At 64.9% G+C, this 52,085-nt stretch carries 50 protein-coding genes, 1 tRNA gene and 1 pseudogene (1 of these 52 only partly in view); 23 read left to right on the top strand and 29 right to left on the bottom strand.

What is annotated here, in order from left to right; translation table 11 throughout:
• The first annotated feature begins 523 nt into the window (after positions 1–523).
• The 5 genes from D9601_RS08045 to D9601_RS08025 all read left to right on the top strand — a co-directional run bounded on the left by D9601_RS08045 (position 524) and on the right by D9601_RS08025 (position 8,733).
• The gene (locus D9601_RS08045; protein ID WP_198353291.1) at positions 524–1,777 is read left to right on the top strand and encodes a phosphoribosyltransferase-like protein; all 1,254 of its coding nucleotides are present in this window, start codon (positions 524–526) and stop codon (positions 1,775–1,777) included.
• 176 nt (positions 1,778–1,953) lie between these two features.
• The gene (locus tag D9601_RS08040; protein WP_198353290.1) at positions 1,954–3,123 is read left to right on the top strand and encodes a reverse transcriptase family protein; all 1,170 of its coding nucleotides are present in this window, start codon (positions 1,954–1,956) and stop codon (positions 3,121–3,123) included.
• Positions 3,124–3,180: 57 nt separating this feature from the next.
• Positions 3,181–4,947 carry an ATP-dependent nuclease gene (locus D9601_RS08035; protein WP_198353289.1) on the top strand — a complete coding sequence of 589 codons (1,767 nt, stop codon included), beginning with the start codon at positions 3,181–3,183 and terminating at the stop codon, positions 4,945–4,947.
• Positions 4,947–6,464: an ATP-dependent helicase gene (locus tag D9601_RS08030; RefSeq protein WP_198353288.1), complete on the top strand. Its 1,518-nt coding sequence runs from the start codon at positions 4,947–4,949 to the stop codon at positions 6,462–6,464. The genes D9601_RS08035 and D9601_RS08030 overlap by 1 nt, the downstream gene beginning before the upstream one ends.
• 277 nt (positions 6,465–6,741) lie before the next feature.
• Complete coding sequence (locus tag D9601_RS08025) at positions 6,742–8,733, top strand: TonB-dependent receptor (RefSeq protein WP_198353287.1); 1,992 nt, start codon at positions 6,742–6,744, stop codon at positions 8,731–8,733.
• 19 nt (positions 8,734–8,752) lie between these two features.
• On the opposite strand, the pseudogene D9601_RS19785 reads toward D9601_RS08025, so the two are convergent.
• From D9601_RS19785 to D9601_RS07990, 9 genes and pseudogenes are all read right to left on the bottom strand, one after another.
• Positions 8,753–9,020 (bottom strand): annotated as a pseudogene (locus tag D9601_RS19785) (IS5/IS1182 family transposase); the annotation flags it as partial.
• Between the two features lie 696 nt (positions 9,021–9,716).
• A complete protein-coding gene (locus tag D9601_RS08020) occupies positions 9,717–10,295 on the bottom strand; it encodes a hypothetical protein (RefSeq protein WP_198353468.1) in 579 nt (192 codons plus the stop codon).
• A complete protein-coding gene (locus D9601_RS20210) occupies positions 10,192–10,641 on the bottom strand; it encodes a recombinase zinc beta ribbon domain-containing protein (RefSeq protein WP_443024717.1) in 450 nt (149 codons plus the stop codon). The genes D9601_RS08020 and D9601_RS20210 overlap by 104 nt, the downstream gene beginning before the upstream one ends.
• Positions 10,642–10,832: 191 nt before the next feature.
• Positions 10,833–10,922, bottom strand: a complete 90-nt coding sequence (locus tag D9601_RS20205) for a hypothetical protein (protein ID WP_443024716.1) — start codon at positions 10,920–10,922, stop codon at positions 10,833–10,835.
• The gene (locus D9601_RS08010) at positions 10,883–11,365 is read right to left on the bottom strand and encodes a recombinase family protein (protein WP_269769649.1); all 483 of its coding nucleotides are present in this window, start codon (positions 11,363–11,365) and stop codon (positions 10,883–10,885) included. The genes D9601_RS20205 and D9601_RS08010 overlap by 40 nt, the downstream gene beginning before the upstream one ends.
• A 750-nt stretch (positions 11,366–12,115) precedes the next feature.
• Positions 12,116–12,844 carry a TadE/TadG family type IV pilus assembly protein gene (locus D9601_RS08005; RefSeq protein WP_232473874.1) on the bottom strand — a complete coding sequence of 243 codons (729 nt, stop codon included), beginning with the start codon at positions 12,842–12,844 and terminating at the stop codon, positions 12,116–12,118.
• Positions 12,832–13,422 (bottom strand): TadE/TadG family type IV pilus assembly protein, encoded by a 591-nt coding sequence (locus tag D9601_RS08000; RefSeq protein WP_198353284.1) that lies wholly within the window; start codon positions 13,420–13,422, stop codon positions 12,832–12,834. The genes D9601_RS08005 and D9601_RS08000 overlap by 13 nt, the downstream gene beginning before the upstream one ends.
• Positions 13,419–15,269 (bottom strand): pilus assembly protein TadG-related protein, encoded by a 1,851-nt coding sequence (locus tag D9601_RS07995; protein WP_232473872.1) that lies wholly within the window; start codon positions 15,267–15,269, stop codon positions 13,419–13,421. Before D9601_RS07995 ends, D9601_RS08000 begins: the two co-directional genes overlap by 4 nt.
• Positions 15,270–15,633: 364 nt before the next feature.
• The gene (locus D9601_RS07990; RefSeq protein WP_198353282.1) at positions 15,634–16,530 is read right to left on the bottom strand and encodes an AraC family transcriptional regulator; all 897 of its coding nucleotides are present in this window, start codon (positions 16,528–16,530) and stop codon (positions 15,634–15,636) included.
• Between the two features lie 148 nt (positions 16,531–16,678).
• Between D9601_RS07990 and D9601_RS07985 the strand changes: the two genes are divergently transcribed.
• The 3 genes from D9601_RS07985 to D9601_RS07975 all read left to right on the top strand — a co-directional run bounded on the left by D9601_RS07985 (position 16,679) and on the right by D9601_RS07975 (position 18,813).
• On the top strand, positions 16,679–17,404 hold the full coding sequence (locus D9601_RS07985) for an SDR family oxidoreductase (RefSeq protein WP_198353281.1): 726 nt from the start codon (positions 16,679–16,681) through the stop codon (positions 17,402–17,404).
• 684 nt (positions 17,405–18,088) lie between these two features.
• Positions 18,089–18,487: a recombinase family protein gene (locus D9601_RS07980; protein WP_198353280.1), complete on the top strand. Its 399-nt coding sequence runs from the start codon at positions 18,089–18,091 to the stop codon at positions 18,485–18,487.
• On the top strand, positions 18,484–18,813 hold the full coding sequence (locus D9601_RS07975) for a zinc ribbon domain-containing protein (RefSeq protein ID WP_198353279.1): 330 nt from the start codon (positions 18,484–18,486) through the stop codon (positions 18,811–18,813). The genes D9601_RS07980 and D9601_RS07975 overlap by 4 nt, the downstream gene beginning before the upstream one ends.
• Positions 18,814–19,109: 296 nt before the next feature.
• Here D9601_RS07975 and D9601_RS07970 read toward each other — a convergent pair.
• Positions 19,110–19,185: transfer RNA gene (locus D9601_RS07970), tRNA-Glu, on the bottom strand.
• Between the two features lie 89 nt (positions 19,186–19,274).
• Positions 19,275–20,648 (bottom strand): class II 3-deoxy-7-phosphoheptulonate synthase, encoded by a 1,374-nt coding sequence (locus D9601_RS07965; protein WP_198353278.1) that lies wholly within the window; start codon positions 20,646–20,648, stop codon positions 19,275–19,277.
• A gap of 120 nt (positions 20,649–20,768) precedes the next feature.
• On the opposite strand from D9601_RS07965, the gene D9601_RS07960 reads away from it, so the two are divergent.
• Positions 20,769–21,224 carry a hypothetical protein gene (locus D9601_RS07960; RefSeq protein ID WP_198353277.1) on the top strand — a complete coding sequence of 152 codons (456 nt, stop codon included), beginning with the start codon at positions 20,769–20,771 and terminating at the stop codon, positions 21,222–21,224.
• Positions 21,225–21,321: 97 nt separating this feature from the next.
• Positions 21,322–22,092: a hypothetical protein gene (locus tag D9601_RS07955; RefSeq protein ID WP_198353276.1), complete on the top strand. Its 771-nt coding sequence runs from the start codon at positions 21,322–21,324 to the stop codon at positions 22,090–22,092.
• A 204-nt stretch (positions 22,093–22,296) separates the two neighbouring features.
• Here the strand turns inward: D9601_RS07955 and rplL are convergent, their stop codons facing one another.
• Together rplL and rplJ are read right to left on the bottom strand one after the other, a co-directional pair.
• Positions 22,297–22,674 (bottom strand): 50S ribosomal protein L7/L12, encoded by a 378-nt coding sequence (gene rplL, locus D9601_RS07950; protein ID WP_198353275.1) that lies wholly within the window; start codon positions 22,672–22,674, stop codon positions 22,297–22,299.
• A gap of 78 nt (positions 22,675–22,752) precedes the next feature.
• Positions 22,753–23,268 (bottom strand): 50S ribosomal protein L10, encoded by a 516-nt coding sequence (gene rplJ, locus D9601_RS07945; RefSeq protein WP_198353274.1) that lies wholly within the window; start codon positions 23,266–23,268, stop codon positions 22,753–22,755.
• Positions 23,269–23,703: 435 nt separating this feature from the next.
• Here rplJ and D9601_RS07940 point away from each other — a divergent pair, with 435 nt between their 5' ends.
• Both D9601_RS07940 and D9601_RS07935 read left to right on the top strand, forming a co-directional pair.
• Positions 23,704–24,210 carry a PilZ domain-containing protein gene (locus tag D9601_RS07940; RefSeq protein ID WP_232473871.1) on the top strand — a complete coding sequence of 169 codons (507 nt, stop codon included), beginning with the start codon at positions 23,704–23,706 and terminating at the stop codon, positions 24,208–24,210.
• Between the two features lie 69 nt (positions 24,211–24,279).
• Positions 24,280–25,140, top strand: a complete 861-nt coding sequence (locus tag D9601_RS07935) for an oxidoreductase (RefSeq protein ID WP_198353273.1) — start codon at positions 24,280–24,282, stop codon at positions 25,138–25,140.
• Positions 25,141–25,346: 206 nt separating this feature from the next.
• Here D9601_RS07935 and rplA read toward each other — a convergent pair whose 3' ends face one another.
• On the bottom strand, positions 25,347–26,039 hold the full coding sequence (gene rplA, locus D9601_RS07930; RefSeq protein WP_198353272.1) for a 50S ribosomal protein L1: 693 nt from the start codon (positions 26,037–26,039) through the stop codon (positions 25,347–25,349).
• Between the two features lie 4 nt (positions 26,040–26,043).
• On the bottom strand, positions 26,044–26,475 hold the full coding sequence (gene rplK / locus D9601_RS07925) for a 50S ribosomal protein L11 (protein WP_198353271.1): 432 nt from the start codon (positions 26,473–26,475) through the stop codon (positions 26,044–26,046).
• A 235-nt stretch (positions 26,476–26,710) separates the two neighbouring features.
• Between rplK and D9601_RS07920 the strand changes: the two genes are divergently transcribed.
• Together D9601_RS07920 and D9601_RS07915 are read left to right on the top strand one after the other, a co-directional pair.
• Complete coding sequence (locus D9601_RS07920; RefSeq protein WP_232473870.1) at positions 26,711–28,705, top strand: alpha/beta hydrolase family protein; 1,995 nt, start codon at positions 26,711–26,713, stop codon at positions 28,703–28,705.
• Positions 28,706–28,813: 108 nt separating this feature from the next.
• Positions 28,814–30,661, top strand: coding sequence for a glycoside hydrolase family 35 protein (locus D9601_RS07915; RefSeq protein WP_198353270.1), 1,848 nt, complete (start codon positions 28,814–28,816; stop codon positions 30,659–30,661).
• 76 nt (positions 30,662–30,737) lie between these two features.
• Here D9601_RS07915 and D9601_RS07910 read toward each other — a convergent pair whose 3' ends face one another.
• From D9601_RS07910 to D9601_RS07895, 4 genes are all read right to left on the bottom strand, one after another.
• A complete protein-coding gene (locus tag D9601_RS07910) occupies positions 30,738–31,442 on the bottom strand; it encodes a phosphocholine cytidylyltransferase family protein (RefSeq protein ID WP_198353269.1) in 705 nt (234 codons plus the stop codon).
• Positions 31,442–32,533: an inositol-3-phosphate synthase gene (locus D9601_RS07905; protein WP_198353268.1), complete on the bottom strand. Its 1,092-nt coding sequence runs from the start codon at positions 32,531–32,533 to the stop codon at positions 31,442–31,444. The genes D9601_RS07910 and D9601_RS07905 overlap by 1 nt, the downstream gene beginning before the upstream one ends.
• Positions 32,530–33,390, bottom strand: coding sequence for a CDP-alcohol phosphatidyltransferase family protein (locus D9601_RS07900; RefSeq protein ID WP_198353267.1), 861 nt, complete (start codon positions 33,388–33,390; stop codon positions 32,530–32,532). Before D9601_RS07900 ends, D9601_RS07905 begins: the two co-directional genes overlap by 4 nt.
• Before the next feature lie 100 nt (positions 33,391–33,490).
• Positions 33,491–35,548: an NAD(+) synthase gene (locus D9601_RS07895; protein ID WP_198353266.1), complete on the bottom strand. Its 2,058-nt coding sequence runs from the start codon at positions 35,546–35,548 to the stop codon at positions 33,491–33,493.
• 330 nt (positions 35,549–35,878) lie between these two features.
• Here D9601_RS07895 and D9601_RS07890 point away from each other — a divergent pair, with 330 nt between their 5' ends.
• The 7 genes from D9601_RS07890 to D9601_RS07860 all read left to right on the top strand — a co-directional run bounded on the left by D9601_RS07890 (position 35,879) and on the right by D9601_RS07860 (position 41,871).
• Complete coding sequence (locus tag D9601_RS07890) at positions 35,879–36,223, top strand: ArsC family reductase (RefSeq protein ID WP_198353265.1); 345 nt, start codon at positions 35,879–35,881, stop codon at positions 36,221–36,223.
• Positions 36,224–36,298: 75 nt separating this feature from the next.
• Entirely contained in the window at positions 36,299–36,730 is a 432-nt protein-coding gene (locus D9601_RS07885; RefSeq protein WP_198353264.1) for a hypothetical protein, read from the top strand.
• A 25-nt stretch (positions 36,731–36,755) separates the two neighbouring features.
• Positions 36,756–37,631, top strand: coding sequence for a 3-methyl-2-oxobutanoate hydroxymethyltransferase (gene panB, locus D9601_RS07880; RefSeq protein WP_198353263.1), 876 nt, complete (start codon positions 36,756–36,758; stop codon positions 37,629–37,631).
• An 84-nt stretch (positions 37,632–37,715) separates the two neighbouring features.
• Entirely contained in the window at positions 37,716–38,456 is a 741-nt protein-coding gene (locus D9601_RS07875) for a tetratricopeptide repeat protein (RefSeq protein ID WP_198353262.1), read from the top strand.
• Positions 38,453–39,781, top strand: a complete 1,329-nt coding sequence (locus D9601_RS07870; RefSeq protein WP_198353261.1) for an outer membrane protein assembly factor BamB family protein — start codon at positions 38,453–38,455, stop codon at positions 39,779–39,781. Before D9601_RS07875 ends, D9601_RS07870 begins: the two co-directional genes overlap by 4 nt.
• A 153-nt stretch (positions 39,782–39,934) precedes the next feature.
• The gene (gene der, locus D9601_RS07865; RefSeq protein ID WP_198353260.1) at positions 39,935–41,305 is read left to right on the top strand and encodes a ribosome biogenesis GTPase Der; all 1,371 of its coding nucleotides are present in this window, start codon (positions 39,935–39,937) and stop codon (positions 41,303–41,305) included.
• Between the two features lie 146 nt (positions 41,306–41,451).
• Positions 41,452–41,871 (top strand): Hpt domain-containing protein, encoded by a 420-nt coding sequence (locus D9601_RS07860; protein WP_198353259.1) that lies wholly within the window; start codon positions 41,452–41,454, stop codon positions 41,869–41,871.
• A gap of 106 nt (positions 41,872–41,977) precedes the next feature.
• Here the strand turns inward: D9601_RS07860 and bfr are convergent, their stop codons facing one another.
• From bfr to map, 6 genes are all read right to left on the bottom strand, one after another.
• Positions 41,978–42,493 carry a bacterioferritin gene (gene bfr / locus D9601_RS07855; RefSeq protein WP_198353258.1) on the bottom strand — a complete coding sequence of 172 codons (516 nt, stop codon included), beginning with the start codon at positions 42,491–42,493 and terminating at the stop codon, positions 41,978–41,980.
• Positions 42,494–42,593: 100 nt separating this feature from the next.
• Complete coding sequence (locus D9601_RS19775; RefSeq protein ID WP_232473869.1) at positions 42,594–42,764, bottom strand: (2Fe-2S)-binding protein; 171 nt, start codon at positions 42,762–42,764, stop codon at positions 42,594–42,596.
• Between the two features lie 148 nt (positions 42,765–42,912).
• Positions 42,913–45,141 carry a phosphoribosylformylglycinamidine synthase subunit PurL gene (purL, locus tag D9601_RS07850; protein WP_198353257.1) on the bottom strand — a complete coding sequence of 743 codons (2,229 nt, stop codon included), beginning with the start codon at positions 45,139–45,141 and terminating at the stop codon, positions 42,913–42,915.
• Positions 45,142–45,195: 54 nt separating this feature from the next.
• Positions 45,196–46,554 carry an alginate export family protein gene (locus D9601_RS07845; protein ID WP_232473868.1) on the bottom strand — a complete coding sequence of 453 codons (1,359 nt, stop codon included), beginning with the start codon at positions 46,552–46,554 and terminating at the stop codon, positions 45,196–45,198.
• A gap of 109 nt (positions 46,555–46,663) precedes the next feature.
• Positions 46,664–47,107, bottom strand: a complete 444-nt coding sequence (locus D9601_RS07840; protein ID WP_198353255.1) for a DMT family transporter — start codon at positions 47,105–47,107, stop codon at positions 46,664–46,666.
• Between the two features lie 8 nt (positions 47,108–47,115).
• Positions 47,116–47,943 (bottom strand): type I methionyl aminopeptidase, encoded by an 828-nt coding sequence (gene map / locus D9601_RS07835; protein ID WP_198353254.1) that lies wholly within the window; start codon positions 47,941–47,943, stop codon positions 47,116–47,118.
• Between the two features lie 51 nt (positions 47,944–47,994).
• On the opposite strand from map, the gene D9601_RS07830 reads away from it, so the two are divergent.
• The gene (locus D9601_RS07830) at positions 47,995–48,753 is read left to right on the top strand and encodes a competence/damage-inducible protein A (protein WP_198353253.1); all 759 of its coding nucleotides are present in this window, start codon (positions 47,995–47,997) and stop codon (positions 48,751–48,753) included.
• A 262-nt stretch (positions 48,754–49,015) separates the two neighbouring features.
• Here the strand turns inward: D9601_RS07830 and D9601_RS07825 are convergent, their stop codons facing one another.
• Complete coding sequence (locus D9601_RS07825) at positions 49,016–49,210, bottom strand: hypothetical protein (protein ID WP_198353252.1); 195 nt, start codon at positions 49,208–49,210, stop codon at positions 49,016–49,018.
• 449 nt (positions 49,211–49,659) lie between these two features.
• Complete coding sequence (locus D9601_RS07820) at positions 49,660–49,824, bottom strand: hypothetical protein (protein WP_198353251.1); 165 nt, start codon at positions 49,822–49,824, stop codon at positions 49,660–49,662.
• A 277-nt stretch (positions 49,825–50,101) separates the two neighbouring features.
• Here D9601_RS07820 and D9601_RS07815 point away from each other — a divergent pair, with 277 nt between their 5' ends.
• The gene (locus tag D9601_RS07815; protein WP_198353250.1) at positions 50,102–50,737 is read left to right on the top strand and encodes a PEPxxWA-CTERM sorting domain-containing protein; all 636 of its coding nucleotides are present in this window, start codon (positions 50,102–50,104) and stop codon (positions 50,735–50,737) included.
• Positions 50,738–51,295: 558 nt separating this feature from the next.
• Here the strand turns inward: D9601_RS07815 and D9601_RS07810 are convergent.
• Positions 51,296–51,586, bottom strand: a complete 291-nt coding sequence (locus D9601_RS07810) for a substrate-binding domain-containing protein (protein ID WP_198353249.1) — start codon at positions 51,584–51,586, stop codon at positions 51,296–51,298.
• Positions 51,587–51,802: 216 nt separating this feature from the next.
• Positions 51,803–52,085, bottom strand: the final stretch of a protein-coding gene (locus tag D9601_RS07805) for an efflux RND transporter permease subunit (RefSeq protein WP_198353248.1). The gene runs 2,783 nt beyond the window's last position; the window shows 283 of its 3,066 coding nt (coding positions 2,784–3,066); its start codon lies beyond the right edge, outside the window — the gene reads right to left on this strand; its stop codon occupies positions 51,803–51,805.

Below are 52,085 nucleotides of genomic sequence, written 5' to 3'. Positions count from 1 at the left end.
ACTTTTCGCGTCCCCGAACCTCCCGCCGCACTCCGCTCCGCAATGGTCTCGCAACCGTCCGGCTCGCCCACGCCCCGAGGGCGCCATCCAAATAATTCCACTTCGGACCCCGCAACCAACATAAGTCCCAGAGAAATCAACTGCTTACGAAACTTCCGCGTCGCTGAACGCCGGCCGCCGGCCGCGCGTTGTCGATTGAATATTGAAAGCGGACATGCATTCATGGTGGTTAGCGGAACGGCCGCTTCCGGGCGGTCATATCCCTAAAGCCGACCTTTATTCATCAAGCGCACGATGGCAGCTACGCGTCCAGTCCCGGTCATTCGACTGGAGAGTAATCAATCAGGAAAGTAGTCATTCGTTCGTCTCGCCCGCCGCGGCGTTGAGAGCGCCGTGCACCTTGCAGTCGTAACAGTGCCAGCATGCAATATGGCGGGGCGGCGCTGGTGATCGCGGTGGTTCTGGACCTATTCCACAGCCTGAATAGGTTTGCAGCCTCGCGCGTTGCGGTATGCTGTGCAATATGACGGTCTCTAAGTCTGAATTTGCCCGCACCTGGCTTGAGCAGTTTCCGGGCAGCGAGCGCGGCACCGCAGCGCGACTGGCCGACGCGGTGATGTTGGTTAGCCACGACGCTCTGTATCGTGGCTTGCGTACGTTGCTCGACGAAACTTTGGCGACGCGTCCCGAGAGCGACATGGATCGCCCGATCGCGCTCTATGCCGAACGCGAGGTCGAAACGCGCGAGGCCAAAGGCGAATACGGGCTGGAGTATAGCGAGGTTCTTCCCTTTTTTCCGGGGACTGAGGAGGGGCGGGCGGCGGGCTCAGGCGTGCCGCCGATCGTCATCGATCCCAGGGATCAGGAAGTCGGCAGCGAAGGCGCGATCGCAAACTTCGTCACCGGCTATCAGCGGCTGCATCGCGACCTAGCACTCAGTCATCCCGGACCCGATACGCTGCGCGAGCGGCGGGCCAGCCATATCGTCGTCGTCACCGACTTCATCGGGTCGGGACAGCGCGTGTGGGAGATGATCGAGGCATTCTGGCGCGTTGCAACCATCCGCAGCTGGGATTCCTATGGTCGGATTCGATTGGCGGTCGTCGCCTATTCCGGGACCGAAGCCGGGCTCGATCATGTCCGATCGCACCACAGCCAGCCGAGCGTGCTCGTTGTTCACGCCTGCCCGACCTTGTGGAGCTCTTTCGGAGGTCAGGAACAAAAGGATGTTGTGACACTCTGTCGGGCACATCCCAGAAAGCATCAAACACCGCTGGGCTACGGCAATGGCGGTGCGTTGATCGCGTTCGGGCACGGCATGCCGAACAATGCGCCGCCGGTCCTGCATAGTCGCAAGGGCGGCTGGCTCCCGTTGTTCGTCAATCGCAGTGCCCTGGCGGCGGACCAGCAGTTTCCGGCTGACAATGCCGACGCGCTCGCCGAACGGGCGCGGAGCATGTTGCGGCTACGCGCCGCCAAGAGATTTCTCGATGATCCGCTGAAACGGCGCTGGGTCGAGACCATGCTTGTGTTGGCTGCGTTGCTCGACGGTGCGCGCAGCGCCGCTGCGGCGTCGGCCCGCACTCGGCTCCCAATCGCCGATGTCGAGCAGATCCTCGTCTTTACAGAGATCGCCCATTGGACCTCCCCGCGCCGCACGCTGACCGCCTTGGGCCGACGCGAGCTGCGCCGTCTGCAATTGCGCCGCGCGCGCACGGTCGTGCTTCCCTCGACCGAGCAACCCTATTACTATCCGACCCAGTTGAGGGCCCGGTGAGGGCATTTAGAAATGCGTCGCGCAAGCGGCGACTGGTCCCTTGGGGACCTGGGGCTCGGGATTCCCTGAGTCCGCGTATCGGAGCAGGACCTTCGCGCTGCGCGAGACAGCAAGTCTCGGCTGGCGGAGTCTTGGACGAGACTTGCTGTCCCACCCACCCCGGTGGGCCGAAGTAGATGACAGCGCCGAGCCCTCAACGCTATCTGTCCGGCGGTCGGCGGCAAGCAGTCGCCAAGGTCACGCTCGATAACGCGCTCGCCGCTTTTGCTCGGATCCGGGAAACCGATCCGCGAATCACGCCGGTGCTGACGCTGCGCCATTTCTCGGTCGTAACCGGCCTCCCTTATTTGTTCCTGCGTCGGACCGTCGCTCGCCGCGCGCACATCGGATACCGCTTCGTCTACTTGCGCAAGCGCATTCCCGGCCGATCGTCGATGCGGATGATCTCCATTCCGCCTCCAAGTCTGGCAGCCGCCCAGCGCTGGCTGGTCGATAATGTCCTGCGCTACGTCGAGCCCCATCCGGCGAGTTTCGCCTTTCATCCCGACTCGTCGCCGGTTCTCGCGGCCGAGCAGCATCCCGATACGCAGTGGTTGCTCAAGGTCGACATCGAGGACTTCTTTCATTCCGTCAGCGAAGGGCGGGTCTCGGCGATCTTTGCGAGCCTCGGGTTCCCCAAGTTGTTGGCATTCGAATTCGCGCGGCTGTGCACCATCGGTCTCGATCGCGGGCCGGGGCGCAATCCAGCTCCGCATCCCGGACCCATCACGCTCTACCAGAGCAATTTTGAAGGGTTCCTGCCGCAAGGGGCCCCGACCAGTCCCATGCTCGCCAATCTCGCCATGGTTCGAACCGATGCGCTTCTATCGGCGCTCGCTGAGGCCCATGGCTTTCGCTTTTCGCGCTACGCCGATGATCTTGCCTTTTCGTCGGACAAGCCCCGCACCATCGCCGAGATGCACGGCCTGCAGCGCGAGGTCTGCCGCATCCTGAATGAGGCGGGCTTCCGTCCAAATCGCCGAAAGACCGTCATTCGCGGCCCCGGTACCCGTCGAGTTATCCTCGGCTTGCTGGTCGATGGTCCGACACCGCGCCTGTCGCGCGAATTCAAGGACACTATCCGGCTTCATCTCTATTATTTGACTTCGCCGGATCACGGGCCGGCCAAACATGCGCTCGCCCGCAAGACCGGGACGTCGAGCCTCTACCATCACGTTCGTGGGCTGATCGCCTGGGCAACGCAGGTCGAGCCGGCATTCGGCGCGGCGGCGCTCATGACGTTTCGATCGGCGCCTTGGTCGCTCATCCAGCCGCAGGAGTTCGGTGAGGAGGATAATTGGTCCTAGTCCGTTTGATCCCAACTGTTGCTGGACCAGCGCCGCGCCGAGCCGTAATTTAGCGTTATGCCGGAAGATGCGCAGCAACCCGCCGACGAGGCACCCTATATCCGGCTTTTGAGCATCAAGCGATTCAGGGGAATCGAAGACCTGACCTGGCTTCCCGCCAAGGGCGTCAATGTCCTGCTTGGCGGCGGCGATGTCGGCAAGACGACGATCCTCGAAGCGATCGCTTTGCTCTTGAACCCGACCAATGCGACGACCTTGTCGGACGCCGATTATTGGCAGCGCCGTCACGAAGATGGGTTCGAGATTTCGGCTGTCATGGCGCTACCGCTGTCCTGCGGTATCGTCGAGCAGCGTAAGTCGGTCTGGCCGTGGGAATGGGGTGGGGACGGGGCCAAACTGCCCAATCTCGAGGCCAATGACGGGCAACCGCACGATCCGGTGTTCTGCGTGCGGGTCTGCGGCTCGACGGATTTCGATCTCCAGCATGAAATCTGCCAGCCCGACGAGAGTTTCGACCATTTTCCGGTGTCGGTCCGCCGCAATATCGGCGTGGTGCGGTTGAGCGGCGATGATCGCAACGATCGCGACCTGCGCCTGCTGCAAGGATCGGCGCTGGACCGATTGCTGAGCGATCGGACGCTGCGCTCGCGGCTCGCGGATAAGCTCGGCGAAACCGACGTCGATGGCGAGCTCAAGGAGGAGGCAAAAGCGGCGCTGGCCAAACTCGATGAACGATTTGCCTTCCGACTGCTCCCGAGCCAGCTCGGCCTTGGCTTGGTCGGCGGGCCGGGATTTTCCCTGAATGCGCTGATCGGCCTCATGGCGACCAAGGACGGGACGAAACTGCCGCTCTCCAGCTGGGGTGCGGGAACACGCCGGCTGGCGGCGTTCGAGCTCGCCGCCCTGCATCAGGTCGATCATCCGATTATCGTCGTCGATGAGATTGAACGGGGACTCGAATCCTATCGCCAGCGCATTCTGATGGAAGAGCTGATCGCGAGCCCGTCCCAGGTGTTTGTCACGACACATAGCGCGCCCGCGGTCAACGCCGCGGTCGGTGCCGCGCTTTGGTATGTCGATGCCGGCGGCAAGGTCGGCAGCTTGCCCGCCTCGGTTGCGGCCCAACAAAAGCGCGATCCTGAAACGTTTCTCGCGCGGCTTGCAGTGATCGCCGAGGGCGCAACCGAGGTCGGGTTCGTAACGACCTTGCTAACGCGATCGATCGGCGAGGACATCCGGCGGCACGGCATCCGGGTGAGCGACGGGGGCAGCAATTCCGAGGCCCTAACGGTTTTGCGCGGCCTAGCGGCGAGCGGACTGGCGGTCGCTGGCTTTGCCGACAATGAAGGGACCCAAGAGGGCTTGTGGCAACAGGTCAAAGATAAGCTGGGCGAACTCCTCATGCGCTGGCCCGTTGGCTGTCTCCAAACCAACATCGTCCCGCACCTCGGCGACGATCAGATCGAAGCCTTCATTACCGATCCCGAGGGCGACGCCGGCGAGCGCCTTAGGACGCTTGCGGATCGGCTGGGCATTCAGGACAAATCTGTCGCAGCCATCCTCGCCGCGACCGACGACATCCGCCAACTGATCGTCGGGGCGGCTTGCGGCAGCCCGCCCGCCGATCCCGACGCCCCGAACGACCAGAAGAAGGAATGGAAGAAGCACGGCCAGCGCTGGTTCAAATCGACCGCCGGTGGCGCTGAGCTTGCGGAAAAAATGTTTGCCCTCGGGCTCTGGCCGAACTTGTCGCCGCAGTTGCTCCCGTTCGTCAATGCGGTGCGAACCGCGGTCGGCCTCGCCGCGGTGCAGACGGTCAACTGATGAGTGACGCCACGGTCGCGGAAGCCTTGCGGTCGGCCGCGCCGCTGGTCGTGGTCGAAGCGCCGGGTGGGTGTGGCAAGACCTATCAGGGCGCGAGCTATGCCCGTGACGTGGCACCCGGCCTGGGAGAAGGGCGGCTCCTCATCGTCACGCATACCAATGCGGCGTGCGACGTCTTTGCCGAGCGGACCCGCGGGCTCAGCCGGCGGGTTGAGATCCGCACGATCGACGGGCTGATCATCGAAATCGCCAGCGCCTATCACCAGGCGCTCGGCCTGCCCGCCGATGTCGGGGCTTGGGCGCGCCGCGATCCGAATGGCTATGCCGTCCTCGCCGATCGCACGGCGCGGCTGCTGGCTCGATATCCCATGATCGCATCGTGCGTTGCGCGGCGTTATCCGATCATCATCTGCGACGAGCATCAGGATGCCTGCGCCGACCGACATGCCGTCGTCATGAGCCTGCATAAGGCAGGATCGATGCTCCGGGTATTCGCCGATCCGATGCAGATGATCTTCACCGGCACGGCGGCCGAGAGGGCTGCAGCGGAACAGCGTTGGGCGGATTTAAAGAACGCGGCCGATCGCTTCGAGGAGCTCGATACCCCGCACCGCTGGGCGAATGCGCAACCAGCGCTGGGGGCCTGGATTCTGGAGGTGCGGGCGGTACTTCGTGACGGAGGCCAGATCGACCTGACCGGCGCCTTGCCGGCCGGCCTAAGCGTTCACTACGCCGACAATGTCGCCCAGCAGAATATGGGGTTCAGGGTGGCGGCCAATCTGAGCCAGCCGATCTACGCACGCGCGAACCTTCAATCCATGCTCGTCCTTACCGGGCACAATGATCGCGTTATGGCGCTACGGGCCTTCTTCAACCGGCGCATGCCGATCTGGGAGGGGCATGTTCGCGACGGTCTGAGGGGCTTGGTCGCCGATGCTCGCAACCAGCAGGGAAATGCCGCCGGGCTGGCACAGAGTACGGTCACGTTCATGGGCAGCGTCGCGACCGGCTTCTCACCGACCGCGTTCGGCAACCGGTTCGTAGCAGAGGCGCAGCAGGGATGCGCGAAACCCTGTAACGGGAAGCCACACCATTTGCAGGCAATGGCACGGCATATCGTCGAGACGCCGGACCACCGCGGGGTCGCGCGTGCGCTCGACTATCTACGCGGGCTCGTCGCCAACGAACCGGCATTCTCCGATGTGAAGTTCGATCATGGCCGCGAATTCGCCGAGGCGATCCAGCTTGGGCAATTCGACGACCTCGATGACGGCTTTGCCGAGATCGCTCGCCGCCGGACCCATGCGCGACCGAAGCTCCCGGCTAAGGCGATCAGCACGATCCACAAGGCCAAGGGCCTCGAGTTCGACAACGTAATGTTAATGCCCTGCGACCGGGCGAATTTCGGGGACACCAAGGCTGCCCGTGCGAAGCTTTACGTCGCGCTCAGCCGCGCGACGACATCACTCTTGCTGGTCGTATCGAAGGCCAAGCCAAGCCCGCTGTTCAAAACTTAGGTAGCTTACGCGTCCGCTTGGCGATCCTCAATTTCCAAAGCTGACTAGCCGCAATCGGCCCCGTAGCTGCCCTCCTGGAGCACGGAACGATGAACGGCCGAAGTGGGCCAAGAGCGGATAGGCCGCTTTTATACAACGGAGTTCGAATTCGGTTGCGTAATCGCAGAGCGTTTGAGGCGATCCAATATAACCATCATGACGGTGTCAAAATCCCGTTGCGGCTCGACCCGATTCAGCGGACATTGGCTCAGTCATTCCTACCGAAGCGATTGAACGGATGGAGGTGTTTCCGGAAGAGGTCGCGCTTAAGTACGGAGTGCGACCAGATCAGAAGGTCGTCAACATCGTCACGTTCGATACGTTCAGCTCGCGGATCATACAAACGAATCTTGGTTACCCTACGGATGGCGGCGCGGATCAAGTCGGAGCGTCTGGTACTGTGTTCAGCATCAGGAAATCGGTCAGGATCAGCTTGGCGACCGAAGTTTCAACGAGACGACAGCTGCTCGAAAATCAACGAGGGATCGAAGAGCCAGCGACGGCGGGCGGTCCGAGCAGCTATCGAACTCTATTACCGTCAGCCGACAATATTTCAGTCAACGGCACCGTTGGCAGCCCTATCCTCTCCAATGTCGACGCGTCGATCAGCGCGAGTGTCGGACGAGATCGAAGCCGTAACATACTGGGGTTGGTGGACGCCGCGTTACTTACGCGAAACGTGAGCACCGACACGCTCCACCTCGGGGGAGTATTGAGTGGCCGCTCAGGTGAATGGTTATGGTCCGCGATCGGCAATTATGATCGAACGACGATCGGGATCACCGGAGAACTATTGAACCTCAAACAATCTGCCGGTGAGGCAGAATCGTTCGACAAGATCTCCAGTATCGATGTCACGGCCAGTGGACCTGTGTTAGATCTACCCGCTGGTGCTGTAAGGCTTGGCATTCGCGCTGCATTGGGAAGTCGGAGCTTCGTCAGTCGATCATGGAACGACGGCCTGACATCAGGGACAGCCCTTCCGCGTAACCGGAGCGCAGTTCAAGCGAACTTGGATGTCCCGATCACCAATGCCCAAAAGGGAGCTTCACCCTTGGGGCGGCTTGCCGCCAACGCCAACGCAGCGTGGGAGAAAATGTCTGACTTCAAAACGCTGAAAGCCTACGGCTATAGTCTGTATTGGACTCCGATAGAGCTGGTCAATTTGTACGCAACGGTCAGATATCAAGAGGATGCACCGACGGTTGAGCAACTGGGCGCCTCGCAAATCCAAACGCCTAACGTTCCGACTTTCGACTTCGTGCGCGGCGAAACGGTGGATGTCATCCGGCTTGCCGGCGGCAACAACATGCTTCGGTCAGAACGTCGCCGAGCGAAGATCGTGGGGCTGTATGCAAAGCCGCTCCGTGGTACCGACTTCACCGTCAGCTTCGATTATACTTATACAAAGGTCGACGACCCGGTTGCAATGTTTCCAATTGCTACTGCGGCTATTGAGCGTGCATTTCCGGAGCGATTCACCCGCGATGGCGACGGACGCCTTGTGCTGATTGATGGGCGTCCGCTCAACTTCGAGCGATCGACACAAAGTAGACTGCGTTCTGGATTGACCTTTACCAAACCTCTTGGGAAAGGCCCGCCGCTGCCGAAGGGAACGTCCGTCAGCGAAATTCGCTATTATCCGAACGAAGCTGCAATGCGCGCGGCGACTCCTCCCGGCTTAGTAACCGTCGAAGTTGCGCCGGGTAGCGCGGATGCTGATCGGATCGAGGCCATGGCAAGCCGCGTGACCGTTAGTCTCTTCCATACGTTCAATCTCGAAGACACGCTTATCGTCCGGCAAGGCAGCCCAGTGCTGGATCTGATGAAAGGGGCAGCTACTGACTTGCGCGGCGGGACGCCTCGTCACGTGCTCTCAGCGCAAGTAGGCGTGTTCAAAGGGGGAATTGGCGCCCGCGTGACAGCAGATTGGCGGAGTGGCACGACGGTATTCGACTTGCCAGCAGAGAGTGGCGGTATAGGGAATTTGCGCTTTTCTGACTATGCAATAATAAATGTCAACCTGTTCGCTACACCATCCAATTTTATCAACGGACGTGGAACATCGAAATTGCTAAGCGGTCTGAGGGCTAGCATCAACATTACAAACTTATTTAATACTCGTCCGCGTGTAGTCGACCAACTGGGCAATACTCCTTTCATGTATAAATCGGCATATCTAGATCCAATTGGATGTGTAGTAAGAGTAAGTATTCGTAAAAAATTCTAGTGTCAGGATTCGCCGATTCCAGCCAAAAAATGAGGGTAGCTGGGACAGCAATTTCGAAGAAGCGGGCCGTGGGGCAGCGATGGTAGGGGTTGCAGCACGCCTATAGTCCTTGAGGCAGCCAAACATGATTTCGATGGAGCTTCATCGCTAATAGCAGCGCTTGTTGTATCCGACCAGCTCGTTGCGTGATCGCCGAGCCAGGATGCAAGGCTGAATGCCCCTGGCTTGAAGAGCGTCTCTGACCAATCAGCGTCGTAGCCGCGGTTGCCGAGCAACCACTGCGCTTTTAGTAGGTCAACCTGGTAGTATAGCCGCGCGTCGCGGTCAGTGAGCGAGGCATGCGTGTCACTGCTCCGCTTGGTACGCCGGAAATTGACCTCAGCATTGCGAGTTCCAGGCCTCCGGCCGGCTCCATCGCCGGGCAGACCGTCGCCGCCAGCACCCTCCTTCGGAAGTACGCTCTCCATACTGAACCATCGGGCGATCGGCCCGTTGTCCACAGAGAATTGATCGCCGAAAGTGGCCGAAGGAACTGCGGCTCGGCCAGATTCGACGTCAGGAAGCGTGCCGCGATTTCGATGTCTGCCAATCGTTCGCTGCTCTTGAGAAGGCCACGCCTCCCACACCCACTCGTCCACGCGCAGCCCCACGAACCAGCGGAGCGACAGGTCAAAGTCCGGTCGAGGCATCATCGGTCACTCGGAGGGGATGCTGTGGAACAAGCAATAGCAGAGCGCTTGGCAGGCCAGACTGTTGCGATCAGCATGGTGGAGCGGTGGCGCTCGTGCGCGACGTGGCTCGTCGCCCGATTTTGTGTCTATCCCGTTTGAGTGGAGAGGGGACGAAGAACTGTGCCGATTTGTGCCCGCGTTCGGGTTGCGATCAGGCCACGCATTTAGTAGGCGTGAGTAACCCTATAAATCATATAGCTTTCTGCGGGCGTCGGGGCGCGGCGTAGTGGAATGTACCTGTTTTTGGTACCTTTAAACTTTAAATCGCAGCCTGAAGCCTTTGTCGGTATCGGTCAAATACTGTCCCCGCAACCATTCCAAACATACAATCGGTGCCTTCGGGCGCCTTTTGTTATTTTGGGCGGTTGCGCGCCCCCGCAACCAACCCGAACATACGTTCGTCCCGGCTCTCGGGCGGATCGTCGGCGATGTCGGTCGTCTCCGGGTCGAACCCTCTCGCGGGACCGCCCTGCTGATGTCAGGTCGACCGTTCGCGACGTGGAGGATCTGCGCTAGGCGGCCGTGAACAATTAGGTCGAGACCACGCCCTTCGCGACGCGGCTCGGCAGTGATCAACTCGATCAGGTTCCGAATGGCCTGCCGGGCGTCGCCAGCCTCCATGTCAGTTTCGGTCAATACCTCGGTGAGGCGATCTACGTTCCGCCTATACGCTTCTGCCAGGTTGGGATGCATGGCAGCCTCGAGAACGACCGCACCCTCTTCGGCTTCACGGTCGATCTCGGCACGCTCCGCGAGCGCCGCCGCGAGCCGCGCCTTCATCTCCGCGTAGTCGCCCACGCCGCCCTCCATCATGTCGGTCAGTCCCGACACGCGCCATGATCTTGGAACACCTGCTCGCCGCCTTCGCGGTCGCCGCCCTCTGCGCCTCGCGCTCCCGACGGTACTCCTCCACGAAAGCCGCGACGAAATCTGGCTGCAGCAGCCGCTCTCGCGGCGCGCCCAACACCCGACTCTTTAGCCTTAAGGTGCTGATCGTCCGGCTGTTGTCGCATGTTCCGGAGGAACGCGCAGTGCTGCGTCCCCAGCGCTCTGCGCCGACCACCGTGAACGTCCCGCCGCACTCGCCGCACCTGATCAGGCCGGACAGCAGCCGCTTGCCCGGGACTCGGCGAACGCCGGCGATCCGCTCCGGTGCAGATTCCAGGGCCGCCACCATCGCCAACGTCGCCGCGTCGACGATGCGGAGTTCCGGGACGTCTTGCATCTACCATTCGGACTCCGGATACGGGCGCGACACGCGGCGCCGCGTCACCGGATCGCGAACGAACCGTTGCCGATTGGAGACGATGCGGCCGGCGTAGAGTTCGTCGTTAAGGATGCCGGTGCGCCCCTTGCGACTTCCGCAAATCATAGAGATGCGCCAGACACCGCCAGTCGGGTCAGGACGCCTTCCACGTTCAGGCGCTTGACGATCCAGGACGCGCTTCGGCCCTCGATCTTCCAGTCGAAGATCCGCCGTACAACCTCGGCCTGCGCGGGCACGACACGCCGGCGTCCCCGCTCGACCTGACCGCCCCTCGTGACCCGGATGTCCGGCTCGAGCCGTAGCAGAGGCCGCCCATGATGCGTTCCGCGGCGACGCGTTCCACCTGACCTCGCCGCGTCTTGTCGCCGAGGTTCTTGAGAAAGACGGCGGATATCGCACTCGTGAAGCCGATCTGGATTTCTCCGATGGCATCCTCCGATACGGTGTGCAGCCGACTGCCGGCGAATCCCACCCGCTTCCATATCGCGGCGACGTCCTCCTGGTCGCGGCTGATTCGATCGAGCGCCTCCACCAGGATGACATCGAACTCGGCTGCGCGTGCCAACATGGCGTTCAGCCCTGGTCTATCGCGCGGGGCACCGACAAGGCGAAGTCGGGAAACACTCCACGACAAGCCAGCCCTCGTGCTCGGCGCGCGTACGGCAAAGTCGCACCTAGCCCTCGATCGAGTGCTGGGACTGCCGATCGGAACTGTAGCGAGCGTAGATCGCCACCTTGGTCACCGCGGCAGCGCGGCTCCCCCTTCACTCGGACTCCCCCCCTGAACAATTTCGCGGCGCGCTGCCGCCCAGCAGGCTCTTTGGCCAGCAGGTCGTGCCGAATCCATTCAGGAGCTCGGCGAATGACGTCGGTGATCAACGCGAGCGGCTCGGTGGTCATCGCATCAGATCGCCGCTTTGGTGCCTCTAATGCAAGCATACCGCTCGCTGTGGTGCGGTAGCGGCCATCCCCCGGTGCCCGGCTGCAGGCGCGAACGCATCGACATTCTCGTGTTTTGGGGCGGGCGGGGCCGCCATAGTCCGTCGTCGGTGGGTGGTGATGCGCAAATCCGCTTAGCGTTGGAGCGTGATGACCAGATGATCACCCGAGGCGGGCGGGGTGGTATCCCCTTGTGGAGCCAGAGCCGGAGCATAGGCGTCCGGGCGAGCCGCCTGGGACGCGGTCGTCGGTGCCATACTGGTCGCGACGCTTGCAGAAGTGGCATGGGGACTGCCGTGCGCGCGCAAGGCGGTGTGCAACGAGGGGGCAAACAATGCCGCAAGCATCAGGGTGCCACAGGCGATCAATAGGCTGACTTTGAGCATCGATGGCTGCAACCAGGCTGAGTTCAAGGGGAAAGGTGGCGCAAAACGGCCAGGGCTGTTCAAGCAATATGCTTGTCGCAGGTCGACGGCGTTGCGCTTGGCGATGGATTATAGATCTGCACGAAGCTGCGATTGTCGCGTACCAAGAAGGATGCGGTGTAGTGGATTATCCGCGGCGCGACGAAGAATGATCCGAACAGCGGTTTGTACAGATAGTTGATCTCGACGAACATGACGCCGGAACTGGCAGGCGCGGAGACCATACGGTTAGGATCGCCGATCCCATTGGGAGCAGTGATCCCGGCATTGGCCTGCGTTCCGTCGCTGCCGGCGGATGACGTCACCGTACCATAGCTTGAATCGTATCCAGCGCCGCTTGGCACGCCGAGGCACCGCTGCCAATGGATGCGTTGCACAGGTTGCGTATCGTAACTTTGCTGCACGTTCTCAAGGCTGGTGATAGTGATCCGACCGCGCGTCGTCAGCGCAATACCTGCTCCTTCAAGCTTGGCGCCACGAAGCACGTCATTCGCATCGTTCTCGCGAAAGTTAGTCACCCCGCTGGAGGTTTGACCCACCCGCGTCGCATGATCGGCGAGGTTGAGAGCATATTGACTGACGCGAAGGTGGCAGAGGGCGAGGTTCGACAATTCCACGCCCCAGGCGCCGATCGCCAAAACAATGGGCAGCGAATAGGCGAATTCGATCAATGCAACGCCTCGCATATCGCCGCGAAGCGCGCGCAGCTTGCCCGACAGCTGGGAAGCCATGACCATCAATGCGGGCATATCTGGGTCGCCGTTTGCGCCGCTTGGGTGGCGTAGGGTTGGCTCTTGAGCGTCGTGGAGCCGGTCAAAGTGGCAGTGCCGGGCATTCCGATCAGGCCCGCAACCGGAAACAATCGCCGATAGGTGATTGTCATCGTGTACACGCTGACGTCACTTGCCCCGCCACCGCCCGCCGACCCCGGATCGGTGTCCCACGTGCCATTGCCGTTGATGTCGGTGAAACAGTCCTGCGCCTGATTGTAGACGCCCGTGCCGGCGGTATCGACGAACGGCTCTGGCGCTACACTTGAAAAATTGGAGTAGCTTTTGCGGGTCGAAACGTAGGTGGCGTTGCGCACCACCTTCCAAACCTGTTGCATGACAGCCTGATCTAATTGCGTCGTGTCGGCTGCCTGGATCGTAGAGTTGCGACCCGCGCGCTGGATCGCACCGGTCAGCACCGACTGAACGTAACCCTGATACGCAAGTTCGCCTAAACCCATCATCAGGATCAGCATGACCGGACAGACGATGGCGAACTCAACCAATGTCGCGGCTCGCCGGTCACTGGCCAACGATCTCGTTGTTTTCCTGATCATTGGCTGATCCTCAGCATCGACACGCGCTGGGCGATTGTCTGGAATGCCGCGGTCAGTTGCTGTGTGCTGTATGCCGAAAACGATTGGCCGGGCGACGCGCAATATTGCAGGTCGCTGGTAATCGCCGTGCCGAGCGCGACAGTGTAGATGGTTATGCCGCGTGCCTTGGCCGCGTCGCATTCAGCGCGGAATCGGGCGGCATGATAGGCGCTGTCCCAGCTCGGCGCGCTTCCCATGTTGGCGGTGCTTCCATCGACGCGCAGGTCGAGCCGCTCCACGCCATACTGACCGTAGATCAGCGGATTTGGCGCCATGGAACCATCGGTCATGAAGACAATGGAGCGGGAGGGGGCCGGCCGGCCTGGCCACGCCGCCGTGTCTGCGGCAAACACCCCGTTGGGCGACAGCATTCGCGTTCCCCAGATCATGCCGGTGTCGTGATACGTGCCGCCGTAGGGCTTGAAGTCATTGTCGTTGACGTAATCTTGCACCTGTTGCGCGGTCATCGTCTGCAAGCGCTGGGCGCGGAAGGGGCAGGGCGCATAACCATATTGGTCATACGGGTTTCCCGCCTTCATCGTCACGTCGGTATAATATTGCGGATTGTACTCGTTTACCTGATCGTCGTTGACGTCGACGGTATTCGTCGACGAGCGCAGCCAGATCGCGTCCGGCCACATCGGCCGCCACATGTCGGATGCCGAGGTCGGGACGAAATCCGGGTTCAGGTCGTCCGGAAGGTTGGTCGGCGAAAATGACGCGGCGGCGACCGTATTGACCTCTTCGATGCAGCCTCGCCATTTCGACTGCGAACCGTCCAGCCGGCTCGGATTGGCGACCGCATTGCCGGCGACATATTGCGACAGCGGCAGTGAATAGGGCTGGTACCGCCATACGGCGCGCAGGGGTTGCTGCGTACCGGAGCAGGTGCCGCCGTTTGCCGCGCTCCACGTCAGATTGTAATAGTATTCAGCTTGATAGTAGCTTGTGTTCCAACTCGGGCCGGTCTTCGAATAGCCCGTCGCCGGATAACGTTGCGCCACGCAATAGCTCTGCGGGATACCGGTCAGGCTGACCGAGGTGGCGCCGCCGTAATTGTAGTCACGGTTGACCTGCCGGCTCTGGTAGGTCCAACTCGTGCTCTGCAGATATTGTGACGGTATCGAACTGCCGACGTTGACAGCGGAATTGTACGGCACGAAACCATAGCGGAAATGGCTCGACGGATCGGCGCTCGACCGCATCGTCGTGTCGAACAGCATCACGGCTTGGCGTAGCGACTGGAGCTTCGATGACGTGCTCCCGCTAGGGGCCTTTTCGGGGTTGTAATAACCTGTCGTGCCGTCATTGCGCGTGAACGAAGACGTGGAGGTGGCGCAGCTGTCCGGATCACTTGGATAGCAGGACATCGAGCCTGTCACGTCGAGCACGAACATGACGTCATTGTCACCCGTGTCGTACACCGCTTGGCACGTCACCGCGATGGTGACCGGCGCCAGACCGAAGAAGCGCATAAGGGTCATCGGCACTTGCGCGGATGCTGTACCGTTTACTTCATTGGCGTAGTTGGCGTTACCCTGTACCCCCTTTGTCGGGGTGAACGTCGCGTTGGTATTCTGAAACCAGCCAGACCGGAAGTTGTTGTTGAAGAACGAATTAGCTGTTTGCGTGGCGGTCGCGTCGAGCGGCGTTGATGGGCTGGTATCGGTCATCGCCTTGCGTCCGGCGAGCGCTCCGGCGTCGCACGCCTGCTGCAGCCGTGCCTTGACGACATAGATCCTGGCGGCATCGACTGCCGAACCCGACAGGCCAATCAACGGCACAAGGAATGCCGCCATGATCGCCATGGTGTTGCCGCGCCGATCGCGCGCCAGACGCGCAAGGAAGCTCGAGCAGGGCTGTCGAGACGCTGTTGAACGACGAAACATATTCACCTCACTGCTCGCGCAGCGGCTATGGCGAGCAAGGTAAATGACGCGTAAAATGCGCCGGTTCAGTGCGTTAGCGCACCATCTTTCACGACAGCAGAACCCCGCCGGGATTGGGGCGATGGGTCGAGGCGATTGCTTGGTTCGCCCAATGCTACTCAGGTCAACGAGCGGCAAAAAGTGGGAAGCAGACGAGGCGCTCTGAGCGACCAATCATGGGTCTTTCTTGCCAGCCTCAGTCGATCACAGCATTGCGCAGCACTGGTCACGAACCAAGCCGATGTCACAGCGCCATGGCCGCTGCTGGCGCAGCGTGGAGCCGTTCGATATCGGCGCGCGGAGGCGCACCGAACAGTCGCCTGTATTCGCGGCTGAATTGCGATGGGCTCTCATAGCCGACAGCAAAGCCTGCCGTGCTCGCCGTGGCACCCTCCGCTAGCATCAGGCGTCTGGCCTCCTGCAACCGCAGCTGTTTTTGATACTCCAGCGGCGTCATGCGGGTGATCGCCTTGAAGTGTACGTGGAGCGAAGAAGAGCTCATGCCGGCCTCGGCAGCGACATCGTCGATGCGGATCGGCGCATCGAAACGCCGGCGGATGGCGGCGATCGCGCGACTGACCTGATTGAGATGGCTGCCAATGGTTGCGACGTGACGAAGCATTGGACCGTGAGGTCCGGTGAGCAGGCGATAGAGGATCTCGCGCTCGATCAGCGGCGCCAGCGCCCGGATCGTGTCGGGTCGGTCGAGCAGACCGACCAGTCGGCATGCCGCGTCGATCAGGTCGGGATCGCCGGGATAGACGCCGAGCACCGGCAGATCCGTACGGGCGACCCCGCCGCCCTCGCTTGCCATCAGATCGGCCAGCATCGCGGCATCGAGGTCGATCTTGCAGCAGAGATAAGGGCGCTCAGGGCTCGCATCGAGCACATGACCGACCAGCGGCAAGTCGACCGAGACCAAGAGGTAATGGGCCGCGTCATAGACGACGCTGTGCTCGCCGAGCGACACCCGCTTCAACCCTTGGGCTATTATGCAAAGGGACGCCTCGTAGACGGCGGGCGTGGGGGTGCTCGGCGCGTCTGCCCGGATCAGCGACACATGCGGCATCGCCGTGCTGCAAATGCCTGTGCCGACGACGTATCGGTCGATGAGGGCGGAGAGTTCGGCGATCCGGTTCATGCCGACGATCCTTCCTGACTCGCGCGTCGCGGGCAAGCGCACGGCGCTAGTTCTGGAGGATTGTGCAAGCCACTCGGGCGATCACTCTACCGCCCTACACGGTTGATGGCCCATCTGCGTCCCGTCACCACAACGGAAGGGCTGCATCATGGCAGGAAATATCGACAAGGTCGTCCTCATCACAGGCGCGTCGAGCGGGATCGGCGAGGCGACTGCGCGCGAATTGGCCGAGACTGGCGCCCGGCTCTTCATCGGCGCACGTCGTGGAGAGCGTTTGAAGGCACTGGCGGAGGAACTGGGCGAGACCGTCGCCTGGCGCGAACTCGACGTCACCGACGGCGCCGATTTCGACGCGTTCGTGGAGGCCGCGGAAGCCCGCTTCGGACGTGTCGACGTGCTGGTCAACAATGCGGGTGTGATGCCGCTCTCGCCGCTCGCCTCGCTGAAGCGCGACGAATGGAAGCGGATGATCGATGTGAACATCTACGGCGTCCTCAACGGTATCGCTGCGGTCCTGCCGCGGTTCGTGGCTGGGCGAAGCGGCCATGTCATCAACGTCGCTTCTGTCGCGGCGCATATGGTGATGCCGACCGCCGCGGTTTATTGCGCGACAAAACATGCCGTGCGTGCGATCGCCGAAGGGCTACGGCAGGAGCATGATGAGATCCGTTCGACGTTGATCTCGCCGGGCGTCGTTGCCACCGAGCTGGGTCATGACATCACTGATCCTGAGGTTGCAGCGGCACTGACCGGATGGCGGAAGAAGTCGCTGACGCCGGATGCGATCGCGCGAGCGGTTCGCTATGCCATTGAGCAGCCGGAGGGCGTCGACATCAATGAGGTGATCGTTCGCCCGACCGCGGCTGACATGTGAGTGCTAGGGCGTGCCCGTGCCGTAGCGGGCACGCCCAAACGACGGGTTCGCTGACACAATCAGCTCTTCGGATCGCAATGAACGTATGTCCGGTTACGGGAGGCTGCTTAATGGACCTGAGCGACGAACTTTTTTTGTGTCTGCTCAGACCTCGGTGCGTTCAATCAGTTCCAAACGTCCTCGATGTCACCGCCCAGGTAGCGCATTGTGCTGTCGACCTTTGCATGGCCGAGAAGGATATGATCGGCGCGGAGGTTACCGGTCGCCTTATAGATGATCACTGCCTTCGTCCGCCGGAGCGAGGGCATCCCATAAGCTCAAGCCGGAAGGCCGATGCCGACCACCCATTCGTGTGCGAGGCGGGCATATTGCCGGGTGCTGGTGCGGGCCAAGTAGTCGTTCCGACTCGGTAAGACGCAGTTGTTCAGTGTCCCGCCACGACGGTCGACGGCATCGAGGTGCGGCTCGCGCTGCGCGGCCTGCTGCCGCACTGTCCCGAGCGCTGGCCGCTCAGACTCTATTGGCATGCCGCCTCGCAGACGAACGAGATCGGTCGTGCGCAGGGCGTGACCGCCGCCTTCAACGGAATCGTCCACCAGTTCCGCAAGGCCGGACGCTACGAAGTGATATCGCCACTGCGAAAAAGCGGCCGACGATCGAGGCGCCGTATGGTACGCTCGGCGAGTGGGCGGCGGACCGGGCGGCGAGGGGCGCAAGATCATCGATGTCGACCCTGAGAACGGTCCCATCATCGCCCGGCTGTTCGAGCGTTGCTCTACCGGCGCATATACCCTTCGTGAGTTGCGCGACATCGCCCAGGAAGCTGGACTTCGCTACCGGCGCAGCGGCAAGCCTGTCGGCATCAGCACGATACACTACATTCTGCGCAACAGGATCTACTCGGGGCATTTCGAGTGGAACGGCCAGCTATGCCATGGCAGTCATATGCCGCTGGTTCCTGCTGAGACCTGGGAGATGGTCCGTCGGTACTCGACGGGCGAAGGCTGTCGAATGTCCGGGCCGACCCGCACAAGTTCACCTTCACCGGCCTGGTCACCTGCGGTCATTGCAGCTGCGCCATGACGGCGGAGATCAAGAAGGGGCGATACATCTACTATCACTGCACGGGCCATCGCAGAAAATGCGAAGAGCCGTACGTCCGCGAGGAAGCGATCGAAGCGCAGTTCGAAGCATCGCTGCGTCGGCTCCACCTCAATCCCGAAATCTTCGATCTCATCCGGCGTGCGCTGAAGGAAAGCCATGGCGGCGAGAAGCGAGACAGAGAGCAGGCTGGCGCTCGACTACGGAGCGAGGCTGACAGGCTGCAACAGAGGATCGACACGCTGTATGTGGATCGGCTTGATGGCCGGGGGACGTTGGAGTTTCACGACCGCATGGCAAAGCTGTGACGCGAGGAGCGTGCCCGCTGTCTGCGCGATCTGGAGGCGCTTCCCGATGCCAACGACGGCTTTGTAGACGACGGTATTGCACTGCTCGATTTTGCCCGAGCCATGCACAGCGGCTTCGCTCAGCGACCACTCGCGCAGAAACGAACCGCCCTAAAGTTGCTTGTATCGAACCCGTCCTGGGCGGACGGAAAGCTCTCCGTCGAGTTCAAACAACCATTTGCGATGCTTGAGCAAATAGCGCCGGTCTAGCCGGAGCTGAGGTGCCGAACCAGCCAATCCCAGTGGCATTTCCAAACTGGTGACCCCTACGGGACTCGAACCCGTGTTTTCGCCGTGAGAGGGCGACGTCCTAGACCGCTAGACGAAGGGGCCGTGCGCGGTGGAGGGGCGCGTCTACGGGGAAGGGGGCTTTCCGTCAAGCGGCGGGGCGGGGTTTTTTCCCGCCGCCGCCCTGACGTCGCTCACGCCGCGACGCGGCGGCGCTCGGCCATTTCCTCGTTCAGCATCTCGGCGAGCAGGAATGCCAATTCCAGGCTCTGACCTGCATTGAGGCGCGGGTCACAATGCGTGTGGTAGCGGTCGGCGAGCGTCTGTTCGGTGACGTCGATCGCGCCACCGGTGCATTCGGTGACGTTCTGACCGGTCATCTCGGCATGGATGCCGCCGGCATGCGTTCCCTCGGCGCGATGCACGGCGAAGAAGCCGCGCACCTCGGCGAGAATCCGCTCGAACGGGCGCGTCTTGTAGCCGGTCACCGCCTTGACGGTGTTGCCGTGCATCGGATCGCAGCTCCACACGACCGGGTGACCCTCGCGCGTCACCGCCCGCACCAACTTGGGCAGCGCCGCCTCGATTTTGTCGTAGCCGTAGCGGGTGATCAATGTCATTCGCCCCGGGGCGCGTCCCGGATTGAGCGTATCGAGCATGCGCAGGAGCGCATCCGGGTCCAGGCTGGGTCCGCATTTGACGCCGATTGGATTGCCGATGCCACGCAGATATTCGACGTGCGCCGACCCTTCGAACCGCGTCCGGTCGCCGATCCACAGGAAATGCGCCGAGGTGTCGTACCAGTCGCCGGTCAGCGAGTCCTGGCGTGTCATCGCCTGTTCGTAGGGAAGGTGCAGCGCCTCGTGGCTGGTGTAGAAATGCGTCTGCGCCAGCTGCGGCACGGTTTCGGGATCGATCCCGCAAGCCGCCATGAATTCCAGCGCCTCGCCGATCCGATCCGCGGTTTCGGCATATTTTTTGGCCCAGGGGCTGCGGCCCATGAAGTCGTGGGTCCAGCGGTGCACCTGATGCAGATTGGCATAGCCGCCCTGCGCGAAGGCGCGCAGCAGGTTCAGCGTCGCGGCGGACTGGGTGTAGCCGCGGATCAACCGCTGCGGATCGGGGATGCGCGCTTCGGGCGTGAAGGCGATGTCGTTGACATTGTCGCCGCGATAGCTCGGCAGTTCGACGCCGTCGACGACCTCGGTTGGAGCGGAGCGCGGCTTGGCGAACTGTCCCGCCATGCGGCCGAGCTTCACCACCGGCAGCTTCGAGGCGAAGGTAAGCACCACGGCCATCTGCAGAATGACGCGGAACGTGTCGCGGATGTTGTTGGGGTGGAATTCGGCGAAGGATTCGGCGCAGTCGCCGCCCTGGAGCAGGAAGCCCTTGCTCTCCGACACCTTGGCCAATTCCGTCGTCAGGTTGCGCGCCTCGCCCGCGAAGACGAGCGGCGGGAAGCTCTTGAGCTGATCGGTGGCGCGATCCAGCGCCGCGGCGTCCGGATAATCGGGGAGCTGGCGGGCCTCTGCCTTCGTCCAGCTGTCGGGGGCCCAATGCGCGGCCATGGTCGTCACGTCCTTCGGTCTGCTTGCAAGCGAAGGTCCATGCGCCCAAACCGGCCCCGACGCAACGCAGGAACATTGGGACGAGCTCAGCACTGTATAGGCCCCACCATCGGTTCGGCGTTGGGGACGGGCGGTCCGTCGCAGGGTGCGTTGCGGTCGCCGCGCGTTCAGGACGAGGCGACCAAGTTCATTTCCAATGAGAAATCCATTCATGCTTCTCCCGACGCGCCCGGCGCGGCCTGTCCGCTGGCGTCGTGCCGGCAGCGTGATCGCGCTTCTAGCGGGCACCGCGCCGATTGCCGCGCTGGCGCAGAGCAACAGCGCCGCGCCGCAGACACAGCCGCAGTCGATTCCGGGCCTGAACGACTATCGCTTCCGTTTGCCGCCGACACCGCAGGCGACGCCGACGCCCGAGCCGACGATCGCGCCCCTGCCGCGCCCGACGCCGACGCCGGCTTCGACACCAGCGCCGGCCGTTGCGGCGACGCCGTCCCCGCGTACGACGCCGTCGCCGGTTGCGACGCCGCGTGCGATTCCGTCGCCGCGACCGACCCCGAGCCCCAGGGCGACCTCTGAGCCGCAAGGCGAGACGACAGTAGCGCCAGCACCGCTCGCGACGCCGACTGGGGCGCCGACGCCTCTTCCGGTCGCGACCGCCACGCCCGCACCAGTCGTGACTCCGACAGCCATCACCGGTGATGCCAATGTTGCCGATCAGGGCGGGTTCAATTGGCTGCCGTGGCTGGCGGGGCTTCTGGTGATAGGGGCCGCCGGTGGCGCGATCGTGTTGCTCCGCCGTCGCGCTACGTCGCAGACCGAGATCGCGCCCGGCGCACCGGCAAGTTCACCGCCAGCTCCGACGATGCCGCCGCGAGCCATCGATCCGGCGCCGGCACGTGAGCCGGCCATGCTCGACCGCGCGCCGCCAGCACCGGGGCCGGTGCCGGCGGCCGAACTGACGCTGACGCTGACGCCGCGGCGGGCCGGCCTCAACCTGATCTCCGCCACTGCAGAGGCGGAACTAGTGGTCCGGAACGACGGCCCGGTCCCGGTCCAGGGCGTGCGGGTCGGCAGCGCCCTGCTGGAGGCCGGCAACGGTCAGGAGAGCGCCGTCGCCGAATATTTCACCGAAGCGATTACCCGTCCCGCGGTGGCGCCGTTCGCGCTGGAACCGGGGGAGGAGCGGCGCGTCCGCATCGTCGTCGCGCGCGCGCGCGACGCGATCCGCGGCGTGCCCGCCAACGGACGGACGATGTTCGTCCCCGTCGTCGCGATCAACATCCTGTATCAGGCGAATGGCGGCAGTGGCCAGGCGGCGCGGGCCTTTGCGATCGGCGTCGGTCGGGATGGCGGGTCGAAACTGATGCCCTTCTGGCTGGATCAGCCGTCGGGCATGTTCGATGGGTTGGAAGCGCGATCCTACGGACCGGCGATCGTCCGCTGATCCCCCTCCCAGGCGGAGAAAGCGCATGGCCAGGTAGCGTCGAGAGCCAGGACAGAAAAAGGGCGGCATCCCCGTGGGGAGCCGCCCTTTGTCTTGGCTGGGCCGTCATGGGAGCAAGTCCGATGACGTCGACGCTCGGCAAAGCCGAGGCCGGCCGGCGTTGGGCTGGTGCGGGCAGCCTGCTGCCCGCACCACCCTTGCGGCTTACTTGAGCTCGACGGTCGCGCCGGCTTCTTCCAGCTGCTTCTTGACCTTCTCGGCCTCGTCCTTGCTCACGCCTTCCTTGACCGGCTTCGGCGCGCCCTCGACGAGAGCCTTCGCTTCGGTCAGGCCCAGGCCGGTGATCGCGCGGACTTCCTTGATGACGTTGATCTTCTTGCCACCGTCGCCGGTGAGGATCACGTCGAACTCGGTCTTCTCTTCGGCGGCCGGAGCAGCCGCACCGGCGCCACCGGCGGCCGGAGCCGCAACCGCCGCAGCGGCCGAGACGCCCCACTTCTCTTCGAGCAGCTTCGAGAGCTCGGCGGCCTCGAGGACGGTCAGCTCGCTCAGCTGGTCAACCAGCGCGTTCAGGTCTGCCATGTTCACTTCCTTTTACGTGTCAGAGCGGAGCAAAAGCTCCGGTTAAGTCAAACAATCACGTTCCAAGCGCCTGAAGGATCAGGCGTTTTCCTTCTCGGCATAAGCCGACAGCACGCGCGCGATCTGCGCCGCGGGAGCCTGGGTGATGGTCGCGAGCTTCGTTGCCGGAGCAACGATGAGGCCCACGATCTTCGCCCGCAGCTCGTCGAGCGACGGCAGGGTGGCGAGCGCTTGCACGCCAGCGACGTCGAGAGGGGTCGCGCCCATCGCACCGCCCACGATTTCGAACTTGTCGTTCGTCTTCGCGAATTCCACCGCGATCTTCGCGGCGGCAACGGGGTCGACGGAGGTGGCGAGACCGACCGGGCCGGTCAGCATGTCGCCGATCGAGCCATAGTCGGTGCCGTCGAGCGCGATCTTGGCAAGCTTGTTCTTCGAGACCTTGTAGGTCGCGCCGGCGTCGCGCATCCGATTCCGGAGGGTCGTCGACTGCGCGACGGTCATCCCGTTATTACGGGTAACCACCACGACGCCGACCTCCGAAAAGGTGCGGTTCAGCTCGGCAACGGCCGCGGCCTTTTGAGCACGATCCATGCCATTCTCCACGTTCTGAACCCGCCGCATGGAAGCGGCAGGCCCGGTTACAGTCCGGCACGGCATGCGCCGCACCGGGTTGTCCAGCGATGGGGAAGGCACCCGGATAAGGGTGGCAGGCCGGACGCACGACGCGCGGGAGCGCAGACGGCGGCGGCGATAATCCTGTCCCCGTCTCGGCAGGGGATTAAGCCATGGCGAACCCGTGGCACCTGCTGTCTCGGACGGCGGCCGACGGACGAACCGCCGGCACCGGCGCGCCTTTAGCGGAACTGGCCGGGAAGTCAATCGCCGGGTCTGTGATGTATAGCAGCGCGACCGTGACACGAGCACCGACAGATTGCTCGAAGTTATAGGTATTTGGCGCTGTCCTAAGCCAAAAATTAACGCTCCGCCTGTAATGTCCACCGCGGACCTAAGGGAGTGCGGGCCAGGATGATCAAGCAGCGCGAACCACGCAGGAAGGTGTTGGTGCGTGCGCGCATGCGTTCGGGTACCGAATGGCACGACGTGATCATCCACAATATGTCCTCGCGCGGCCTGCTCGCGACCTCGAAGGTGCCGTGCAAGACGGGTACGGTGATCGAATTGCGCCGCGTGCACCACGTCATCGTCGGCCGCGTGGTTTGGGAAAAGGATCAGTATTTCGGCGTGCGCACGCAGGACCGGCTGGACGTCGACGCGATCGTCGATGCCAAGCCACCGGCGTTCAAGCCAGGAAGCGAGCCGACGCGGGACGACGAACGTCGCTCCGCGCCGCGCCGCATCACCGCCGCGTCGATCGCCGAGCGCGAGGCGCGCAGCCGCCGATTTTCCTCGGTGTTCCAGTTCGCCATCCTTGGTGCGGCGGCCTGTCTCGGTGCCGCTCTGGTCGCCGAGCGGGTTGGCCATGTCCTGTCGAGCCCGTTTGCGGCGATCAGCGAGCATCTCGCCGCCAGTTGACGCACGTCGGTGGAACCGGGGCAGGGGTGGCGGCATTGGCGCCGTTCTCTCCTGTCAAAGGCTTCCGCCATGCCGCTTCCCGCCTCGCCCGTCTGGTTCATCACGGGTTGTTCCACCGGCTTCGGGCGCGACCTTGCCAGGCTGGTGCTCGATCGCGGCTGGTCGGCGGTGGTCACCGCCCGTGATGCGGCGCGGGTCGAGGATCTGGTCGCGGATGCGCCGGAGCGCGCGCTGGCCTTGTCGCTGGACGTCACCGACGCGAAGCAGATCGCCGATGGCGTGCGCCGGGCGGAGGAGCGCTTCGGCCGGATCGACGTGCTCGTCAACAATGCCGGCTATGGCTATCAGGCGAGCGTCGAAGAGGGCGAGGAGGATGCGATCCGCGCTCAGTTCGACACCAACGTCTTCGGCCTGTTCTCGCTGACGCGCGCCGTCCTGCCCGGCATGCGCCAACGGCGCAGCGGTCATATCGTCAACTTCACCTCAGTCGCCGGCCTCGTCGGCTTCCCAGGCTCGGGCTATTATGCCGCGAGCAAGCATGCGGTGGAGGGCTGGTCGGACAGTCTCGCGGCAGAGGTCGGCCCGCTGGGCATTGCGGTGACCTGCGTCGAGCCGGGGCCGTTCCGCACCGATTGGGCCGGGCGCTCGCTGCAGCAGACGCCCAATCGCATCGCCGACTATGCCGATACGGCCGGCAAGCGGATGGACGCGACCAAGGGCTATAGCGGCACGCAGGCCGGCGATCCGGTCCGCGCCGGCGAGGCGATCATCGCGGCAACACAGGAGGCGCAGCCGCCGCGTCACTTGGTGCTCGGCCGGTTCGGCATCGATGCCGTGACCGATAAGCTGCGCGAGCGGCTGGCCGAGATCGAGGGGCGGCGGGAGCAGGCCATCGCGGCGGATTTTCCGGAAAGCGACTCCGCGGGATGACCGTTCGCCAGAGCCGAGTCTTGACAGAATTGACGCCTGAACGCGCCTGTCGGATGCCTCGCCTGGCGAATGCAAGCTGACGATGCGAAAGAGCGTTCACCCACTCTAGATCAGCCGCGTGCGTGTAGGACAGCGATAAGAATGCGCAAACAGAAAGGGCCGGGATCGCTCCCGGCCCTTGCTGCGTCACCGGAAAGGCGGGGGCGTCAGGCGCCCGCGACCTCGGTGGTGTCAACCTTGATGCCCGGACCCATGGTCGAGCTGATCGCGACCTTGCGGACATACTTGCCCTTGGCGCCCGACGGCTTCGCCTTGACGACCGCATCGACCAGCGCGTCGAAGTTGCGGCGCAGGTCTTCGGCGGCGAACGACGCCTTGCCGATGCCCGAATGGATGATGCCGGCCTTCTCGACGCGATATTCGACCTGACCGCCCTTGGCGGCCTTCACCGCTTCGGCGACGTTCATCGTCACGGTGCCGAGCTTCGGGTTCGGCATCAGGCCCTTCGGACCCAGCACCTTGCCGAGGCGGCCGACGACGCCCATCATGTCCGGGGTCGCGATGCAGCGATCGAACTCGATCGTGCCGCCCTGGACGGTTTCCATCAGGTCTTCCGCACCGACGACGTCGGCGCCGGCGGCGCGCGCTTCGTCAGCCTTGGCGCCGCGGGCGAAGACGCCGACGCGGACGGTCTTGCCGGTGCCGGCCGGCAGCGTGACGACGCCGCGGACCATCTGGTCGGCGTGACGCGGATCGACGCCGAGGTTCAACGCGACCTCGATCGTCTCGTCGAACTTCGACGACGCGCCCGAGCGTGCCAGCGCGATCGCCTCGTCGACGCCGTGCAGCTTCTCACGGTCGATCGTGACGGCCTTCTGCTTCTTGGTCAGCTTTGCCATGATCTCAGCCCTCCACCACTTCGAGGCCCATCGCGCGGGCGGAGCCTTCGATGATCTTGGTCGCAGCCTCGATGTCGTTGGCGTTCAGGTCCTTCATCTTAATCTGCGCGATCTCGCTCAGCTTCGAACGCGCGATCTTACCCGCGGACACCTTGCCCGGCTCCTTCGAGCCCGACTTCAGGTTGGCGGCCTTCTTGATGAGGTAGGTCGCCGGCGCGGTCTTGGTCTCGAACGAGAACGAACGGTCGGCATAGACGGTGATGACGGTGGGCAGCGGCGTGCCCTTCTCGACTTCGCCGGTCTGCGCGTTGAACGCCTTACAGAATTCCATGATGTTGACGCCGCGCTGACCCAGCGCCGGGCCGATCGGCGGCGACGGGTTGGCGGAGCCCGCGGGCACCTGCAGCTTGATGTAGCCGGTAATCTTCTTTGCCATGTCACTCTCTATTCCGGGCCGGCGAACCGGCCCATTTCAAGTCGAGCGGTCGTGACGGGCAGGGGTTACCCCCGACGCCCTCCCGCTTGGATTCCAGAGCTGGTGCTTGGAAGCGCGGGCGCATATCGGAAAGCGGCGGCGGGGGCAAGCGGGAGCGCCATGCTCGGGAACCGACCGGACCTTGCGGTACGATGCCCGACCCTTATGGTGGCCGGCGGGGTTCCGACAGGGGGGAATGATGCGGGGGATATGGACAGGCTGCGCGTCGGCGGCGATCGCGACGGCGGTGCTGGCGGTGGCGCCGGCGAGCGCCCGGCCGGCCGGGGACGCGGCAGGACCGACGGATCTGTCGGCGCGGTTCGGCGCGCGGGAGAGTGTGCGCGACATCAGCCTGTCGCCCGACGGCGGGCACATCGCCATCGTCGGGGCGGCCACTGCTCGCGACACCATCACGATCCTCGACACGGCGAACGGCCAATCGCGGCGGATTAACGGATCCACCGATGGCCCCTTACAACTGCAATCGTGCGGCTGGGCTTCGTCGCAGCGGCTGGTTTGTCGCTATCGCGGTATCACCGGTCTGGATGGATTGAAAATCGCCTTCACCCGGACGATCGGCTTCGACATGGACGGCGGCAATGTTCGTTATCTTGGCCGCCGGCCCGGCATGGATGCATTGCGGGTAAGCCAGTTTGATGGCCAGGTCGTCGACTGGCGCAGCGGCGATGGCTCGATACTGATGACGCACGACTTCGTGCCTGAGACTGCGACTGGCACGCTGCTGTCGAAGCACGCCGACGGATTGGGCGTTGATTTAGTCGACGCGCAAACCGGTCGCAGCCAGACTGTCGAGCAGCCGTCACCGACAGCGGTCGACTATTTAGGGGACGGACTTGGCAACATCCGGATAAAGGTGAGTGCCTCCCGTAATGGCGATGGACTGATGACCGGCGATACGGTCTACAGCTATCGCCTAACCGGCAATCGCGAGTGGCGACCATTCAGTCATTCGACACCGGATAACGACGTGCTGGAGCCGATCGCAGTCGACGGCACCGCCGACGTTGCCTACGCCAGCCGCGGGCTGAACGGGCGCAAGGCGCTGTATCGCGTCGCCCTCGACGGATCGATGAAGGAGGAACTGGTCTCCAGCAACGCTGCGGTCGACGTCACCGGAGTGGTGCCGATCGGCCGGCGCGGCCGCATCATCGGCGCGACCTATGTCACCGACCGGCGGCAGGTCGATTATTTCGATTCCGAATATCGCAAGCTCGCCGCGTCGCTCGCCAAGGCGTTGCCGAAAACCCCGCTGATCCGCTTCGTCGGGGCCAGTGCCGACGAGGGCAAGCTGCTCATCTTCGCGAGCAGTGACGTCGATCCCGGCGTTTATTACCTTTATACCAAGGCGACGCGGCACCTCGATGCGATCACCCAGGCGCGGCCGGAGCTCGACGGCCTGCCGCTCAGCACGATGAAGGCGGTCACCTATGCGGCGGCGGACGGCACCCAGATCCCGGCCTATCTGACGCTGCCGCCGGGGGGCAAGACCAAGGGGCTGCCGACGATCGTCATGCCGCACGGCGGCCCGAGTTATCGCGACGAATGGGGCTTCGATTGGCTGGTCCAATATTTCGCTCAGGCCGGCTATGCCGTATTGCAGCCGAACTTCCGGGGTTCGAGCGGCTATGGCGACGCCTTCTACGCCAATAACGGCTTCCGTTCGTGGCAGACGGCGATCGGCGACGTCGACGACGCGGCCCGCTGGCTGGTGCACGAGGGGATCGCCGATCCGGGCAAGCTGGCGATCGTCGGCTGGTCCTATGGCGGCTATGCGGCGCTACAGGCGAACGTCGTCGACCCGGACCTGTTCAAGGCCGCGATCGCGATCGCGCCGGTCACCGATCTCGCGATGACCAAGCGCGAGGCGATCGGTTTCTCCAACGAGCGGCTGGTAGCGATGCAGGTCGGGTCGGGACCGGCGATCGCGGCCGGCTCTCCGGCGCGCCACGCCGATCGCTTCAAGGTGCCGGTGCTGCTGTTTCACGGCGACCAGGACATCAACGTCGGCGTCGACCAATCGCGAACGATGGACGGTGCGCTGCGTCGGGCTGGCAAGGACAGCACGCTGGTGGTGTTCCCCAAGCTCGACCATCAGCTCGACGACGCCAGCGCCCGTGCAAAGTTGCTGGCGGACAGCGATGCCTTTCTGCGCAGGGCGATGAAGATGTAACCGCATCGAACACACTGGCGCTTGTCGGACAAATCATTGCATGTTCCCGATCCGGCGATACACAGGCGGCGAGCGCCGGTGAACGGCACGGCGTTGTGGGAGGGTGTCATGCGGACCATCGGATCGATCGTGGCGTGCGGGCTGGCGGCGGCGGCGGCGGCCTGGCCGATCACGGCCGGGGCGGCGCCCGCCACGCATACTTTCACCACCGGCGGCGGCAAGTTCCTGAAGGACGGCAAGCCGTACCAGATCATCTCGGGCGAGATGCACTATGTCCGCATCCCGCGCGAATATTGGCACGATCGGCTGCGCAAGGCGAAGGCGATGGGGATCAACACCATCACCACCTATGCCTTCTGGAACGCGCACGAGCCGAAGCCGGGCGTCTACGATTTCAGCGGCCAGAATGACATCGTCGGCTTCATCCGCGCCGCGCAGGAGGAGGGGCTGGACGTCATCCTGCGCCCCGGGCCCTATGTCTGCGCGGAATGGGAGCTGGGCGGCTATCCGGCGTGGCTGCTGAAGGATCGCAAGCTCGTCCTGCGCTCGACCGATCCGCAATACACCGCCGCAGCCGACCGCTGGATCAAGCGGTTGGGGCAGGAGGTGCAGCCGCTGCTGCTCAAAAACGGCGGACCGATCATCGCGGTGCAGCTCGAGAACGAATATGGCGCCTTCGGCAGCGACCAGGCCTATCTGCGCGGGCTGGAGGCGACCTATCGGCGCGCCGGCCTGGCCGATGGCGTGCTGTTCACGTCGAACCAGGCGGGCGACCTCGCCAAGGGATCGCTGCCCAATCTGCCATCGGTGGTCAATTTCGGCTCGGGCGGTGCCGCCAATGCGGTCGCCAAGCTGGAGGCCTATCGCCCTGATGGGGTGCGGATGGTCGGCGAATATTGGGCCGGCTGGTTCGACAAATGGGGCGAGGACCATCACGAGACCGACGGGCAGAAAGAGGCCGAGGAATTGGGCTTCATGCTCAAGCGCGGTTATTCCGTGTCGCTCTACATGCTGCACGGCGGGACGACGTTCGGCTGGATGAACGGCGCGGATTCGCACACCGGCAAGGACTATCATCCCGACACCAACAGCTACGATTACGACGCGCCGATCGATGAGGCGGGCAATCCGCGCTACAAATATGCCCTGCTGGCCAAGGCAATCGCCGCGGTGACGGGAACGCCCGCCGCGCCGACGCCGGCGCCGAACGTCGCCAGGACCTTCCCGGTCTCGACAATCCGCCGCAGCGCGTCGCTCTGGAACAACCTGCCCCAGCCGGTGCGCGCCGCGCAGCCGATGACCTTCGAGGAACTGGGCCAGAATTACGGCTACGTCCTGTACCGCGTACCGCTCGCCGCGGGGCAGGGCGGCACGCTGACGCTGAAGGGCATGCACAGCTATGCGCAGGTCTATGTCGACCGGCAGCTGGTCGGCACGCTTGATCGGCGGCTCGATCAGGAGACGGTAACGCTGCCGCGGACGGCCAAGGCGGCGACGCTCGACATATTGGTCGAGAACACCGGCCGGGTGAACTATTCGCACGCGATCCGTACCGAGCAGGCCGGGCTGACCGGGGCGGTGACGCTCGACGGGCAGCCGCTCAAGGACTGGAGCATGTACCGGCTGCCGATGGACGATCTGTCGCAATTGGCGATGACGGCGGCGCCGTGCAGCGGCCCGTGCTTCTATGAGGCGGATCTGACGGTCGACCGGCCGGCCGACACCTATCTGGATGCGCGCGGGCTGCACAAGGGCCAGCTGTGGCTGGGCGAGCACAATCTCGGTCGTTTCTGGTCGATCGGGCCGGTACACACCCTCTACGTGCCCGCGCCATGGCTGCGGGCGGGTGCGAACCGGGTGACGTTCTTCGATCTGACGGGCACGCCGGACGAGCGGCTGTCGACGGTGGCGGCGCCGGTGTGGGGCGCGATCACCCGGCAGCGCGAGGCGCAATAGCGGCTGTCCCATCCTTCGCCCCTTTTGCTTCACCGGCGAAGGCCGGGCAGGCAGGGGAAGGGGCGAGGGTGGCGCCTTACGCCGCCTGCCGGACCACCCAATCCTCGGCATGCGCGAAGGCGGGGGCGTCGTCGACATCGATCCACGACAGATCGCTGCAATCGACGATCCGGGCCCGGCCCTCGGCAGCAAGGCGGCGGACGCCCTCGGTCAGCGAGGGGCTTTCCAGCGTGGCCAGTGCATCGAAGAAGCGTGGGCCGACCGCGAACACGCCGGTGTCGTAGCAATCGTGCGGGGCGAGCCCCTTGCCGATCGCGACGATCCGGTCGTCCGCCGTCGCGACGCAGGTGACGTCGAGCGGATCGACCCAGGGATGGCCCAGCCGTCGGTCGATGCCGAGCGTCAGGCCCGTGCCGGGGCCCGCTTCGGCAAGCCGACGGTAGTGGGCGGGCTGGACGAGATGGTCGCACATCGCCAGCACCGCACCCTCCTGGCCAACCCAGTCGCGCGCGGCGAGCGCGGAGACGCCGTTGGGCTGCTGCCAGTCGGTCATCACCACCGCAACCGCCAGCGGCCAGTGGCGCCCGACCAGATGCGCAGCGATCGCGTCGGCGCCATAGCCGAGCGACACCACCGCGCGGGTCAGCCCGGCCGCGGCCATGCCCTCCAGCGCGTGGTCGATCAGCGCCCGCCCGGCAACCGCGCAGAGCGGCTTGTAGGGTGCGACGCCGCGGAGCCGGCTGCCGGCGCCGGCGGCGAGCAGCAGGCCCGTGGTCAGCATCAGGCGGCCTTGATGAACGCCTCGACCTCGGCATGCGCGATGTCGTCGGTCATCTGCGTGCGCGGGTGCTTGCAGAAATAGGCGCTGGCCGGATCGATCACGCCCTTGAGGCCGCGATCCTTCGCGATCTTCGCGCAGCGGATCATGTCGATCGCGACGCCGGCGCTGTTCGGCGAATCCTCGACCGACAGGCGCAGCTCCAGGTTCATCGGCACGCCGCCGAACAATTGGCCTTCCATGCGCAGGAAGCAGACCTTGTTGTCGTTCTGCCACGGCACATAGTCCGACGGGCCGATGTGGACGTTGTCGTCCTCCAGCCGCTCCGCTGCGACCGACTGCACCGCTTCGGTCTTCGACACCTTCTTGGAAGCGAGGCGGCGGTGGTTCGACATGTTGAGGAAGTCGGTGTTGCCGCCGGTGTTGAGCTGGTAGGTGCGGTCGAGCTTGACGCCGCGCTTGGCGAACAGGTCGGTCAGCACGCGGTGGACGATGGTCGCGCCGAGCTGCGCCTTGATGTCGTCGCCGATGATCGGCACGCCGGCCTCTTCGAACTTCGCCGCCCATTCCGGGTTGCTGGCGATGAACACCGGGATGTTGTTGACAAAGGCGACGCCCGCTTCGAGCGCACATTCTGCATAGAATTCAGTGGCTTCCTGGCTACCGACCGGCAGGTAGTTCATCAGCACGTCGGCGCCCGAGCGCTTCAGTTCGGCGACCACGTCCGCCTTCGACGGCTGAGTGTCGTTGGCGACGATGAAGGTGCGCTCGTCCTTATAGTCGCCCATATGGTCGGCGACGCCGTCGAGCACCGCACCCATCCGCACGATCGTGCCGGTCGCCGATACGTTGGGGGCGAAGATGGCGGTGCAGTTCGGCTTGGCGAAGATCGCCTCCGCCACGTCCTTGCCGACCTTGCGCGAGTCGACGTCCCAGGCGGCGACGACTTTGATGTCGCTCGGCTTATAGCCGGCGACTTCCCAATGCATCAGTCCGATCGTGTCGTTGGTGCCCTCGCGGTAATAGTCGAGGCCCTGCACCAGCGAGCTGGCGCAATTGCCGATACCGATGATGGCGATGTTGATGGCAGTCATGAATGGCCCTGTTCACTGGAAAGGAAGGACGGTTGCGATGCCGCGCCGTGGACGAAACTGCGTTCCACGAGGCGGTGGCGATACAGGCCGAAGACGCAGACGGCGCTCAGCGGCAGGATTTCAAACCACCAGAACAGCGTCGGGCTGGCGACCAGACAGGCGATGACGATCGCCCAGACGCGGACATTGGCGGTGAGCAGCGATTGCAGCCGCATTACCGGCACCGCACGAGCGGCATAAGCGGCGGCAAAGGCGGCGCGGTCGGGCGCGGCGGCGAAGCGGCGTTCGAACGGCATGGCCGCGCGATCGACGGCAGTCGCCACCGAATCATAGAGGCGGACAAGGAAGGGGCCGGTCGGCACCGGCGGCGCGGCGAGCGGCTCGCCGCGGACGCGGCGATGGAAGCGCGCCCGCTCGCCCTCGTACAGGCTCGACTGGACGGCATGCGCGACGCCCGCGACGGTCGCGAGCAGCCAGCCGCTCCAGGTGCCGACGGAGAAGGCGAGCGACAGATAGATCAGGGCGAAGACGCCGTGATCGCACAGGCCGTCGAGCATCCGGCCGAGCGCGCTGGCCGTCTTGGTCGCGCGCGCGATCATGCCGTCGAGCCCGTCGGCGATCAGCCAGGCGATGGCGAAGACCAGGCCGATGAGCGCCGCGGCAGGATAGCGATATTGCGAAAAGGCCGCCGCGGCGACGCCGCCACAGACCAGCCCGGCGATCGACACGCTGTTCGCCGAGATCCGCCGCGCGAGGGCATGGCGCAGCAAGGCGTGCGCCGCCGGGTGGATCAGATAGAGGTTGGATGGGTCCTCGATCCGGCGATCGCGCGAGCCATCCCGGAGCGGGGTTGTCATCGGACTGTCACCTTGCGCTCACAATCGTATAAGCGCAAGAACCTACGGCAGCTTCGCTACCCGATCCGTCGCCGATCCGGCCGCTTCGATCGCCATCGCGTCACGGCACGTTGGTGCGCAATTCCTCGACCCAGATCGCCGCCGTGCCGTCGGACGGGGCGCGCCAGTCGCCGCGCGGGCTGACCGCGCCGCCAGCCGACACCTTGGGTCCGTTGGGCAAGGCCGAGCGCTTGAATTGGCTGGTCTGGAAGAAGCGCACCAGGAACCGTTCCAGCCAGTGCTTGATCGTCGCCAGATCATAGGCGGTGCGCGCATCGGCGGGATAATCCTCCGGCCACGCGCCGTGGTCGACGTCGCGCCAGGCGTGCCAGGCAAGGAAGGCGATCTTCGACGGGGCCAAGCCGTGGCGGATCACATAATGGGCGAAGAAGTCGTTGAGCGCATAGGGGCCGATCATCGATTCGGTGGATTGCAGCGCGCCCGTCTCCGCATCGGCGGGAACGAGTTCGGGCGAAATCTCCTGCGCCAGGATCGCCGCCAGCACTTGGTTGGTCGCCCCGTCATATTGGCCGGTGCGGATGCACCAGCGGATCAGGAACTGGATCAGCGTCTTGGGCACGCCGGCATTGACCGCATAATGGCTCATCTGATCGCCGACGCCATAGGTGCACCAGCCGAGCGCCAGCTCGCTGAGGTCGCCGGTGCCGAGCACCAGCCCGCCGCGTTGATTGGCCAGCCGGAACAGATAGTCGGTGCGCAGCCCCGCCTGCACATTCTCGAACGTCACGTCATAGACGGGCTCGCCGCGGCCGAAGGGGTGGCCCATGTCGGTCAGCATCCGCGTCGCGGCGGGGCGGATGTCGATCTCCTCCGCGGCGATGCCGAGCGTGCGCATCAGAGCCCAGGCCTGGCCCTTGGTGGCGTCGCCGGTGGCGAAGCCGGGCATGGTGAAGCCCAGGATATCGGTGCGCGGCCGGCCGAGCCGATCCATTGCCTTGGCGGCGACGATCAGCGCGTGGGTTGAATCGAGCCCGCCCGACACGCCGATCACCAGCGTCCGTGCCCGTGCGGCGTCGAGGCGTTTGGCGAGCGCCTCGACCTGGATGTTGAAGGCTTCGTAGCAATCCTCGTCGCGGCGGGCGGGATCGTTGGGGACGAAGGGGAAGCGACGGATATCGCGTTCCAGGCCGACATCGACGCCGGCGGGGTGATGGTCGAAAGCGATCCGCCGGAAGCGCGTCTCGGGATGGCCGGTGAAGGCCGCCGAATCATTGAAGGTGCCGGTGCGCAGCCGCTCCTGCGCCAGCCGCTCGAGATCGATGTCGGCGACGGTGATCCCCGGCTCGCGCGCGAAGCGATCGGATTGCGCGATCAGCTCGCCGAGTTCGAAGATCAGGCCCTGGCCGTCCCAGGCGACGTCGGTGGTGCTCTCGCCGGGGCCGGCCGCCGAATAGACGTAGGCGGCGGCGAGGCGCGCCGACTGCGCCGCGGCGAGCAGCATCCGTTCGCGCGCCTTGCCGATGACGATGTTGGACGCCGACAGATTGCAGCACAGCAGCGCGCCGGCCAGCGCCCCCGCCGTGGAGGGCGGCGTCGGCGCCCAATAATCCTCGCAGATCTCGGCATGGACGACGAAGCCGGGCAGATCGTCCGCCTCGAACAACAGGTCGATGCCGAACGGCACCTCGACATCGCCGAGACGGATGGTCAGGCCGGTCAGCGCCGCGCCGCTCGCGAACCAGCGCTTCTCGTAATATTCGCGGTAGTTCGGCAGGAAGGTCTTGGGCACGACGCCAAGGATGCGGCCGTGCGACACCGCCACGGCGCAATTGTACAGGCGGCCGGCGCGGACCAGCGCCGCGCCGATCAGGCAGAGCGGTTTTAGATGCGCGGTTCGTTCGGCGAAGGCGACGACCGCGGCGGCGCTGGCGCGCTGCTGCGCCGTCTGCAGATGCAGGTCGTCGAGCGCGTAGGAGGTGAGGTTGAGCTCCGGATAGACGACGAGATCGACACCACGCGCGTCCGCCTGCTCCGCCAGCGCGACTGCCGCGTCGAGATTGGCGGCAACGTCGCCAACGCTGGCGCGCGGGGTCGCGGCGGCGACGCGCACCATGCCGTGACGGTGGATCGAGGCGAAGTGGCTGGCGAGGTCGGTCATCGGGATCCGGTGGTAGGGCGAGGGGGCGGGGCGATCAACTCGCCGCGCGCGGCGCGGGTCCGGTGTGGTTGGGATAGGAGCATTGTGAGGCATCCCTTCCATCGTCATTCCCGCGAGGGCATGGATCCATTCCTTCGTCATCCCCGCGGAGGCGGGGATCCAGAACCTTCGACGTCGCGGTTCAAGCGCGGTCTGCGCGTCTGGATCCCCGCCTGCGCCGGAGATGACAGAAGAAGACCGGGATGACGGGAAAACGGGGAGGGCATCGGGTGCACAACGCGGATGCGGGCCCCGCCCCGTGATGCTAGCGCGGCGGCCAAGGAGGCGCGGATGACGACGATCTACGGCATCAAGCATTGTGACACGATGAAGAAGGCGCGGGCGTGGCTCGAAGCGCAGGGCATCGATTATACCTTCCATGACTACAAGGCGGTGGGCGTGACGCCGGAACGCGTTCGCGGCTGGGTGGAGCGGCTGGGATGGGAGGCGGTGCTCAACCGCGCGGGGACGACGTTCCGTAAGCTGTCGGACGCCAACAAGGCCGGCATCGACGCGGACAAGGCGGTGGCGCTGATGGTCGCGCAGCCGTCGATGATCAAGCGGCCGATGCTCGAGCACGGCGATACGCTCGTCGCAGGGTTCAAACCGGACCGCTACGCCGCGCTGTTCGGCTGATCCCGCGAACGGCAGATGCCGTTGCATATCATTGGCAGACGGCGCACCATTCCCGATCGAAACAGGGGAGGGAAGATGATCGTCACGCGAGCGCCGCGCTGGTTCCGGATCGTCGCCTGGCTGCTGCTCGCCTGGGGCATGGTCGGCTGCGTCGCCTGCGTCCAGCAATTCCGGCTCGGCGCGGAGGCGATGGGGCCGGCGGACGATTACCAGCGCGCGCTCTACGCCGCGCTGCCGATCTGGTACAATGCGGTCTATGCAGTCGCGGTCGGTACCGCGCTGCTCGGCGCGTTGGCGCTGCTCGCCCGATCGGTGCTGGCGATCCCGCTGTTTGCCGTCTCGCTGGTCGCGGTGGCGATCCAGTTCGGCTGGCTGTTCGCGACGACCGACATCATCGCCCACCGCGGCGCCGCGACGGTGGTGCCGTTCCCGCTGCTGATCGCCGGCATCGCGGCGGCGAGCCTGGGGTTGTCCCGCCATGCACGTGGGCGGGGGTGGATCGGCTGAGCGCCCGCGCCTACAAGCCGCAGCCATGTCCACGACCTACACGCTCGATACCGCGACCAGCCGCGCGACGCCGACGCCGGTGCCGCTCAAGCGGCTGACCGTCCCCGCGATCCGCCGGCGCAAGGGCGGCGACCCCGACCGTGGCGGCCCGCTGGTGATGCTGACCGCCTATACCGCGCGCACCGCGCAGCTGCTCGATCCGCATTGCGACATGCTGCTGGTCGGCGACAGCCTGGGCCAGGTGATCTACGGCCTGCCGTCGACGGTGCCGGTGACGCTGGAGATGATGGCGGCGCACGGCGCGGCGGTGGTGCGCGGCAGCTATCATGCACTGGTCGTGATCGACATGCCGTTCGGCAGCTATGAGGCGTCGCCCGAACAGGCCTTTGCCAGCGCGGCGCGGCTGCTCAAGGAGACGGGCGCCGCCGCGGTCAAGCTGGAGGGCGGCGAGGCGATGGCGCCGACGGTGCGCTTCCTGTCGGAACGCGGCATACCGGTGTGCGGCCATGTCGGGCTGACGCCGCAAGCGGTCAATGCGCTGGGCGGCTATGGCGCGCGCGGTCGCAGCGAGGCGGAAGCCGCGAAGATCATCGCCGACGGCCGGGCGATCGCCGAGGCCGGTGCCTTCGCCCTGGTGATCGAAGGTGTGATGGAGCCGATCGCGATCGCGCTGACTGAGGCGGTCGGCTGCCCGACGATCGGCATCGGCGCGTCGGCCCGCTGCGACGGCCAGGTGCTGGTCGCCGAGGACATGCTCGGCATGTTCGAGCGCACTGCCAAATTCGTGAAGCGCTACGACGATATCGCCGGCCGTATTTCCGCCGCAGCCGAAGCCTATGCGGGCGAGGTGCGTGCGCGGACCTTTCCGGGCGCGGAACAGGTATACGTCGCCAAGGAGTAGGATGACGCGCGTCCGTCTTTCGTTTCGTGCCCGGCGCGGCTACAAGTCCGCGCTTTCATGCCCCCGTTCTGACCGGAGCCCGTCTTGGCGCTGACCCCGAATACCAATGAAGCGTTCCTGCGCGAAGTCGACGACGAGGTTCGTCGCGATCAATTGCTCTCCTTCTGGGAACGCTACGGTCGCTGGCTGATCGGCGCAATTGTGCTGGCGCTCGCGCTGTTCGGCGGCGTCCTCTACTGGCAGCATCGTCGGTCGGTGGCGGCGGGGGTCGAGGGCGAGAAGCTGCAGACGGCGTTCGATTCGCTGGCGGCGGACCAGCCGGCGAAGGCCGACCCGGTGCTGAAGGAGCTCGCCGGGTCGAGCCACGACGGCTATCGCGCCCTCGCCAAATTCACCCAGGGCGATATCCTTCTTCAGAAGAACGACCTGAAGGGCGCCGCTGCCAAGTTCGCGGAGGTCGCCAACGACAATGGCGTGGCGCAGCCGTTCCGCGATCTGGCCCTGGTCCGTCAGACCAGCGCCGAATTCGACACGCTGAAGCCGCAGGTGGTGATCGAGCGGCTTCGGCCGCTCGCCGTCGCCGGCAATCCGTGGTTCGGCAGCGCCGGCGAGATGGTCGCGATCGCCTATATCAACAGCGGCCGTCGCGATCTGGCGGCGACCCTGTTCAGCCAGATCGCCAAGGGCGAGGACGTGCCCGAATCGCTGCGTCAACGTGCGGTTCAGATGGCCAGCGTATTGGGCAACGATGCGTCGGCCGCCGCCGATACCGCCAATGTTCGCGTGGTGAAGCCCGCCACCGTTAAGGAAGCACAAGCGAAATGACATCCAAGTATCGGGCGTCCGTCGCGCTGGCCGCGCTGATGGCGCTTTCCGCCTGCGGCATCTTCAAGGGCGGCGGAGCGAAGAAGACGCCGACCGTCGGCGAGCGCGTGCCGATCCTGTCGTCGGAGAACGGCATCGAGGCGGATCGCACCATCGCCGACATTCAGGTGCTGCTGCCGGCGCCGGTGGCGAACGACGCCTGGGCGCAGCCCGGCGGCAATGCCGCCAAGTCGATGGGGCAGCTGGTCCTCGCCGACAGTCCCAGCCGGGTCTGGCAGGCCTCGATCGACGGCGGCTCGAACCGCGAGCGGCTCGGCGCCGCGCCGGTGGTCGCCGACAACAAGCTGTTCGTCGACGACGTCGCCGCCACCGTCCACGCCTTCGACGCGACGACCGGCGCCAGCCTGTGGTCGACCAGCCTGACCGAGGGCAAGGTCAACCGCGCGGCCCGCTTCGGCGGCGGCGTCAGCTATGACGAGGGCCGCGTCTACGCCACCGACGGCCTGGGCGACGTCGTCGCGCTAAACGCCGCGGACGGCAAGGAGATCTGGCGCGCCAAGCCGGGCGGCCCGCTGCGCGGCGCGCCGACGATCGCCAATGGTTCGGTCTACGTGCTGAGCCAGGACAATCAGATCTTCGCGCTGAACGCCGCCGACGGCAAGGTGCAGTGGGCGCAGTCGGGTACGCTGGAAAGCCAGGGCGTGTTCGGCGTCGCGGCGCCGGCATCGAGCCAGGGCACGATCGTCGCCGGCTTCTCCAGTGGCGAGCTCAACGCCTATCGCTACGAGAACGGCCGCGTGCTGTGGGGGGACGCGCTGTCGCGCACCTCGATCACCACCTCGGTGTCGAGCCTGTCCGACGTCGACGCCAATCCGGTGATCGACAACGGCCGCGTCTACGCGCTGGGCCAGGGCGGCCGCATGGTCGCGCTCGACCTCGCCACCGGCCAGCGGCTGTGGGAGCAGAATTTCGCGGGAGTCGCCAACCCCTGGGTGGCGGGCGAATGGCTGTTCGCGGTGACCGACGACGCGCGCCTCATCTGCCTGGCGCGCTCGAACGGCAAGGCGCGCTGGATCGTCCAGCTGCAGCGCTTCAAGAACGCCAAGAAGAACAAGGGCGCGCAGGTGACTTGGTTCGGCCCGGTGCTGGCCGGCAACAAGCTGGTGATGACCAATGCGCTGGGCGAAGTGGTGTTCGCCAATCCGTCCGACGGCAGCATCACCGGCAAGATCGAGGGCAAGGTGCCCTATGCCCTGCCGCCGATCATCGCCAAGGGCACGCTCTATACGCTGAACGAACGCGGCCGCATCACCGCCTACAAATGAGGGCTAGGGGCGGCTCGCCCCCCGCCAATTCGGCTTCACCCCGGCACGGCCCGAGGCTTCCCGAACGGGAGGCTCCGGCCCGTGCCGGGGTGACGCGTTATGGAGCGGTCGCGCCCGCGTGACCTGCCGTCCGTCTTGCCCTAAAGGCCCTGCATGTCCCGTCTTCCCACTGTCGCGATCGTCGGCCGTCCCAATGTCGGCAAATCGACGCTGTTCAACCGCCTGGTCGGCAAGAAGCTGGCGCTGGTCGATGACCAGCCGGGCGTGACGCGCGACCGGCGCGAGGGCGAGGCGCATCTGATCGGGCTCGACTTCCGCGTCATCGACACCGCCGGTTACGAGGACGAGGACCCGCAGACGCTGCCTGGCCGGATGCGCCGCCAGACCGAGGCGGCGGTCGCCGAGGCCGACGTCGCGCTGTTCCTGGTCGATGCGCGCGCCGGGATCGTGCCGCTCGACGAGGAGATCGCCCGCTGGCTGCGGGGATCGACGACGCCGGTGGTGCTGGTCGCCAACAAGGCGGAGGGGCGCGCGGGCGAACAGGGCGTGCTCGAGTCGCTGGCGCTCGGCTTCGGTGACCCGGTCCAGCTCTCCGCCGAACATGGCGAGGGGATCGGCGATCTGTTCGAAGGCATTTTGCCGCACCTCGAGGGCAAGGAGGCCGAGGACGAGGAGGAGGACGAGGACAATCCGTCGGCGCCGTTGAAGCTGGCGATCGTCGGCCGCCCCAATGCCGGTAAGTCGACCCTGGTCAATCGCATCCTCGGCGAGGAGCGACTGATCACCGGGCCGGAGGCGGGGATCACCCGCGATTCGATCGCGATCGACTGGACCTGGCATGACCGTGACGGCCATCCGCGTGCGGTGCGGCTGATCGACACAGCCGGCATGCGCAAGCGGGCCAAGGTGCAGGACAAGCTCGAGAAATTGTCGGTCGCCGACGCCTTGAGGGCGGTCGATTTCGCCGAAGTGGTGGTGCTGCTGCTCGACGCAACGCTCGGTCTGGAGGCGCAGGATCTGCGCATCGCCGACCGCGTGCTGGAGGAGGGGCGCGCCCTCATCATCGCGCTCAACAAATGGGACGTGGCGGAAAATGCCTCGTCGCTGTTCAACGGCGTCAAGAAGGCGTTGGAGGACGGTCTGTCGCAGGTCAAGGGCGTGACCCTGCTCACCGTCTCGGCGGCGACGGGCAAGGGGCTCGACGTGATGATCCAGGCGGCATTCGAGACGCGCGAGGCCTGGTCGCGCCGCGTCCCGACCGGCGAGCTGAACCGCTGGTTCGAGCGCGCAGTCGACGCCAATCCGCCGCCGGCACCGGGCGGCAAGCGGATCAAGATGCGCTACGTCACCCAGGTCAAGACGCGGCCGCCCAGCTTCGTGATCTTCGGTACCCGTGTCGACCAATTGCCGGCGAGCTACGAACGCTATCTGGTCAATTCGATGCGCAAGGATCTGGGGTTCGGCGCGGTGCCGGTGCGTCTGACGTTCCGCGCGCCCAAGAACCCGTTTGACCGCAAGGATTGATCTTCGGTCCGCGTCTAGAGTGTTGAGCGGATATCGACAAAGACTTGCCGGATCGGGCCCGTTGGCAACGGCATGTTTACACCTCGCGGCCTACAGCTCGCCGGATTGAGTTGCGAGGCGCTGGGCGCAGACCGGGGAGGTTCGAAGTGTCGTTCGAAGGCAGCACGTTGGTGGATTGGGCGGCATTCGCACAGGCCCGTAGCGAGCTGGGCGCCGGTTTCGTGCGCATCCTCGGCTATTTCCGCGAGGACGGCGTCAAGTCGGTCGCGGCGATCGAACAGGCGATGCGCGGCAACAATGCCGCGGCGATGGTGATCCCGGCCCATACGCTGAAGGGCGAATCGCGCCAGTTCGGCGCTGAACCGCTCGGCATGCTGGCGGAGACGATCGAGGAGATCGCCCGCGATTGCGTCGAGCGTCACGACACGTGCGAAGAGGCGCTGGAGCATGTCGTGCGCCTGCGCCCGCTGTTCTTCGAGACGCTGCAATTGCTCGAGCGTGAGGCCAATCCCCTCGTCGCGCGCAAGCCGCTCGGCACCGGCGGCTTCGGACGCAAATTATCGTGAACCGCCGGGGTCGTCGCGCCTTGGCCTTCATCAAGTCGTCGGCATGACTCACAGCCGGACATGCCCCGGGGCATAGCCCCGGGGTCGTTGAACGATCCGTTCGCCCTCAGGCGTTCAGATAGGGCGCGGCGCCCGTTTTCGGCGCATCGTGTTCGCTGATCGAATTGAGCTGGACGTAATTGTGCAGCCCCATCCGTTCGATCATCTCGAACTGCCGCTCGAGCGTGTCGACATGCTCTTCCTCGCTGGCCAGGATGCGCGCGAACAGGTCGCGGCTGATGAAGTCCTTGACCTCTTCGCAATAGGCGACCGCCGCCTTAAGCTGTTGCACCGCCTCCAATTCCATCGCCAGATCGGATCGGATCACTTCCTCGACCGTCTCACCGATGCGCAGGCGTCCGAGCAGCTGGAAGTTGGGCAGGCCATCGAGGAACAGGATACGCTCCGACAGCCAGTCGGCATGCTTCATCTCGTCGATCGATTCCATCCGCTCATATTGGGCAAGCTTGTAGACGCCCCAATGGTCGAGCAGTCGATAGTGCAGCCAATATTGATTGATCGCGGTCAGCTCGTTCTTGAGCGCCTCGTTGAGGAATTCGATGACCTTTGGGTCGCCCTTCATCGTCATAGCTCCATTGTCCGATGGAGCTTGTGTAGCCGCGCGACACCGATCCGAACAACGGGGGTGGCTAAAAAAAGTCCGATATGGTCCGGTTGGTCGATCAGGCGGCGGTGCGTTCCAGGTCGATAATGGCGCGCGCCACGACACTGCATTGTCCGCATTTCGCCTGACACCCGAGCGCCTTATACGCCTGACAGGCGGTCCGGCAGCCTTGCCGCGCGACCTCGCGGACTTGGCTTTCCCGAATGGCATTGCAGACGCAGACGACCATAAGCGCTCCCTCGGCGACACTGGGGTAGTAGCGCTATTGCGAGGCGATCGCAAGCTAGTTGCGGGTCGTTCGCATCTTTTGGTCGCAGTGACACGCCGTCTCACCGTGCCGCCGCCTTGCACACGGCCCGGCGGCGGCGGCGGAGCGATCAGGCGAGTGCGGCGTCGCTGCCCATCAACGTCGGGAAGAACGCTTCATGCGCGGAGCGCAATGCATCGAGCGTGACGACATCGTCGCGGTCGGGCCGTTCGAAGATCAGCCGCTTGCCGCCGGTCCGGCCGAGCGGCTCCGCCTCGACTCCGGCGGCATGCGCCTCAGCGAGGAAGTCGACCAGGGCATGGTCGTGGACGGTGACCACATAGACGCCCTGATCCTCTGCGAAGAAGGAGCGGGCGCAGCCGAACGGTTGCTTGCGGTCGATCATCGCGCCGATATTGCCGGCCAGCGCCATCTCCGCGAGCGTCACCGCGATGCCGCCGTCGGAGACGTCGTGGACCGCGGAGAGCTGGCCCTGTTCGATGCCGCGGCGGATCAGATCGCCGGTGCGGCGTTCCGCGTCGAGATCGACGGGCGGCGGCGGGCCGGCGTCGCGACCCTCGATGCCGTGGCATTCGCGCAGGTAGAGCGACTGGCCGAGGTGGCCGCCGCGCGTGCCGACCGCGAGGATGACGTCGCCCGTGCCCTTGAACGCGATCGTCATGTTGCGCTGCCAATCGGCGAGCAGGCCGACGCCGCCGATCGCCGGGGTCGGCAGGATCGCCGAGCCGCCGCCGGTCGCCTTGGATTCATTGTACAGCGAGACGTTGCCCGACACGATCGGGAAGTCGAGCGCGCGGCAGGCGTCGCTCATTCCTTCGAGGCAGCCGACGATCTGGCCCATGATCTCGGGCCGCTGCGGATTGGCGAAGTTGAGGCAGTTGGTCACCGCGAGCGGCGTCGCGCCGACGCTGGTCAGGTTTCGCCATGCCTCCGCCACCGCCTGGCGGCCGCCCTGGACGGGATCAGCGAAACAATAGCGCGGCGTACAGTCGGTTGTGATCGCCAGCGCCTTGTTGGTGTCATGCACGCGCACCACCGCGGCGTCGCCGCCCGGGCGCTGCACCGTGTCGGCGCCGACCATGTGGTCATATTGCTCCCAGATCCAGCGGCGGCTGGCGATGTCGGGCGAGCCGATCAGCGTCAGCAGATCCTTGGCGATGTCGCGGCTTTCCGGCAGCGTCTCGGGCATCGCCGGCGGTACGGTCGGTACGTGCGGCCGGTCGTACAGCGGCGCCTCGTCGGCGAGCGGCGCGAGCGGGATGTCGCACACCACTTCGCCATGATGCTTCAGCACCATGCGGCCGGTGTCGGTGACATGGCCGATCACCGCGAAGTCGAGCTCCCATTTGCGGAAAATCGCCTCGGCTTCCGCCTCGCGGCCGGGCTTCAGCACCATGAGCATCCGCTCCTGGCTTTCCGACAGCATCATCTCATAGGCGGTCATGCCGGTCTCACGCTGCGGCACGTCGTCCATGATCAATTCGATGCCGACGCCGCCCTTGGACGCCATCTCGACGCTCGACGAGGTCAGGCCCGCGGCGCCCATGTCCTGGATCGCGACGATCACGTCGGTCGCCATCAGCTCCAGGCACGCCTCGATCAGCAATTTCTCGGTGAAGGGGTCGCCGACCTGCACGGTCGGGCGCTTCTCCTCGGCATCCTCGCCGAAGTCGGCCGAGGCCATGGTCGCGCCGTGAATGCCGTCGCGGCCGGTCTTCGACCCGACATAGACGATCGGATTGCCGATGCCGCTGGCCGCCGAATAGAAGATCTTATCCTGTGCGGCGACGCCGACCGTCATCGCATTGACCAGGATGTTGCCGTCATAGGCAGGATGGAAGTTCACCTCGCCACCGACGGTCGGCACGCCGACGCAATTGCCGTAGCCGCCGATGCCGTGGACGACGCCGCTGATCAGGTGGCGCATCTTGGGATGATCGGGCCGGCCGAAGCGCAGCGCGTTCATGTTGGCGACGGGGCGCGCGCCCATCGTGAACACGTCGCGCAGGATGCCGCCGACGCCCGTCGCTGCACCTTGGTACGGCTCAATGTAGGAGGGGTGGTTGTGCGACTCCATCTTGAAGATCGCGGCCTGACCGTCGCCGATGTCGATCACGCCGGCGTTCTCGCCGGGGCCGCAGATCACCTGAGGGCCCGTGGTCGGCAGCTTCTTCAGGTGGATGCGGCTCGACTTGTACGAGCAATGTTCGGACCACATGACCGAGAAGATGCCGAGCTCGACCAGATTGGGTTCGCGGCCGAGCGCGCGCAGCACCGTCTCATATTCTTCCGGGGAGAGGCCGTGTTCGGCGACGATCTCGGGCGTGATCTGGGTCATGGCCCGCGCCTGTAGCGGCTGCGCGGCCGTTCGTCACCCTCACGCGGGCACGGATCAGAAGGTCGCCTGCAGGTTGATCTCCAGGAAGCGGACCGTCGCCTGATCGCGTGCCAGTGCGGCCGGCGCATCGCGCAGGAAGGGGCCCTTGAACAACACCGCCGCATTGCTCTCCAACCGCAGGTGATCGGGTATCAGCCAGTAGCGGATGCGCCCCTCGACCTGCTGCCCGGCGAAGCGGCCCGAGCGGCCGGTCGCGTCGGTGACACCGAAGAAGCGATCGTAGCGCGACGCCAGCCAGATGGCGCGATAGTCCGCCAGCGCCTCGACCCGCTTGCCGGGCTTGGCTTCGAACCGCACCCCCGGCGCACTCATATTCTCGCGCGAAATCGCGCCATAGGTGCCCGACGGGCCGAAATCGTCGCGCCGGCTGCCGTATAGCGAATCGAACCGGCGGATGGTCCGCGCATCGCGGCCGTTGCCGCTCGCGTAATCGTAGAAGAGGCCGAGCCGTGGCTGGATCGGCGTAGCCCACGTATATCCTGCCGCGGCATGGACGAGGGTGGCGGAGACGTCGGCATGACGCGCGCTCGCTTCGGTGGAGGCACTGGCGTCGCCAAACTGATAGGCGACCTCGGCATCCCCATCGAGCTTGCCCGCCTTGCTCTCACGGCTCAGCCGCCCGTCCAGCGTGTGCAGCCGGCGGTCGGCGGTGGCGAAGCCCGGCGCGTCATGCTCGGCCAGGCGAAGATAGGTGATCTCCAGCGTGCTACCGGCGATCAGCGCCTTGCGCCGCACATGTCCGCCGATCAGCACCCGGTCGAACGTCTCGCGGTCCATCACCACCGCATTGCGGCGCACTCGCGTCGGATCGTCGGGCAGCTTTTGCTGCGGCAGTACGTAGAACAGGGTGAGGACCGTCTGCCGATCCGGTTCCAGGTCGCTGCGAATGCCAGTAAAACCGTTGACGGTGTTGCCATATTCGTCGGTCGCGACAAGCCGGCCGGAACCGAGATTGATCAGGAAGCGGCCGGCGTCGAGCGTCATGTGGCGGCCGCGGCCGAGCAGGTCGTCGAGACGGAGCTTCAGATAGGCCTGCGGCAGTTCTACCGCATTGACCTCGCTGTTGCTGATCTGCGTGGTGCGGGCCAGCGCGTAACCGCGACTGTCGATCATCTCCGCGCCGATCGCCAACGGCCCCGGGCCATATTCCACCGCGATACCGGTGCGGAGCAGCACCGCATCCTCCGCTGTCGCCGAACCGGGACGGGGACGGCCGGCGACCCCTTCGAAGCGCAGACGGCTCGACGCGGTCAGGATCAGCCCGTTCGGGTCCTTCTCGGGCGCGGTATCCGGTTTGCCGGGCTTTTCCGTCGATGACGCCGGGGAGGCGGGCAGCGCCTGTGCCGTCAGCATGGTCGGATCGCAAGCGAAGAGCAGGGCGCAAGCCGTTCGTAGTCCCGTCATTGCCGTTGATTTGCGCGGCGCTTGCGTCAGGTTGATGACGGTGGCCATCGGATCGGCCTCAGCTCCGCCGCATCAGCACCACGCCGCCGATAACCAGCGCCGCACCCAACAACCGCGGCAGTGTGACCGGCTCGGTCTTCAGGCCGAGCAGGCCGAAATTGTCGAGGAGCAGCGCGGTGGCGAGCTGGCTGGCGATCGCCACCGTCAGGGCGGTGGCGAGGCCGAGGCGCGGCGCCGCATAGGCCATCGCCGCGACGAAGCCGGCACCGTACAGGCCGCCCAGCCAAGCCCAGCCGGGCGCACCCTTCAAGGCGGCCGGTGCAGTGCGGTCAAAGGCCACCCACGCGACCGCGAGCACGACCGACCCGACCAAAAAGGACACCAGCGCCGCCAGTACCACCGATCCGGACGTCTTGGCCAATGCGGCGTTGGTCGGCGCCTGCACGGCGATGCCGACCCCGGCGAACAGGACGGCGAGCAGCGGCAGTAGGGCGGCGGGCATGCCGCCTGTTACGCGTAGGGCGGCTGGGTGTATCCCTTGGGACTAAGCGTGAAGATCTCGCAGCCGTCCTCGGTGATGCCGATCGAATGTTCGAACTGCGCCGACAGCGAGCGGTCGCGCGTCACCGCCGTCCAGCCGTCGTCGAGCAGCTTTACGTCGGGGCGGCCGATGTTGATCATCGGCTCGATCGTGAAGATCATGCCCGGCCGCAGCTCCGGCCCGGTGCCGGGGCGGCCGACATGCACCACCTCCGGCGCGTCGTGGAACAGCCGGCCGAGGCCATGACCGCAGAAATCGCGCACCACGCCATAGCGGTGCTTCTCCGCATGGCGCTGGATCGCATGCGCGACGTCACCCATGTGGTTGCCCGGTCGCGCCTGCTCGATGCCGAGCATCAGGCATTCGTAGGTCACCTCGACCAGCCGCTTCGCCTTCAGCGGCACGTCGCCGATCAGATACATGCGGCTGGTGTCGCCATGCCAGCCGTCGACGATCGGGGTCACGTCGACATTGACGATGTCGCCCGCCTTCAGCGTTTTGTCGCCGGGGATGCCGTGGCAGACGACATGGTTAATCGAGATGCAGGTCGAGTGGGTGTAGCCGCGATAGCCCAAGGTCGCCGGCACGCCGCCGCCGGCGGTGACGAAATCATAGATCAGCCGGTCGATCTCTGCCGTGGTCACGCCGGGGACCATGTGCGGCACCAGCATGTCGAGCGTCTCGGCGGCGAGCTTGCCCGCCTTGTGCATGCCGGCGAAGGCGGCGGGGCCGTGCAGCTTGATGGCGCCGGTGCGCGCCTCCGGCGCGTCGGAGGTGACGGTCACATATTCGGTCATCGCCATCATATAACGTGGCGGGCGCGGTTTTGCGAGGCTAAGGCAAGGGTCATGACAGCTGAGCGTATCTGGACCGCCGCGCTGGTGGTGATCGGCGACGAGATCCTCTCCGGCCGCACGCAGGACAAGAACATCGCGCAACTCGCCGCCTGGCTCAACGTCCAGGGTATCCGCCTCGCCGAGGTGCGGGTGGTCCCCGACCGACAGGAGGCGATCGTCGAGGCCGTCAATATCCTGCGGGCGCGCAACGACTATCTGTTCACCACCGGCGGGATCGGCCCGACCCATGACGACATCACTGTCGATGCGATCGCCGCGGCGCTCGGCGTCGCCGTCGTCCACCACCCGGAGGCGATGGCGATCCTGGAGGCCTATTACCAGTCGCGCGGCGGGCTGACCGATGCGCGCGCGCGGATGGCGCGGGTGCCGGAAGGGGCGACATTGATCCCCAACCGCGTCTCCGGCGCGCCGGGCATCCATGTCGGCAATATCTTCGTCATGGCCGGCGTGCCGCATATCACCGCCGGCATGCTCGACGCGCTCACCGGCACGCTGGAGGGCGGCCGTCCGGTCGTTTCCGGCACGATCGGTTGCTGGGTCGCCGAAAGCGAGGTCGCCGATCTGCTCCGCGACGCCGAGAAAACGCACGAAGGCGTCGCGATCGGCAGCTATCCCTTCTTCCGTGACGGCCGTACCGGAGCCAATTTCGTTGTCCGCAGTCCGGACGCTGCGTTGGTCGACGCCTGCCTCGCCGACCTGACGCAGGCCTTGGAGGCGGGTGGGCGCAGCGTGGTGCAGGGCGGAATCTAATAGGGGCGAAGCGCCGTCCGGCGGTGGTCGGATGGCGTGCGATGCGCAACGCCAGCGTCGGCCTGCTGCAACGGCGAAAGACGTCGATCGTGGTATCGGCGCACGACGTGGCGAGCCCATGATGGCGCGTGTTGCGGCCTTTCCGCACGGCTCGCTAGGTCGCACCTACGAGGCCAGGGGATCGGGCGGCCTTCGTCGGCGGTCAGGATCGGCACAATGCGATCTTCCCGCATGTGCCGATGCCGATATCGATGCCGTGTGATCAGGCGGGCGTGGCGCCCGCGGTGCCGCATTTGGCGAACTGACCTTTCGCATTCTTGCAGCGCACGGCCTTCGCCGGAGCCTTTGCCGCGCACTTGATGAACTTGCCGGTCTTGGGATCCTTGCACGGCGCGGCGAATGCCGGAGCGCCGGCAACGAGGCCGAAGGTTGCGGCGGCAAGCAGAATGGTGCGCATGTCAGGCTCCTCTTCTTATGGAGGGAGGAGCGTGCGCCGCCGAACGCGGCTCGTCAACCGCTTGTTATGTCGGACATTCCATGGTTAGCATGATCGTCATCCATGGCCGCCCGCATGCCCTCGTCCGGTGCGATGACGGGGCCTCGGACCGGGTCGCAGAACCGGTTGTCACTGGGGGTGGGCCGCGGATTTCCGGCCTTGGGCGGCGTCGGCGCTCTTGCGCCTGCGACGGGTTTGGCTGCGGCCGGTCTGTCGACGTGGCAATGACGGCTTAACGGACGTGGGATGTGCGTCGGCCAGGGCTGGGGACACGCCGGCGCGGATGCCGTCGCAAGTGTAGCTCAATGGTAGAGCAGAAGCTTGCCAAGCTACACGAAGAGAACGTTTTCATTATCTTTTGGATCGATCATGGATCCTAAGCCCAGTTTCCGCCCACCGTTCCTGCAGCATCACAGATTGCCGGTCGCGAGATTGTCGGTGGTGGTGCGGGACGGCCGGTAATGGTCCATCGTGACGGCGCTCGGGCGAATGCCGGCGTCAACGACGAAATCCTCTGGCGTGACAGAGCGGCTGCCATCGTCGCGATGGAGTCCGATGGCACCGGTGCGAACCACATTGCGCCAGGCGCTGCCTGTGCTTTCAATAGCTTAGCTAATGTAACATCATGTCCTTTTAAAATCTAAATTCTTCGTTGCTGTGCCAAAATTGGGCATTTGAAACCGACAGAATGAACAGTTTTCTCCAACTATCAAAAGCTTACTAGCTACTGATGAGTGATTGGTTACAGAATAGAGACACAAAGTCCTATGGCTCTTCTTGTGGACAGTAAAGGTTAATCGGGTTATTACCTTGTCCGTCCGCCAAAAAAGGCTAGCAGGAGGTGTGAATATTATGCCCTTGTTCAAAGGTTTAGCAGTCTTCGCGGCTGCGTCGGCAGCGCTCGTTGGTGCCGCATCCGCTGAGGCTGCCAAAGTCAACTTCCTTTATGAAGGCATTTTGGAGAGCAAGGGCACGGCTGTCGGCTCGTTCGACATCGCCGATAGCGAACTGGCGCGGCTCAACAGCGGCACCACGCCGCTGTCGAAGGCCGACTGGTCGGCGGTCAGCAACCTCGTCATGACCGTCTCGGGGGCGAGATGGGGCAATGGCACGTTCTCGACGGCCGATTTCACCGGGCTCACCTTCTATATTCCGGCTACGCTCGATCTGAGCAAGGATCTCGTTGGTCAGCGAATCGACAGTAATTATGTTTTCGGTCAGCCGCATAGCGGCGCGTTCGCGGGCGACCTGACGTTCAACCCGGTCTTCAAAAGCGATGCGTCGAAAAACGCGCCTTCGGCCGCGCGGACCTTCACGCTGCTCTCCTATGGCGGCTGGGACTATCTGCAACTCAAGTCGCTGACCGTCACTTCGGCGGTGCCGGAACCCGCCAGTTGGGCGATGATGATCGTCGGCATCGGCGCGGTCGGTTTCATGATGCGTCGCCGCCGGAAGGCCGGGATCAACACCAACTTGCGCTTCGCCTGACGCGCCCCTGTCAGGCTGAGTAAGGCCGTCACCCCGCACCCGGGGTGGCGGCCTCATGACGTATGTGGCCGACGACCCGTCGCAGCGCTGCCGCGCGCCTGCAAGTTTGTCGCCCACTTGATCAAGCTCGTATCGGTCCTCCCACGGCCAGCCAGGCGTCCCGCGACATTGGCAGGGTCTGCGTCGTTTTGTCCGCGTGACGATCGGGCGCGATAGGGCGACAGCGCGTGAGTAGCGGCCTCGTCAATCCGAATAGGGGCAAATCACCCGCTATGCGGGCATGAATATAGGCAGCCGGACAAGCGGCAGCATGCCGAGCTATCCAAGCGGGATACTTGTCGCGGTAGACCCGGATTCCGGCGATGACCGCGAGGAGCGGATTACCCCGAATTTCCTCAGACTCGCTTTAGACTGCGGTCGCATCTCTCGCCGCCGTAGAGCGGCGTGGGATCAGGGTAGGGGCCACCATCTGTATCGGTTCGCGCGGTCTGCTCCTCCCGGTCACAAGCAGATCGAGCGCGGTCGAGGCGATCTGATCGAACGGGACCTGCAACGTCGTCAGCGGGGCAGGCAACCGACGATCGGAATGTCGTTGTAGCCCACAAGCGAAATGTCCTTTGGCACGCCGAGCCCAAGATTGATCAACGCGGACATGGCGCCGATGGCGGTGTTGTCGTTCACCGCGAAGATTGCGGTTGGGGGGGAGGCGAGCCGCATCAGCGAGAGGGCCGCATCCGTTCCCGCATCGATGCTGAAGGTCGATTTGACGATCAGCTCCGGATCCACATCGACGCCATGTTCGGTGAGTGCCTCGACGTAGCCGTTCCGCCGGCCGCGCCCGGCTAACACCAGCTTCGCTGCGATGTCGACCCGATGATGATGTTGGGTCTCGCCGCCTGGACGGAGCTCCGAAGCGGCGCTCCCGCACGTAAGCCCTGAGCTTGACGCCGGTAGCTTCCCGGTATCGCTTTAGGGGATCCGCTCCCGCGCGATGAACGAGCGGCGGAAAGCTGGAAGTGGCCTGGCAGCCTCGACCGATGGCAATTGGATCAGGTCCAGCAGACTTCACACAGTAGTCGACTGATCGCCGACACCAGACCAAGGTTTCGCTAGTCTTCCGACCAGAACAGGCATGGCCAATAACACGAGGGGATATTGCAACAGCAATCCGGCGATGATCGCGATCGCCAGCGGCTGCTGGATGCCTGCGCCCTGCCCGAGCGCGAGGGCGAGTGGCAGCAGCGTCAGGATCGCGGCGAGGGTCGTCATCGTGATCGGCCGCAGCCGGTTGTGCGCGGCCGTCCGCGCCGCCTGTCCGGGCGGCAAGGTACTGGCCAGCTCCTGGAAT

Source organism: Sphingomonas sp. MA1305 (assembly GCF_016107325.1).
Classification (GTDB): Bacteria; Pseudomonadota; Alphaproteobacteria; order Sphingomonadales; family Sphingomonadaceae; genus Sphingomonas.
Note: the sequence above shows the minus strand (reverse complement) of the source record. Positions and strands in the feature narration are given on the sequence as shown.

What these genes read in the sequence shown, in the direction of transcription:
- D9601_RS08045 (WP_198353291.1), top strand. Translation starts at nt 524, where the DNA reads ATGACGGTCTCTAAGTCTGAATTTGCCCGCACCTGGCTTGAGCAGTTT.
- D9601_RS08040 (WP_198353290.1), top strand. Translation starts at nt 1,954, where the DNA reads ATGACAGCGCCGAGCCCTCAACGCTATCTGTCCGGCGGTCGGCGGCAA.
- D9601_RS08035 (WP_198353289.1), top strand. Translation starts at nt 3,181, where the DNA reads ATGCCGGAAGATGCGCAGCAACCCGCCGACGAGGCACCCTATATCCGG.
- D9601_RS08030 (WP_198353288.1), top strand. Translation starts at nt 4,947, where the DNA reads ATGAGTGACGCCACGGTCGCGGAAGCCTTGCGGTCGGCCGCGCCGCTG.
- D9601_RS08025 (WP_198353287.1), top strand. Translation starts at nt 6,742, where the DNA reads ATGGAGGTGTTTCCGGAAGAGGTCGCGCTTAAGTACGGAGTGCGACCA.
- D9601_RS20210 (WP_443024717.1), bottom strand. Translation starts at nt 10,641, where the DNA reads ATGGTGGCGGCCCTGGAATCTGCACCGGAGCGGATCGCCGGCGTTCGC.
- D9601_RS08005 (WP_232473874.1), bottom strand. Translation starts at nt 12,844, where the DNA reads ATGCCCGCATTGATGGTCATGGCTTCCCAGCTGTCGGGCAAGCTGCGC.
- D9601_RS08000 (WP_198353284.1), bottom strand. Translation starts at nt 13,422, where the DNA reads ATGATCAGGAAAACAACGAGATCGTTGGCCAGTGACCGGCGAGCCGCG.
- D9601_RS07995 (WP_232473872.1), bottom strand. Translation starts at nt 15,269, where the DNA reads ATGGCGATCATGGCGGCATTCCTTGTGCCGTTGATTGGCCTGTCGGGT.
- D9601_RS07990 (WP_198353282.1), bottom strand. Translation starts at nt 16,530, where the DNA reads ATGAACCGGATCGCCGAACTCTCCGCCCTCATCGACCGATACGTCGTC.
- D9601_RS07985 (WP_198353281.1), top strand. Translation starts at nt 16,679, where the DNA reads ATGGCAGGAAATATCGACAAGGTCGTCCTCATCACAGGCGCGTCGAGC.
- D9601_RS07975 (WP_198353279.1), top strand. Translation starts at nt 18,484, where the DNA reads ATGACGGCGGAGATCAAGAAGGGGCGATACATCTACTATCACTGCACG.
- D9601_RS07965 (WP_198353278.1), bottom strand. Translation starts at nt 20,648, where the DNA reads ATGGCCGCGCATTGGGCCCCCGACAGCTGGACGAAGGCAGAGGCCCGC.
- rplL (WP_198353275.1), bottom strand. Translation starts at nt 22,674, where the DNA reads ATGGCAGACCTGAACGCGCTGGTTGACCAGCTGAGCGAGCTGACCGTC.
- rplJ (WP_198353274.1), bottom strand. Translation starts at nt 23,268, where the DNA reads ATGGATCGTGCTCAAAAGGCCGCGGCCGTTGCCGAGCTGAACCGCACC.
- D9601_RS07940 (WP_232473871.1), top strand. Translation starts at nt 23,704, where the DNA reads ATGATCAAGCAGCGCGAACCACGCAGGAAGGTGTTGGTGCGTGCGCGC.
- D9601_RS07935 (WP_198353273.1), top strand. Translation starts at nt 24,280, where the DNA reads ATGCCGCTTCCCGCCTCGCCCGTCTGGTTCATCACGGGTTGTTCCACC.
- rplA (WP_198353272.1), bottom strand. Translation starts at nt 26,039, where the DNA reads ATGGCAAAGCTGACCAAGAAGCAGAAGGCCGTCACGATCGACCGTGAG.
- rplK (WP_198353271.1), bottom strand. Translation starts at nt 26,475, where the DNA reads ATGGCAAAGAAGATTACCGGCTACATCAAGCTGCAGGTGCCCGCGGGC.
- D9601_RS07920 (WP_232473870.1), top strand. Translation starts at nt 26,711, where the DNA reads ATGATGCGGGGGATATGGACAGGCTGCGCGTCGGCGGCGATCGCGACG.
- D9601_RS07915 (WP_198353270.1), top strand. Translation starts at nt 28,814, where the DNA reads ATGCGGACCATCGGATCGATCGTGGCGTGCGGGCTGGCGGCGGCGGCG.
- D9601_RS07910 (WP_198353269.1), bottom strand. Translation starts at nt 31,442, where the DNA reads ATGCTGACCACGGGCCTGCTGCTCGCCGCCGGCGCCGGCAGCCGGCTC.
- D9601_RS07905 (WP_198353268.1), bottom strand. Translation starts at nt 32,533, where the DNA reads ATGACTGCCATCAACATCGCCATCATCGGTATCGGCAATTGCGCCAGC.
- D9601_RS07900 (WP_198353267.1), bottom strand. Translation starts at nt 33,390, where the DNA reads ATGACAACCCCGCTCCGGGATGGCTCGCGCGATCGCCGGATCGAGGAC.
- D9601_RS07895 (WP_198353266.1), bottom strand. Translation starts at nt 35,548, where the DNA reads ATGACCGACCTCGCCAGCCACTTCGCCTCGATCCACCGTCACGGCATG.
- D9601_RS07890 (WP_198353265.1), top strand. Translation starts at nt 35,879, where the DNA reads ATGACGACGATCTACGGCATCAAGCATTGTGACACGATGAAGAAGGCG.
- D9601_RS07885 (WP_198353264.1), top strand. Translation starts at nt 36,299, where the DNA reads ATGATCGTCACGCGAGCGCCGCGCTGGTTCCGGATCGTCGCCTGGCTG.
- panB (WP_198353263.1), top strand. Translation starts at nt 36,756, where the DNA reads ATGTCCACGACCTACACGCTCGATACCGCGACCAGCCGCGCGACGCCG.
- D9601_RS07870 (WP_198353261.1), top strand. Translation starts at nt 38,453, where the DNA reads ATGACATCCAAGTATCGGGCGTCCGTCGCGCTGGCCGCGCTGATGGCG.
- der (WP_198353260.1), top strand. Translation starts at nt 39,935, where the DNA reads ATGTCCCGTCTTCCCACTGTCGCGATCGTCGGCCGTCCCAATGTCGGC.
- bfr (WP_198353258.1), bottom strand. Translation starts at nt 42,493, where the DNA reads ATGAAGGGCGACCCAAAGGTCATCGAATTCCTCAACGAGGCGCTCAAG.
- D9601_RS19775 (WP_232473869.1), bottom strand. Translation starts at nt 42,764, where the DNA reads ATGGTCGTCTGCGTCTGCAATGCCATTCGGGAAAGCCAAGTCCGCGAG.
- purL (WP_198353257.1), bottom strand. Translation starts at nt 45,141, where the DNA reads ATGACCCAGATCACGCCCGAGATCGTCGCCGAACACGGCCTCTCCCCG.
- D9601_RS07845 (WP_232473868.1), bottom strand. Translation starts at nt 46,554, where the DNA reads ATGCTGACGGCACAGGCGCTGCCCGCCTCCCCGGCGTCATCGACGGAA.
- D9601_RS07840 (WP_198353255.1), bottom strand. Translation starts at nt 47,107, where the DNA reads ATGCCCGCCGCCCTACTGCCGCTGCTCGCCGTCCTGTTCGCCGGGGTC.
- map (WP_198353254.1), bottom strand. Translation starts at nt 47,943, where the DNA reads ATGACCGAATATGTGACCGTCACCTCCGACGCGCCGGAGGCGCGCACC.
- D9601_RS07830 (WP_198353253.1), top strand. Translation starts at nt 47,995, where the DNA reads ATGACAGCTGAGCGTATCTGGACCGCCGCGCTGGTGGTGATCGGCGAC.
- D9601_RS07825 (WP_198353252.1), bottom strand. Translation starts at nt 49,210, where the DNA reads ATGCGCACCATTCTGCTTGCCGCCGCAACCTTCGGCCTCGTTGCCGGC.
- D9601_RS07815 (WP_198353250.1), top strand. Translation starts at nt 50,102, where the DNA reads ATGCCCTTGTTCAAAGGTTTAGCAGTCTTCGCGGCTGCGTCGGCAGCG.